Raw genomic sequence first — 57,671 nt, 5'->3', positions numbered from 1 at the left:
TGGCTGAGCAAATCAACCATCCACAAGCCATCCGTGCAGTGGCGAATGCGGTGGGGCGCAACCCGCTTTTAGTGGTAGTTCCTTGCCATCGAGTCATTGGGAAAAATGGTCGGTTGACGGGATTTCGCAGCGGACTTTCAGTTAAACGTTCGTTATTGATTAGAGAAGGGATATCGGAATTCAGATAATCAAATCAAAGGACTAAAATCATAGGACATAAAACCGCAGTTGTATTATAATGATATTGTTAGATTGTAAACGCTGTACATTTAATAATCGATTGGAGGAATCATTATATGGCAACTGTCGGCAGGTATTCCCATGGAGATATTACTCCAGAAAACAAGCTTTTTTCCAGTTTTAAAACCCTGGTTGAGTCTGCTTTTTATGGCAACAATGTCGAGGCAATCGTTGATCTGGCTCAGGCTTACGAATTGGCTAAAGCAGCACCAGGAGCTGTGATTACAGATATGCCGGTGATCCATACCGCGGATTTAGGACTTCCCGATGATGCGAAAGTCATCGTATTCAATGATGGTAAAGTGACCGGTCGGACTGCTGCTGCCCGTCGAGTGGTTGGTCAACCGGGTATCGACAAGGCGCTTTATGAAGGTGTCTTACGTGACGCCCTGCATCAAAGTACCCACAAGAAATTTTATTGCGGCGAAGTTGTTGTAGGATTGGATAAAGACTTTATGGTAAAGGCACACCTGTTGCTGCCAGTGAATTATGAGACGAATTTCTATTCTTATTTGTTAAATTTCCAGATTGCTACCAATGAGTGGTTGTCTGAATACCAAGATTCTAAAGCTTATCCGGAAAATGATATTTACCTCTATGCTGATCCTGATTGGCGACACCCAGATTATCCCCACGGCTTAGCGCTATTTGATCCCGAACACAATGTGGCAGCAGTACTGGGGTTAAATTACTTTGGCGAGTTGAAGAAAGCGACGCTGACGCTGGCTTGGGCAACTGCACATCGCAACGGCTATGTGGCCTGCCACGGGGGGATGAAGCAATACCAATTGCCAGACAAGAAGTTTACCATGGCGGCATTTGGTCTTTCCGGTTCCGGTAAGTCAACCATTACACTGGCTAAGCACGGGGATAAATACGAAGTCAAAGTGCTTCATGATGATGCCTTTGTTATCAACAAAGCAGACGGCTCTACAACTGCGCTGGAACCAGCTTATTTTGATAAAACACAGGATTACCCGCTGGATGATCCGGCAGTGGACTATTTCATCACTTGTCAAAATGTAGGTGTTACTTTGGATGACAGCGGCAAAAAAGTCATCGTCACCCAAGATATCCGTAACGGCAATGGTCGGACTGTAAAATCTCGTTATGTGACACCAAATCGGGTGGATCATCTGCGTTCGGCCATTGATGCCATCTTTTGGATTATGAAAGACGATAGCCTGCCGCCGGTGGTGAAAATTGATGATCCCGTGTTAGCAGCAGTCTTCGGCTTAACCTTGGCAACGAAACGGACCACTGCTGAAAATGTCGTGGGCAATGTGGATATGGATAAATTGGTCATTGAACCTTATGCTAATCCGTTCCGGGTTTATCCGTTGGGACAAGATTTCGCTGATTTCAAAGACCTATTTGAAAAAAATCACACCGCCTGCTACATCCTGAATACCGGTTTTTACAAAGGTAAAAAAGTCAAACCAGCCGATACGTTAGGTTCCATTGAAAAAATCGTGGAAAGCCAAGCGAAATTCGTACCTTTTGGATCAATGGAGGGCATGAGTTATCTTGCAATAGAGGGCTTTGAGGTGGATTTTGATGATGCTAAGTACGTTGCGGCACTGCGGACGCGGATGCAAAGTCGTTTGGACTTTATCTTGGCACAAAAAACGGAAAATGACGGATACAATACATTACCAGACGAAGCTGCGGAATTGATGCAGAAGGTCATTAACGAACTGGCCTGATTCTACAAAAAAATCGTCGGATATCAGCAAATCTTTCGCTTTATCCGAACAAACATGATACCCTTATCATAGTCAAGCTGTTGGGATTCGTATCCTCTAAGTGATGCGAACAGGAAGTCTCAACAATGGCAATAAAGGAGGTTCTTTAGCATGGCAGACGAACAAGACAAGAAGAAATTGGAAGAGTTGGCCGAAGAAGCGAAGAAAGAGGACACCTTCGAAAAACTCGACGAAATGGAGAAAGAGCTGAACTTGGACGACGAGCCCGGACACGAAGACACTTCTAAAGAGAAGGAAACCATCTTGGAAAAAGTCATCGAAGAAGCGCCGGCTGTAGGAATCCAGCAGCAAAACCAGATCGATCACTTTTGATTTCAGATGAAACAGACTGCACCCGACGTTTATCGTCGCGTGCAGTTTTTGCTTTTTCAGACTTTGCAAACAGCAATATGTCCACTTCTGAAAATTTATTAGGCACTATTTCATTGTTGAAAGTTTCAAACGCGGACTCTCCTTGACTTCTTCAAGGAAAGTTAGTGCCATCCACTTCTTTTATACGTATGACAATGCTCCTTCTACGGACTTTGAGACGAGGGGGTTACATCTATTTTTAGCATATGTTTTCTTGCTCGTATAACTTTATTCCATTAGAAATGATTTAAGCCCCTGGCCGTGTGGGTGGACTAGGTTGAGTTTGGAATTAACTTAAAATCATTTCGCAGATTTTATGATATCCCTCAGATTTTGAACATCATGGTAGTACCCTAAATTATGAAAAAGCGAGACTATTGGTTCAGGATCGAAACATACTTGTCCGTCCATGGAAAGAAATAGCTCATTAAAAAATTTCCAATATAATCGTCCCTTTAGGTAATCACTATCTTCTGTTTGGTTATAAAGCTCGTTAAGCAAGTCTGGAATTGGTAGATAGTTTTTCTGCTCAAAGCATAGTATCAGATGGTTGACTAAAAACTTTATTTCGGCAAGACGGTATTTAGGAATTGATTCATATTTTTTAAACTGTGATAGTACATCTAAATAGTTAAAAGTTAAATGATTTTTGCTAAATATTGAAAGGCAATTTACATACATAGCGAGTTCAAAATATCCCCAACCATCCAATTTGCCGAGATGTTCATGAATGATTTTGATTTCACTACTTGAGATTTCACTACTTTCAAGATACGGCAACCTTGTACTTATAACTTTCATTTGAATAAGAAGATAAAGATAAAAAATATCATTAGATTGGTGGTACTCGAGTTCCAGGTCATTGAGAAAATGGCGGATATCAACCGGAGAATTAATTACTCGTACAAATTCTTTACGAAAGAAGGTCTTCTTAGAGGAATTAGAACAATTCACTTCGTAACAAAACTCATCAAATTGAATATTCATTCGCTCTAGTAGTTGAGCCAAAATATCGAAATCTATTTTTGAATTAGTATTTTCAACTCGTTGAAGATAACTCACTGACGTGATTCCAGCAGTAAGCTCAGTTCTACTTATATTTCTATTTTTTCTTTTAATTTTTAATAGATTGCCATAATCCATCGAATACCACCTCTAAAAAGTGCTGTTTTCGATTATTTTATAACATAAATGAACGTAATAGTAAACTGTAATAAAGAAGTAGAGCAGGTGGAAATGTGCTAGAAGATGTACTGGTTATTCTGAGATAAGCGGTCATTCCACTACAGTTTAAAATTACAATTTATGAAATGGTTGTGAAAAAAGAAAAATTTTTTCAAAGATTAATTTCTAGGGAGTGTTCAATAGATATTGTTTACTTTCTATCTAAATTAAAGTTATGCATTATACATATTTGATTTTAGAAATGAACAAAATGTAAACGTTTAAAAATAGAGGCGTAACAGAGTTGAAAGCAACAGACTTATAGCTTCATTTGGGAAGGCTATGGTATAGCCTTTTTTAGATTCGATTTTAGAGGTCCTGCTATTAGTATTGGAAATTTTAGGAGTATTAATACTGTGTCAAAAGTAAATGATCTCACTAATACCATTAAATATATTTCAACCGTTTATTATCAAAAAGACCACAGGTATTGTTAGTAGAGTTTAGTGATGAAGCGAAGATCATTTAGGATACTTTGAATGAAAATATGTTCTGCAGTTTTGATATTGCTAGAAAAAGATGAGATATGGATTTTGCGAGTCAGTATAAAAAAGAATTGAGAAGAACACGAGAGGGAAAATATGACTATCGAATGGAAAACACTCCACTATATCGTTTCAAAATCTCCAAAATGGGCGCTAGGTAAAATGTTCTGTCAGCTTCTCTATTCCCTAATTCCGGCATTAACGATTCTGACCACCCAGAAAGTAGTGAATCAGCTGCTTCTGTTGATCGACGGTGCGCCTCAAAAACTGCCAATTTATAGTCTGCTACTGATTGGGCTCACGTTCCTCTCATCCATTCGTTTTTCTATCGATCGTTTTTTGGATTGTGAGCTCGAGATGAAAATCAATAAAGCTCTTTCCAGAGGAATGGTCACCAGGCTAGCGAACATGCCTTACCAAAACCTGGAAAACGAAGACTTTATGAATCAAATCACTCAGATTGGAATGAAAGCGCATAAAACCGCCGTCGACTATTTCAATGGAATCTTGTGCTTGACTTCAAATGTGTTGGCAAATGCGGCCTTGGTCGTAATATTTATGAAAATTTCTCATCTGTTTGGATTTTTGTATATCTTCTTTATTGTCTTTCTGGTCTTTTGCAATGTCAAAATGACCAATGAGTTGAATCAGATGTATGATGTCCAAACCTCCGAAGAACGCAAACTGTCATACCTTTCTTCTTTATTGAGTGAAAAAAATTCGTTGGCAGAGTTGCGGGTTTTTGATGCGCTGAAGTACATCAAAGAATTGTGGCGAAAAAGCAACAAAAAAGTTTTACAGGATCGTCTGATTGGGACGCTGAATGCGCAAAAATTCAAAGGACTGTCGTATTTATTGTATACGATTTGGATAGGACTGTTCATGGGGTTCTTGCTGGAAAATTTACGGGAACAAAAGATTGATTTTGGGTTATTTCTGGCTCTGTTTTCCTCCATCGGCAGTACGTTTGTTTTCACGAAAGCTATTTCGGATACGATTCTTTCAAACGCAAAAAATCGTTTTAAGACAATGCTGCTTTTTGATTTTTTGGAAAAGCAAGAACCTGTGGAAAAAATGCATCGGCAGGATGCTTTGGCATTGGGCAACGCTACTATTGAGTTTCGACACGTCAGTTTCCGCTATCCAGGAACCGATCAGAACATACTGGAAAATATATCTTTTTGTATCCAAAGTGATGAAAACGTTGCTATCGTCGGTGGGAATGGTAGCGGTAAATCTACTATGATCAAGCTTCTCTGCCGCTTATATAAACCGACAGAGGGACAAATTCTGATCAACGGATGCGATATCTGGGAAATTCCATTGGATCTTTTTCGTGAGTATATAAGTGCAGTCTTTCAGGATTATGGCAAGTATCAGTTTACACTACGAGAGGCTATTGGTTTGGGAAATGTTGAGGCTATGTGGGAGGACAGAACAGTCGAAAAAGTGTTACGAAACCTGACGAAAGACGATTACTTTGAGTTTGGACTGGACCAGTCGCTGGGAAAATTAGCAGAAGACGGCATCGGTCTTTCAGGGGGCCAATGGCAGAATCTGGCTATTGCCCGAGCCTGTCTAGCGGCTTCGAAGTTCACGGTACTAGATGAGCCTACTGCTTCACTGGATCCATTTGCGGAAAGTCGGATCTATCGAAACTTTCTCGATGTCTCAAAAAATAAAGGAACAATCATTATTTCTCATCGATTGGCCAGCGCGCGAATCGCAGACAGAATCATTGTACTGGCAAATCGGAGCATCAACGATATCGGGTGTCATGGAGATTTGATGGACAGAAATGGATTGTACGCCAAAATGTTTGCCAGTCAACAGAGCTGGTATGCCTGATAAGTTTGCGAACTTATCAAAGACAAACTGGAGGATATATGAAAACAAAAGCAGCAGTTCTCTTTCGAACCGTCGGATTGTCATTTAAAATCGCACCATTTTCAAGCGGTTTGATGATTTTCTATTATGTATTAGAAGCGCTAATTCCCACCGCCATTGTAATGGTAACCACGAGTCTACTGAATAGTGTATTAGCATTTAGCAATGGGGAAGATGCTCAGTTCAATAAAGTTATCTTTTGGAGCGTCGCGGTTTTCGGAATTTATTTTACCCAGCAAATTTTTGAACTGATCTCTAATTTGGTGATCAATATGGGAGTCTATGAAAAGTACATTAGCTATGCCCGAATCAACTTGTCTGAGAAAGCCGCCCGACTGCCGCTGATCGACTTTGAAAATCCGGATGTGCTAGATAAACAAAAAAGAGCAATGGAGTGTATTGAGTATGAAAAACTCAGTCAGTTGTTTATGTCTGCGACTGTTTGCGGCTGTGCTTTGGTATCTGTGATCTCCCTTAGCCTGACACTGATGCAGTTTTCAGTATTCTTCCTTCCAATTTGTATTTTGAGCGTGATACCCTATCTGATTATCAGCTTCCTTCGTGGAAAAGAATTTTATTACATGAAATACCATCAGGCAAAGAAAGAACGAATGTTAGAGTATCTCTGGTCATTATTTTGTGAAAAAGAAGCGGGCAAGGAAATCCGTGTTTTCGGCTGCGACCATTATCTGATTGAGAAGTATGAAGCAGTCAAACAAGAGGTTCTCAATGAAGAGTGGCACTTTTACAAAAAAGAAGTCAAGTCACTGTTTGTCTGCGATGTAATCAAAGTAACAGGGTTCGTCTTAAGCATTTTCCTGTCAATTTTGTTAGCAGTTCAGGGAGCAATTACGGTGGCTGTTTTTGGTTCCTGTATAAATGCCTTCTCAAATGTGCAGGCAAAAACTAAGGAGTTTCTGACGGAATTGGCGTTCTTGCCGGATTTGATCCGCTATGCTGCCGATTACTTTGATTTTCTTAATCTGCCGGAAGTGGCTGTCGGAAGGGAAAAAGCTGCCGTATTTTCTGATGAAATCCAATTGTCAGAGGTATCCTTTACCTATCCCTCCGGAAAATCAGCTGCTTTGAAACGAATCAACCTGTCGATAAAAAAAGGAAGTACAGTGGTAATTCTTGGGGAGAACGGTTCAGGAAAATCCACGTTAAGCCGGATTATCCAGAATCTATATGTACCAAACTGCGGTGGTGTCACAGTAGACAAGATGCCTTTGAGTCCTGAGAGCTCATGGCATGAAAAAATCAGTGTTGTAAACCAAGACTTCATGAAGCTGTATCTGACCGTAAAGGAAAATATTCAAATCTCTCAGCTAGATAAAGATTTACCAAAGCCTACGTTTGATTCAATCATGGCAAATCTAAAGTTGGCAGATCCTGAAAAGACGGAAATAGCGATGAACACGAAACTTGGGAAAGAATATGACGGAATCGAACTTTCTGGAGGTCAGTGGCAGAAACTGGCAATCGCCCGCGGCAACTTTAGAGATAGTGCACTGGTCATTCTTGATGAACCGACCAGTGCACTGGATCCGCTGATTGAAAATGATATTTTTACTCGTTTTATGGCAAAAGATCACGATCAGACTAGAATTATTATTTCCCATAAGGTTGGACTGAGTAAGTTTGCTGATCAGATCATTGTGATGAAGGAGGGACAGATTATTGAAACCGGTCTTCATCAGGAATTGATAAACAAGGATGGGGAATACAAGAAGTTGTATCTGGCTCAGAGCGAGTGGTATGCATAAAAAATACTGTTGGTAAAGATAACAAGCCCACATTTAAAGTTTTTAACAAGTAAAAGCCAAGTAACTTCCAATAAAAGACTGTGGAAGATGCTTGGCTTTTGATACTGTTCGCTTTAGAGGCTGATGACTGGAGGAGACTCATAACCTCTTCATATAGATACGTGGTGATTTTTTAGTTTTACAGACTTTCAATTGGCAAGTTCATGCCTTTCCAGCCTTCGAGGGCACCGGCTAGTTCGTAAGCTTCAAAATCGTTTGATAATAAAATCAGTAACGCTGTCTTGCCTAAGGTTGTGCCGCCAGTCCAATCATAGACGACATAAGTTTTGCTTTTGTCTAATTCAGCTAAGTGGTTGGCCAAATCTTTTGCAGGCATAGCAACAGCATTTTTTATCTGATCTTTTTTAACTTGCGCCGGGGCATTTCGAACATCCAAAACTACATAAGGGGAATCGGTCTTTTCAAGATTTTCCAAGACAGTGAAGTGATCGATGTATAAGCTCAGATAGGTTTCAAGTAGTTCAATTTTTTTAGTTTGCATGCTTTATTGCTCCATTTCTAAGGTATATTTTTCGGTACTTTGTTTGATTTTTCCGAGTAGATAGGAAAATTGCGCTCTCTCCTCAGCAGTCAAATCACCAAGTAAAAGATGAACCGTTTGGAAATTCTTTGGTAAAAAAGCTTCCAAGACGGCCATACCTGCGTCGGTTAGCTGTACAGGCACCGATCGCTTGTCAGAGGGTGAGCTGTTTTTGATGATCCAGCCTTTGTGGGTCATGGCAGTTAATAACTTGCTGACGGTAGCACGGGTGGCGCCTAATTTTTCAGAAATAACCGAGGGCAACAATTCATAATTAGGTGCATTCTTCAAAAACATCAGGATAATAAATCTCGATTCACTCAGATCATTTTTATCTAGCACGCTATCGTAGACCTTTTGCATATTGCGGTAGGTCCACTGAAAATCAATAAATAATTCTGATATCGTTGAATCCATCTCTGAAACGTCATTCATTACTTGGATTCGCTGATTGCTGGGGCGGTCAACAAAAGTAAATTTTTCCATAGGTAAACTCTTTTCTGTTTATGGTTAGCCGGCTAACTACTTGTGCAGTATCCCATGTTGCGACGAAGAAGTCAACTATCATGAACTTGTAGTGGCACTCTTTTTACTTTCGGCAATGTTGTCTTCAGCTGCAAGAGGAGAACCAATGGAAGCTGCTTTTTTGCTGATCTTCGTTGTTTGGCGGGAGCGGTTTTTTTTGGTACTCTTAGTGTGGTGAGACTGAGGCTTTCGCAGCTATTTTCGGAGGAAAAGAAGCGTAGCCGTCATAGATGAGTCATTCACAGTGATGAGAACATGTTTTTTTGAGAATGGTCAAAGCAATTGGTGCCGGTGATTTAGAAAGTGTACCTTATGCAGGGGAAGAATCAGACCAAAGCAGGATGTTTTTTTAGGAAATGTCCGTTAAATTAGAACAGAAAGTCAGTTGCAAGGATTGCAGCTGTAAAGAAAATGAAGGAGGAAGCGGCAATGGCAAAAATCATGGTGGTGGAAGACGAGGGGGTCATCCGCCAATTAATCATGGAGGAATTGAAGAAATGGCAGTTTGAAGTTTTTGGGACTACCGATTTCAATCAGGTTTTTGACGATTTTCAGGAGCAAGAGCCACAGTTGGTACTTTTGGACATCAATTTGCCGGTATTTGACGGCTATTACTGGTGTCAAAAAATTCGAGAAGTGTCACAGGTGCCGATTATCTTCATCTCAAGCCGCAACACCAATATGGACATGATCATGGCTATGAATATGGGGGCAGATGATTTTGTCACCAAGCCTTTTGAAATCGATGTGCTGATTGCTAAAATTAACGCCTTGTTGCGACGTTCGTACAACTACTCCAGTGGTACAACTGAAACTTTGAATCACAACGGCTTGACCTTAAATGTGGACAATAGCACAGCCGAAGTCAATGGTGAAATCATTGATTTGTCGAAAAATGAGTATCGTTTGTTGTATATCCTTTTGAAAAATCGTGGCAAAATCTTGTCGCGGGAAAAACTCTTGCGGGCGTTGTGGGATGATGAACGTTTCGTAGATGACAACACACTAACCGTTAATATCAATCGGCTGCGGCGCAAAATCGAGCAGGCGGGTCTGACGGGGTATATCGAAACGAAGGTGGGACAAGGCTACATCGTTCCCTGAATATGAGAAAATAAAAGGCGGGGGTAAAGATGTCCTTTTGGCGCTATCTGAAAGATCGAAAACTGGTGCTGGTGGGTTGGGTAGTATTTGTTCTATTGACCGCTTTTGTGCTGTGGCTATCTCCTGGGATTGGGCTGGATTGGGGAACAGTCGGTTATCTGGCTTTGATGGAAGGCGTCCTATTAGTCATCATGTTGGTGTACAATTATTTTTCTAAGCGCATCTGGTGGCAGAAGTTGGAGCTGAAAGCCGATCAGAGCGCGATGCAAAATTACCTTACTGGTGCTCGCAGCGACGAAGAAGAACTGCAACAGACGTTTATCAACCAAGTCATTCGCGAGCATCAAAGCATGATGCAAGAAATCGTGGCAGGGCAAGAGGAACAAAAAGATTACATCGATTCCTGGGTTCACGAGATCAAAGTACCGTTAGCGGCTTCTCAACTGCTACTGCGCTCGATGGAATTTGATATTCCCGATGACAAGTACATGATGCTAGAAAATGAATTGGGGAAGATTGATGGCTATGTGGAGCAGGTATTGTATTATTCGCGTTTGGACAACTTCTCCAAGGATTATCTGATTCGCGACACATCGCTGAAAGAAGTGATTTTGCCAATCATTCGCAGCAATGCCAATTATTTCATCCAGCGAAATATTCGGTATGAAGTAGTGGGAGAAGATCAAAATGTCCTTACTGATGGCAAGTGGCTGGGGTTTATTTTGCAACAATTGCTGAGTAATGCCATCAAGTATACGCCGGAAAATGGCAAGGTCACTATCACTATCGAAAAGAAAGTCAAAGGAGTGGCCCTGACTATCGCTGATACTGGAATCGGAATTCCTGCAGAAGACTTGCGAAGAATCTTCGACAAGGGCTTTACCGGTCAGAACGGCCGCTATTCTGAGATGCATTCCACCGGTTTAGGCTTGTATCTGGCTCGCAACTTGGCTCACCAACTAGGGCTACAGTTGACCGCTAAATCAGCTACGGGTGTAGGTACCCAAATGCAGCTGTATTTTCCGTACCTGGCTTATTACCAAGATAAAAAGTAAATCTTATTTTATGGAATATCAGACTTCTGCAAAGCTTTCGAGGGATGCAGAAATGTATTTCGATATCAACAGTCAATAAAAAACAGGTCAGATATGACCTGTTTTTTTATTGCTGAATCAAATTTTTTAAGCATTTTAGAATGTTCATCCGACAGAAACTTTCGACTGCTGATAGTCTGTATGTGAGTAATTATAAGTTAAGAAAGTTGTGTTCTTACAAAGTGCTCAAGAAGAGTCCAATTCAACAAATCTTAAAGTGATCCGAGATTACTTATAACACTTGCAAAATAAGCTATACCTATTTTGATTCCTTTCTTGATATTTCAGCTGTCAGAATGGCCTCTCAATATGTTCGAATTTTGTAAGAGAATCAAATTTATATTCTGCACAATAAATATCAGGCATCTTCATTTTGTTAAATTCTGCTAAACCAAATTTACCGTCTAATAGTTCATTAAATAGAGCAGATAATGCTGTGCCATGTCCACTGATAATAATGTTCGCTTCATTTTTTTTGATGATTTCATTGTAAATCGGCAGAATGCGTTGTTGTACCTCATTTAAGGACTCGCCATTAGCTAGTTTAAAATTAAAGTCATTCCACTGATTAGTAGAAAACTCTGAAAAATTGTCGCACCATTTACCAACAGCTCTTTCTCTGAGATCATCTTCGATAATGACCGTTTTCCCTAACCATTCTGCAGTGGGTTCTATGGTCTGTACGGCTCTGAGATAAGGACTACTATAGATATTCGAAATTTTTTTATCCGCAAAAAATGGTTGTAGACGTCTTGCTAACATAAGCCCCTCACTGGTTAATGGAGCTAGTCGCTCTTCACGATTAGTAAAGTCTCTTATTGAGTGACGAACAAAATAGACACTTTTCATAACATTTTTCTCCCCAAATTATAACCATAATACTTCTTTAATACTTGCTCGGGATTTTTAGTGAACCTATCTGCTGCTTTCGGAAAATCATCTTATTCCGGATATATCTTGGTGGTCACAAGTTGAATTCTAACCCTATCAATTCACACCGTGAGCTGGGCTAGTTTCAAGCTCTAGAACTACCTTACTTCGATTCACTCGAATATCCACGCGTACAAATAGTATATCATGGACAAGTGATAACGCTATCCTTACCTATCAAATAGAACTTAGTCCAAAATGACATGCACCTAACAGCTAATAGCACCTGGCAAAGGCACATAGTCATCGAGAAAATGGGACTTACAACTAGCTAAAGAAAGCTATCGAGGGATGCAGAAGTCTTTTTTTATCTATTTAGCCAACACGGGGTGCTAAGACACACGTAAGCTTCCTCCAAATAGGACAGCCCTTCATTTACATGAAAAGTTTTTGATGTTTCTGAAATAAGTTGAAAGTTTTTCTTGAGAGGAAGACGGTTTCACTGGTAGACTAGCGAAGTGCCGTTTTTGCTGCACAGTGATTAAAACGATTAGGATCGTAATAAAAGGAGAGTTTTGTTGTGGAATTATTGATAGCTTTAGTCCCAATGTTTGCTTGGGGCAGCACGGCGCTGGTTAGCGGCAAGATGGGCGGCTCGCCGAACCAACAGACGCTGGGTATGACCATTGGGGCGTTTTTCTTTTCTATCGTGGTATTTTTTGTATTGCAGCCGACGATGACGTTAGCCACAGTTCTTTTTGGCTTTTTGTCGGGTGTTTTTTGGAGTATTGGGCAAAAAGGCCAGTTTCAGGGGATGCATCACATGGGCATCTCAGTGGCACTGCCGGTATCAACTGGAATGCAGTTGATTTTGAATACAATCGCCGGTGCTGTATTGTTCGGTGAGTGGCGTAAAAGCGGCGATTTTTTGTTGGGAGGACTTGCTTTGGCTCTCTTGATGATTGGTTCTTATTATACGTCACGTCAAGATCTTGATCGGGAAAAGTTATTGCCGGCGGGACAAAAAATGTTTGATTTCGGCAAAGGATTTCGGGCACTGCTGATTTCTACGCTGGGCTATGGCGCCTACACGATTATTTTGACTTGGGCTGACTTGGATCCAGCAGCGGTCATCTTGCCTCAAAGTGTGGGAATGGTAGCTGGGGCGTTCTTATTTACTCTAGGGGATATTCGCTATGACCGCTACGTTTTAAAAAATAACGCAACTGGTTTATTGTGGGGACTGGGAAATGTCTGCATGCTGATGGGAATTCAATCATTAGGATTGGCAGTCAGCTTCTCTTTGTCACAGATGGGGATCATTATTTCCACTTTGGGAGGCATCTTCTTATTAGGGGAACGCAAGACGAAAAAAGAACTGGTTTATGTTGTTTTAGGTTGCCTTTTTGTCATCGGCGGTGGTATTCTTTTAGGATATATGAAGAGTATATAATTATTAAAAGAATGGCAGTATAAAAGCTGCTGGTGAGTAAGGGGAAGAATATGGATCTGTTTCGTAAAAAAACGTTTGATGTTGAAGAGCGCGGGGGAATGAAGCGGACGCTGACCCTGAAAGATCTGATTATGTTGGGGATCGGTGCGATTATTGGGACGGGGATTTTTGTGATCACTGGTCAGGCCACCGCTGTTTATGCCGGACCGGCGTTGTCGCTTTCTTTTGTGGTGGCCGCCTTTGTGGTGGTATTGTCAGGACTGTGCTTTGCTGAATTTGCTTCGCGGGTGCCGATATTGGGAGGCCCTTATTCCTATTTATATGTAGTCTTCGGGGAAGTCGTGGCTTGGTATGCCGGTTGGTTTTTGTTGTGTGAATTCATGCTGGCCGTTTCTTCCGTAGCTTCCGGCTGGTCAGGGTATCTTCAGGGATTTCTCAATAGTATTGGTATCCATCTGCCGACTGCTTTGACAGCAGGCTATGATCCGGCTCGCGGTACTTACATTGATTTGATTGCTGGCTTGGTGGTAATCTTTGTGACTGTCTGGGTCACCCAGGAAGCCAAAAAGGCGCTGCGCCTGAACAACGCGATGGTTTGGGTTAAATTTGGGATTATCGCATTGTTTATCCTAGTGGGAATCTTCTTTGTGAAGCCCAGCAACTGGCAACCTTTTATGCCTTTTGGTGCAAAGGGGGTCTTCGATGGTGCAGCGTTGGTATTTTTTGCCTTTTTGGGCTTTGATGCCGTAGCCATGGCTGCCGAGGAAGTCAAAAATCCGCAGCGAGATGTTCCCCGAGGAATTATCGGTTCAATCGCTATCGCTACCATCCTCTACATTGTCGTAACCTTAATTTTGTCGGGAATTGTGCCCTTCGACAAGCTAAATATCAGCGATCCGGTCGCATTTGCCATGCGTTATGTCGGACATAATTTCATTGGCTCAGTCATCGCCATTGGAGCGATTTTAACGCTGTTGACGGTGACCATCTCCATGATGTATTCTCTAGCGCGGTTACTTTACGCGATCAGTAAAGACGGACTTTTGCCGAAATTCATGCAAGAGATTGATCCAAAACATCGGACCCCCAAAAAAGCAACTTGGGTAGCCGGTGCCTTCGCCTTGTTTTTTGCGGCAGCTTTTCCGCTACAGATCTTAGCGGAACTAACCAATATCGTGGCACTATCTTACTTGGCGCTGATGGGACTAGGCTTGCTGAAGCTCCGTAAGCAAATGGGCCCTCCAAAAAAAGGGGAATTCAAAGTGCCATTGGTGCCCCTTTTGCCAATCTTATCAGTAGTCAGTTGTATCTTTTTAATGACTCGCCTGAAGCCGATAACCTGGCTGGTCTTTGGCATTACAGTAGTCATCGGCACCTTGATTTACGTCTTTTACGGCTACCGCAATAGTGAACTGAATAAAAAATAGAAACACCTGCAAAAGCGGCCCTCTTTCTAAAAAGAGACGTCGCTTTTGCAGGTGTTTTTTTATTGAATGCTGTGTTGTTTTCTTGAGGCCCCGGTGCATATGAACAGCAAGGCAAGAAGCTGTAAACTCCAACAAAGGATGCCACTGTAGGGCAGCAGGAAAATTGGTTCTAAAAAGCGCAGCAACAGGCCAACAATCAGTAAGGCCAAACCCAGCAATGTGCGTTGATTCAAACGACCCAACTGTCTCAATGTCCAACCCACCCAAAGACAATAGCTCAAGATACCAATTCTGGTAAATAAAAAGAGCAGTTGCCAAAGTTGTGTTTTCTGATCGGATGCGGTTAGTTGCAATAAAAGGAGTAAACTCAGCATGATCAAAAAAGGCAGCAGACCCACATATAGTTTTTTCTTGAGGTATTGCAGATCTTTTGCATCGGTTTTCATTTTTTCTATATAAGCTGTATCTTCTTTTAGCATCTAATCCAAAGAGAGCCCATAATACTCTGACAATGCGATCAATGTCGGAATGTCAGGATAGGTTTTATTGTTTTCCCAACTGGAGACCGCTTGTCGAGTGACGTTTAACTCAGTAGCAATGTCCTGCTGAGTTAGCCCGAGATCGACGCGACGTTTCCGGATAACTTCTGCTAACATAATGCACCTCCTGTTTTCAAAAATAGCAAAGTTCTGCTGAAGAAACAAGCAGTCAATTGTTGCAATACCTAAAAACGGGGGCAATTGTTGCTTGCATCCTTGTCAAACCAGGCTTGCTCGCTTGCAGATGTGGGGTAAAGCGACAGCTACAAGTAAGCATTTCTGGTTTTTCGGTGAAGAAGCAAACAATTGTAGTATTTGCGACTACTTTGAACTTTGCCTGCTGTAGGAAACAGATAGCTAAAGTGCTTATAGGTCTCCAGGATAAACGATAAAACGTTCGTCACTGTAAGGGGCAATTTTAATTGGTTGTTCATAAAAGGCAGACAAGCATTCTGGTGTCATCAGCTGCTTTCTTGTTCCTTGCCGAAAGATTTCACCATTTTTGAGCATCAGGACGTGACTGACAAAAGGAAGAATCTCTTCGGTGTGGTGAGTGACAAATAAAACAGTAGGGGCGACAGGCTGTTCTTTGATTTTTCGGATTCGTTGCAGCAGGTATTCTCGGGCAAATAGATCTAGGCCGTTACAAGGCTCGTCTAAAATCAAGAGCTCCGGGTAGCCCATTAAAGCCCGGGCGATTAAGACGAGTTGCTTTTCTCCTTGGGATAAGACTTGATAAGGTTTTCCCAACAGATTTTCCGCTCCTAATGAGACCAACAGTTCCTTGGCGGCGGCTAATTCTTCCGGTTCGTAAGTACGCCAGATACCGATAGAAGCAAACTTACCGGAGAGGACAATCAGTTCTGCTGTATCCTGCTGATACAATTTATTTTGTAAGACATTGGAGACCCAACCGATGCGCTTGGTCAGGTCAGGGATATTTGCTTGTCCGAAGACTTCACCCAAGACCGTGAGCCGGCCGGATGTCGGCCATAAATTGCCGGCAATCATCTGTAGCATCAATGTTTTGCCGGCACCGTTTAGACCGAGAATTCCCCAGTCTTCTCCCTTAGTGATGTGCCAGTCGATTTCTTTGAGGAGCGGGTGGCCGCCTCTTGTTAATGAGATTTTTTCAAATGATAGCACCGTCATAATGAATTCCTCCTGTTAAATAGTGATGGCATCTTTACCTAGTCTTTAACTAAATAGTAGCAGACTTCCTCAGAAAACGGGAGCGGATTTGACGAAATATTCAGACAATTGGTGGAGCTGACTGACTGTGAAATTTTTCTAAAAAAAACTTACGAAGCTGCCAAAAATCTGCTAAGGTGAATGAGAAAAGAATATCTGGAAAACGCAGTGAAGATGTACACAGCAGTGGAGGTCGTAACGAGTTACTCGCCGGCCACCGCTGCTTTTTTGCGTGAACGGGCAAAAAATTGGTTTCGTAATTGCCTAAAAGTCTCGTTTTACCCCTCAGGCTTTTATCTGACAGCTTTTCCAACAAAGGAGAAAAAAATGCCCCATAACAAAAGAGAAAGTATCATTTATACAGTATTGATGTGTGCAGTGATGGTTCTATGGATGAGTTTTTACAATATCGCCTTGAAGGAGAAAGTGTGGTCATTATCAGTTTTGCAAAAGGCCTGGCTGGGTTTTCCATTGGGATTTATGGTGGCTATGTGTTTTGACTGGTTCATCGTTTCCGGTCCGGCTAAAGCTGTTGCATTCAAATACTTGATTAAACCCTGGCACAGCAATCTAAAAAAGGTCGTAGCGGTGTCTACCTGCATGGTTCTGCCAATGGTCATTATCATGTCTTTGTACGGCGCACTGGAAGCGGTGCTAGCTGGTGATAACTGGCAGGAATTACCGCCGATTTGGCTTGCCAATATCCCGAAAAATTTAGTGATGGCCTTGCCTTTTCAACTGCTGATTGCGGGGCCTGCTGTTCGTAAAGTCTTTCGGCGTGTTTTTCCGGTGGGAAAGGTATTGCCGTAAGCAGTCGGCTGTGGGTTTGCCTTGAAGCGATTGTTGTTTTGCGCGAAAAAAAGCCTAAAAGAAGCCTAAAAAAAACCACTTGCCGCATGTATAGTGACCCAAAAAGTTAGATTTTGGTCTAACTTTTTGGGGATACAGTGTGTGCAAGTGGTCTTTGTATGGGATTTATTTTCCGTTGCCGGAAGTAAGCTCCAGCAATTTGTTTTTGAGGTCTTCTTCCATCGTGCCCAGTTCGATCTCGGCAGCGCGGCGTTTTTCTTTGCCTTCTTGTTGAATTCGCAAGGTTTCTTGGATGGTTTCCACCAAGTCGTTTTGAGTCTTCTGCAAAGTTTCGATGTCCACGATCCCCCGCTCGTTTTCTTTGGCGGTTTCGATGGCGGAAACTTTCAACATTTCTGAGTTCTTTTTCAGCAAGTCATTAGTAGTTTCGGAGACTTGTCGTTGCGCGGTAACCGCATCTTTTTGACGCAAAAGAGTCAGTGCGATAACAACCTGATTTTTCCACAAAGGAATCGCTGTGTTGATAGAAGCCTGGATCTTTTCGGCTAAAGCTTGGTTGGTATTTTGGATCAGGCGAATCTGTGGTGCTTGTTGAATGGTAATCTGACGAGCTAAGCGCAGGTCGTGGGTACGCTTGTCCAAGCGGTCTAGAAATTGATTGTAGTCATTGACGATTTGGACATCCATCTGATCGCCGGAAGCTTGAGCTTTGGCCATCGCTTCAGGAATGGTGACTGTTTTTAATTCTTCGGCTTTCAATTCACCGGCTGCAATGTAGATATTCAAGGCATCAAAATAATCTTTGTTTTTATGATAGAGCTGTTCCAGCATCAAGTTGTCTTTTAACAGCCCGTCTTTTTCCTTGTCTAACTTAACAGCAATCTTGTCAATTTGAGCCCCAATTTTTTGGTATTTGGCTGTGATTTCGTAAATGGACTGTTTGACTTTGCCAAACATACGCTTGAAAAGATTGCCTTCGCCAGCTCGCAAATCATCAGGATTCGCTTCGTTTAGACGATACATCAGCTCAGTCAAGCTATCTCCTACTGGGCCAATATCATTAGCTTGGACGTGGTTAAGCATGGATTGTGAGAACTCACCAAGCTTTTGTTGCGCAACGGCACCGTAAGTGATAACTCCTTGTTGATCCGTCGCGTCGATTTTATCCGCCAGTTCTTTGGCTTGGGCTTGTCGTTCCGGTGGCAATTTATCTACCAGACGGTCCGCTTTTTGTTGTTCTTGTAAAGCGTTGATTTCCGTTTTCTGAGTTTCGGTCAAGGAACCCACCGGGGTAGTGAAGGGACTGTTTAACAGATCCTCCAAAGTAGAATCGACATTTTGTACCGGCTGTTGCGGCAAGTTGTTGTTTTCCGTCATTTTCATTCCTCCAATAGTCTAATCTCTAATCAGACGAAGACAGCTGAGACTGTAGTCATCTATTCTTCTTGCAAAAAAGGCGTGTACCTGCGCCTCGGAAATAAGCTGATTCGAAAAAAATCTAGCCGGTTGGCTAGATTTTTTCCACCGTTGTACTATTTACATTATCCCGTTTTAAACTCTGTTTGGCAATCGAAAGCTCAATATCCATGTCCTCAAAATCATCAGCAACGAACTGTTGATAATCCTGTGCAATTAAGGAAGCCATCTGGTCGATAATCTGAGAACTTTCTTCGATCTTTTCATAAGTTTCTCGACTCTTAATCTCATGGTCGTTGATTTCGATGAACTTGTCTGTTAAATCGACCATATTTGGCAGGTGCGTGTAGAGGAAGTGATTGGCACAATGAAGTTTTTGCGGATCTTTCACCAATTCTTTAAACAGTGCTTTAGAAGCCCGCAATGTGTCATGACGCAAATCAATGGCTTTCAATTTAGCATTTTTATTGATATTGTTTTGGAGCTTCTGGATTTGATCTTTCGTCTGGCTCATCGTGTCTCGGAAAAATTCAATCTCGCTTTGGGTCATGCCAGCCTCAAGGTAATGAGTTTCCTTTTCTTTACTCATAACTGGTATGGGTTTTTGAGCAAAAACTTTTTTGGGCGCAGACCCCTTCAGTCCCAACCAGACCAAGACAATGCCGGCAATCACCAAAATAAAAGGCAGCACGTCGGTAGAACCGGAAAGAATCACCAGCAAGACAAAGAACACTGGGATGCCAATGAGTGAGTATAGGATGAATTTTTTCATTTTGATATCCTCCTGATTGTTTGCTGTATTTTCAGCAGGCGGAAAACTTTCCCGCATATATTGGCGAAGCTGGATATTTACAACCCTTGTTGACTACAAAATCATTCTATCACGCAGCCATAACAAAAAAAATCAGACTAAGGGTTGATTTTTTCAATTTAGGAAAAACATAAGGTTTCTTATGTTAAAATTAACGGCAGAGGCCGGTAAAAACGTGTATACTTACAGGAAAAGCATCTGTTTTTCTGCAAGTATGAAAGGGTATTTTTCACGCAGAAAATGCAGCCGGCAAAAACTGTCTGCTACAGATAGAATAACGAAAACGAAAGTGGGAGTGCAATGCTTTCTTTTGAAAATTTCGAAGAAAAAACCATCAGCCGAAAAGAGATCTTCCATGGCAAAATCATCGATGTCGTATTGGACGATGTGTCTTTACCAAATGGTGGGACTGCCAAAAGAGAATTAGTCTTTCATCCTGGTGGTGTTGGAATCGTCGCTATCACACCGAAAAGCAAAATGTTGTTTGTCCGTCAGTTTCGTAAACCACTGGAAAAAGTCATTTTGGAGATTCCTGCTGGTAAGATTGATCCAGGAGAAGGCAGTCATCCGGAAATTACCGGTGCCCGGGAATTAGAAGAAGAAACTGGTTATCGGCCGCAGCGAATGGAACACTTAGCTTCTATGTACCTTTCGCCAGGCTTTGCCAATGAGATGCTCCATGTCTATCGTGCCCATGATATGGAGAAAGTTGAAAACCCGCGGGCCATGGATGACGATGAGGTCCTTGAAGTCTATGAACTGACTCTGGAGGAAGCAAAAGCTGCGATTGTTGAAGGTACCATCTGTGACGCCAAGTCATTGTATGCCATCCAATATTGGGAACTACAAGAAGCAGCTAAAGGAAGTGGCGGCTATGAGTAAAAAGCCGCTGATTACTCGTCAGACACTGCGGGAACGTCGCGAGCAAGAGGATGGATCAAAAGAAAAGTTCCGCCCCGAGCCGAACCGCTCCGTACGTCAGGAAGAAAAACAAGGAAAGACGTTCCATATCTCCCGTCGTCAGGCAGTCCCGACACAGGCAATCACCGACAAAGAGACTCAAAAAGAATTTCACAGAGAAGAAAAGAAGATCAATAATTTTTATCGCAAAGAAAAGAAGAAAAACAAACCGTTGAAGAAATCTCGTACTGTTGAAAACCAAAAATCTCGAGAATTGAATGGCTTTTTAGTAGGAGCAATCATCATCGTCTCACTATTGATTGTAGTCGTCATGTTGGCAACGTTCTTCTTATAAATAGCTAAATAGTGGAAGCAACGGATGCCAGGTTATATCGATGAGCAGTAGGTAAGGCTAAAGCTGTTTGCGACAACTTAATTGGAGGTTATGAGATCATGAAAATCGGAATCATTGGTGCGATGGATCAAGAAATCAAAATTTTGAAAGAACAAATCGAAAATCCAGTCTCTTGGGAGCGGGCGGGAGCATTGTTTGTTTCTGGCGGAATCGGTCGCCATGAAGTGATTTTAGTGCGTTCTGGGATTGGCAAAGTAGCTGCCAGCACCATCACCAGCTTGCTGATCCAGCGTTATGGGGTCAATATGGTAATCAACACGGGATCTGCCGGTGGGATTGGTGAAGGACTGCAAGTAGGGGATATCGTGGTTTCCGAAAAGCTAGCCTATTTTGATGTGGATGTCACAGGCTTTGGCTACAAATTCGGACAGCTGCCAGCAGGAATGCCTCTGTATTTTGATGCCAGCAAGTATTTGATAGCGGAAATGACAAAAGCGGCAGAAGCTACGGAGCATCATGTTCGTAAAGGTTTAATCGTCACCGGCGATACCTTTGTCAATGATCCTCAAAAAGTTGCTGAGATAAAGCGCCATTTTCCCGATGCCTTAGCCAATGAGATGGAGGGCGCAGCAGTAGCCCAGACAGCCTATTTGTTTGAAATTCCTTTTCTGGTGGTTCGAGCTATCAGCGATACGGCAGATCACGACGCTGCCATGACCTTTGATGAATTTATCGACGAAGCTGGCAAGCGCTCAGCAGAAATGGTCTTGCAATTCGTAAGAAACCTAGTATAGCGTCCAATTGGCAAAAGCAAATTTTCCATCTGGCTTTTAGGTGACACCTCATGTAAATATGCCAAAAAAAGCGCCGAATCTGTTGATCCGGCGCTTTTCTTCGTATGATAAGTAAAATAATGGCTAGAACAAGTGGCTGACGAAATCTGCCAAGACCGCAAAAGAAGCGGACATCATGGGACAAAATGCATCAAAGAAGACATTTCCAACGTGATTAAACCAATTATCCATTTTCCTTTTCTCCTTGTCTACCGTGGCAGTCGGCCGGCTTTGGACAGGTTCCTGTTAGTCTGTTTCCAAGGTCAGCTGAGCTGTATTTTCCGGTTGTTTTCTTGTTGTCTTTATTCTAACGGAGTGGCAAAGAGATTCATCAGACTAAAGTCGCAACCCGGCGAACAGATTTGTAAGGTTGTTGACTTCTTTGTCAGAGTAAGAAGTAAGAAGAGTCGAAATCCGCTGTGAATCTTGTTATACTGAGTAAAATAAGCCGCTAACAGCTTGCGTTGGACGGCAGACTTCAGGAGGATGATTCAATGAAAGCACTAATCTCCATCGACTACACCAATGACTTCGTGGCTGATGACGGTAAGCTAACGACAGGAGCAGCCGGTCAGGCCATCGAAGAAAAACTAGTTGCTGTCACAAAAGAATTTATCGACGCCGGGGAATTTGTCGTTTTTGCCATTGATGCGCACGATCCGACTGACCGTTTTCACCCGGAAAATAAACTGTTTCCCCCGCATAATGTCATCGGAACTGACGGACGGCAGCTTTTTGGCAGCTTGGCTGATTTGTATGCAGCCCATAACGCACAAGAAAATGTCTATTGGTTTGACAAGCGCCATTACTCAGCGTTTAGCGGTACGGATTTAGACATCCGCTTGCGGGAGCGAGGCATTACTGATCTTTATCTGACTGGCGTTTGTACCGATATTTGTGTCCTGCACACGGCTGTCGATGCCTATAACCTGGGCTACAAAATCCATGTCTACAAAGATGCAGTAGCCAGCTTTGATCCGGTGGGACACGAATGGGCTTTGGGACATTTTGCAGGCACGTTGGGGGCAGAAATTTTGTGATTGAAAGACTTTTTGGATAAAAATTAGGCAGCAGCTTGCTGGAGAAGTAAACCCGGTAAACTGAGGCAAATTTAAAAGACCATGCGGGGCGAGTTTTAGGCCCACATGGTCTTTTTTGATTCTCTTGAAATTTTCTTTTGAAGTATTGATTGAATCAGCGCTTTAGTACGTTATCTCGCTTAGGATCTTGTTGTAACAGTTTAGGTTTGAATTTGGCTCTTAGAGTGTGTGGGTGACTGCTTCGATACGATAACCGTCTGGATCAATCAAAAAGGCGGCATAGTAGAAAGGATGGTAGTCACGATAGCCGGGTGCCCCGTTATCTGTGCCACCACTTTGTAAACCAACCTCATAAAAAGCTTGCACCATTTCTTTGGTTTCAGCTTGAAAGGCAAAATGAAAAGGATTCGGAATACCTTGGCTCAAATACAAGTCTCCCATTGGGTCAGAAGAACGGCCATCAGAAAAACTAATGACGGTTGGGGAGTGCATTTTTACTACGTAGCCTAGTGGAGCCAATACTTTCTCATAAAACCGACTGCTTGCACTCAGGTCGGCAACTTTCAAGTCTAAATGATTGATCATTCGCAATTTCTCCGCTTCTGTGTCACTGGTTTTAGTTTTATTACCAGATGTGTACCCGTTTTTCCGGTGCTAAATACATGCCGTCTCCTGCTTCAATTCCAAAGGTGGTGTAAAAGTCGTCGATGTTTTTGACCTGGACGTTGGCCCGTAATTTGGCTGGTGCGTGAACATCAACAGAGAGCAGCAGCTGTTGATATTGTTCACGAGCTTTGGTGCGCCAGATTTTGGCCCAGTTGGTGAAGAAGTCTTCCAGTGAAACATCCGCCTCTTTTTTGGCTGCTTCCAAGGCACAGCTCAGTCCACCGGCATCGGCGATATTTTCTGAAACTGTCAAGGTGCCGTTCACTTTGCCACCGGCGAATTCGATGCCGTCAAATTCAGCAATCATCGCTTTTGACAGCTCATCAAACCGTTCCAGGTCGTGGGCAGTCCACCAATTGTTCATATTGCCGAACTCGTCAAATTTGGCGCCGTTATTGTCAAAGGCATGAGAAATCTCATGAGCGATGACTGCACCAATTCCGCCGTAGTTGGCACTAGCAGATTGCTCCAAGCTGTAAAAAGGTGCTTGCAAAATAGCAGCGGGAAAGACGATGACATTCAAGAAGGGATGGTAGTAAGCATTGACGGTAGCAGCGCTCATTTCCCATTCATTACGATCTTTTTCCTGTCCGTATTTGCTGAAGTTGTCTTCGCGGACGATTCGAGCAAAGGCCACTGCATTTTCTACCAGTGTGCCACCGGCTTCTTTGGTTTTTGTGCGGAATTTATCGTAATAAGCGGGGATTGTTTCTGGATAACCGACATGAATTCCTAGTGTATTCAGTTTGACAATTGCTTTTTGTCGCGTCTCGTAGGACAGCCATGTATTGTTTTCCAGGCGCTCTTGATAGATACCCAGCATCGTTTTCACCATGTGTTCAACATCGGCTTTGGCCTTTTCACCGAAGTATTTGTGGCCATAGTAGACACCTACAACTTGACTGAAACGTCCATTTGCCAAATAGAAGGCCGCTTTTTTCTGAGGCTTGGCTTCCGTCACGCCGGAAATGTGTCGACTGTAAGTCCCCCCCAGCTGGCGCAACTCTTCGCTGAGATAACCGGTAAAGGACAAGGCGACTTGGATCAGCATCCAGTTTTTCATCAGCTGAAAGTTTTCCGGATTGGCAATTTGATCCAGTGATTTAAAGTATTCCGGTTCAGTGACGATAATTTTTTGCGGCTGGGTCCCAACCAATTCTTCTGTCATTTTCCCAAGTGTGAAGTGACTGGAGTAGGCAGTGAATTCACCAAAGCTGCGGGGATTGTAGTTTTTGCTGTAATCTGCATTTTCTTCGGAACTGCGAACGTGAGGTACGATTAAGGCATCAAAAGCCAGTGCATCGGCAACGATTTGAGCCGCCTCGTCAGTAGAATAGTCCATTTTGACTAAAACCTGCTGTGTCATATCAGCAAAGACTTCCAACAGCTGAGGACCTTGGGGATGATCTGCTTTATAATAGGTTTTGTCCGGCAGAATAGTTCCTGCGGGGCCGGCGAAAAACGTGTTGAACTTGCTGTTTTTCATGTCCTGATCCACATCCACACTAAAAGGAAGCGGTAGCCCTTCTAGAACCCAGTCGGCCAATTGACCATTCAAATCGTCGATGGTGTTAAGCGCGGCAACTTTTGCTAACAAAGGTTTGACAGGCGCAACGCCCAACTTGTCTCTCATTTCATAATCATTTGCCAATCGGTAATAAGCGATAGCATCTTCCATACGACCAGCCGGGATTGCTTCGGGATGTTGGGCGAAATGATCGAATTCTGCCATCAATAATTTGTCGATATCGTCGACTAAATCTTGGAAACCACCTGTCGCTGGCTTGTCTGCCGGAATCTCAGCCATTTTGAGCCAGTCTCCATTTACATAGTCATAAAAATCCTGCTTCAACAATTCTGTCATCTGCTGTGCCTCTTTCTGTCACCGAAAAACAAGGTAGAGCAGAGTGCATAGATAGTTGCTACATCTGCCTGTGTCTTTGGGCGACGGTTATTGTCTTCTTCATTATCTAACAGCCGCTGGGATTCTACAAAGATTTTGCTACGCTGCAATGGTGCCAGTGATTATTGTTGAGAGTAGAGCTGCCTTTTTTTAATTGTCGGTGAAAATAGCGCTGAGATCTGCGGACTCATCTGAGAATATTTGTTGAGCTTCACTGATAAATGCAGCCCTCCTATAGAATAAAAAGCTCTCCCGAACAGCTGCAACAGCCATAGCGAGAAAGCTTTTGATTTAAGAGAATAGTGTCGCCAGCTGTTCGTCAGTTAAATCTTCTACATAATACTGTGCTTGAGCGTTAAAGAGCTCTTGATACAGACCAGGCTGTTGTATAAGGGTTTCATGATTGGCATCTTGTTGGACCCGTCCGCCTTCAAAGACTACAATTCGGTCACTGAAACGAGCAGAAGACATCCGGTGCGAGATGTAGATAGAGGTCTTGTCTTGTACCAAATCGTCAAAGCGGCGATAGATTTCATACTCGGAAAAAGGATCCAGTGCACTGGTGGGCTCGTCTAAAATCACAAAAGGAGCATCCTTGTACCAAGCACGAGCGATAGCAATCTTCTGGGCTTCGCCACCGGAAATTTCCACTCCTTGGTCATTCAAGTCTTTGTAGAGGATGCTGTCAATTCCCGCAGGCATCGTTGCCACCCGCTCTTTGACACCAGCAATATACAAAGCATCTGTTACTCGTTTGGTATCAAAATGACGATTGGCCGCTACATTTTCTGCCACGCTGAAAGCGAAGAGTTTGAAATCTTGAAAAACGACAGCCAGGATATCTTGATATTCCTTCAAATCGTATTTGTCGATTTCGATGCCGTTTAACGTAATCCGGCCTTGGGTCACCGGATACAGGCGACACAACAGTTTGATAAAGGTGGTCTTACCGGAGCCGTTTCTGCCTACGATTGCCGTGCGCTGCCCGATAGTCAGCTTCAAATTCAAGTCCTTGAGCACGTATTCTTCTGAACCGGGGTATTTGAAGCTGACGTGATGAAACTCAATTTCGTATTCATTGTCATTGCGTTTTTCCACCGGTAGCGAACCATTTTCCTGTGGATCCAATGCGAGAAAGTCAAAGTAGAAATCCAAAAATCCTAATAGCATGTTGCCCTTTGGCAGTGCCATAAAGGCTGTGTTCAACGTGGCTACCAACTGAGTGAAATACCCGGTGTATAGGAAAATCGAACCGATGGCGATGGCTCCCACATAACCTTTCATAGCCACCAATAGAAAAATGGGAATCAGCAATAAACTAATCAATGCACTGCCGCCGTCTGTTAGATTGGAGCGTTTTTGGTCTTCTTTCAAACTGCGTTCCAAGAAAAGATCATCTTGCTTGACCATCTCATGAAACATCAGCTGGTTCCCGTTATACAGGCGCAATGCCGGTCCATTTTGATAATCGAAGATAACGTTGAAGATATAATTAAACTGGCGATTAACAAATGTAAAAAAGTCAAACATCCCCTTTTCCAACTCATTTTTCTTCTTGGCCAAAATCAAATTGCAAAAGATTGGAGTAACCACACAGAAGAAGATTACCAGTACAAATCCCCAGTCGTTGACGAAAAACTCCCAAGGTTGAGGTAACGCTTGATGCCCTTTTGCCGAAAGCAGTGCAGTGACTGCGCCGACGCCGACAATCAACGCGATAACCGCATTTAATAGATCTTCTAGTACGCTGCGGATAAATTGATTAAAGCCGCCGCTGTAGTTGGTGCCTTCTTTGGCTTTTTGATAAGCTGCCCGCATTTGCGGATCTTGTAATTGAAAATAGCTGATGGTAAGCAGCTTTAGGGTAGTGGCTTTTTCCAAATTAAGATTGAACTCATCATAGGCGTCGTCCCGCTTTTTTTCAAAGAACTTCTGAGCAATTTGGCAGATCAAGGTGATGCCGCCTAAAAGCAGTATTTTGAAAGTCAGCTGCAAAAAGGTATTACCTGCTAAAAGACCATTCAAAGCAACCGTGGTCATCAAAAGAATTAAATAAGGAAGAGCCACATTCATCAGCGAGAAGAAAAAAGCATAGAGTAATAGTCCCGGGCGCTGTGTATGGATAAGTTGGAATACGTTTTTGTATTTAGACAGCAAATCGTTCATTGTTAGCATCCTCCTTGTAGTATTGGCTTTGAATCGCATACATGGCAGCATAAGGCCCCTGCTGTTGCATCAGTTCATGGTGAGTGCCAGTCTCGACTATGCGGCCCTTTTCTAAAAAGATGATCCGGTCGCAAAAACGAGTGGAGGCCAGCCGATGGGAGATAAAGAGGGCCGTCTTCTGGTGAACCAGTGTCGCAAAGCCCTGATACATTTCGTTTTCTGCTAAGGCATCTAAAGCTGCGGTGGGTTCATCTAAAATTAAGAACTCTGCTTGTTTATATAATGCTCGAGCTAACATCAACTTCTGAGTTTCTCCTCCCGACAGTTCAACACCGTCAAGATGTACCTCACGAGTCAGCTGAGTTGCCAATCCTTGAGGCAAAGCACGGATCTTGTCTGCCAGTCCAGCTTTTTTTAGTGCTTGCCAAACCCGGGCCTCATCAAGGTCGTGGGCAACAGCAATATTTTCACCAACTGTCATAGCGTAAACCAGCGCTTCTTGAAAGACAGGTGCAATCAGCGCGTAATAGGTCTTTTTGTCAATGTTTTGGATGTCGACGCCATTCAACAAAATCCGCCCCTTGGTAGGCTGTAAGATGCCAGCAATGAGCTTCACTAGTGTTGTTTTACCAGCACCATTACTACCCACCAGCGCTAATTTTTCGCCGGCTGCAATGGTCAGATTCAAATCGGTGAGGCTGTCATTTGCGGCATCGGGATAGCGGTAGCTGACATGCTCAAAAGAAAAAGTCACTCCTTGTGTTAAATCCGGCAATGGCCGGGTATCTTCTTGGCTGCGAGCACTTTTAGAAAAATCCATCCAGTAGCGCAGGTCATTGAGTTCACTGGAAGCATTTTGCAGATCATAGATTTCCTGATTGAGGTTTTGTATCAAGGTAGCAAACTGATTTACAATCCCTAGATAAAGCGTGAACTGAGGAAGTGAAAACAAACGGTTGGTGATACCCCAAATTAGATAAAGAATGCTGAAAATGTTCTGGATAAAGAAAGTCACGGTCTGGGTGCTGCCGGTAATAAGGTCAAATCGTGTACCTTGAGTGTTCAATTTTGTTTCCTGTGTTTTATAAGTATCGATGATTTGTTCAAACCAGGTGGACATGTGGTACAGACGCAAATCTTTGCCATTTTCTACTTGGTAGGCATTACGAGAGACATATTCTTTTTGCTGGCCAACGTCGCCGTATTTTTGTCGCAACTGCTCCCGTTTGGTTTTGACACGATTTAATACGAAATAATTGAGTGCCCCCATGAAGAGTACCAACAAAAAGACCAGCGGGGAGAAAAAAGAAATCGTTACACCGAATAAAAGTAAACTCAGCAATGTGCGGATGATCTCCATCGTGTGGAGATAAAAAGCTTCTCCGGCTTTGTTATTATTATTTAACGCGCTGATCATCGCAGTCTGATAACGTTCCCGTACTTTTTTTTGAATAACATAATCGTAGGGCATGAACAGGATATCTTCTGCCAATGGTTCTTGGAAACGAAGCCGGACTGCGATTCTGCGAGTAAAGTTGCGGTTCATGACTCCCGTACTGATGTAATTACACAAGCTAGTGCCAGCTACCATTCCGGTAATCAGCAGTAGCAGTTGTCCCAAAGGCTTGCCAATAACCAGATAATCAATAATTACAGCCGGCATCAAAACACTTAACAGGTTACCAACCGTTTGGAAAAGAACCCCAATGAGCATCACGCTGAAAAGTTTCGGTTCCCACAATTTTACATAACTGAAATACCAAAGAAAATTCTGTCGGAAACTATATGTTTTTTTCGTCATTCCAACAGGGCTTTGTTCCGTTTTCGCCGTTGTTTCCATTTTACTTCCCTCATTTCTCTTAGTCTGAGTTTATCATAGCGAAAAGCTGGCAAGTGATAGGATTTCGTTCCTGAAAGGTCTTTTTTTCTGCGTGAAGGGCATTTAGCTAAAGTCGTGGAATAGGGGTGATTATTGTTGCGAAAGGGGGATCTTGAACAAAATCAAAACAAACTAGACGTTGAGGAAAAAATCTTGATTAGTAGGATACCAAGTACTCTTGTACGCAGCTTATATGAAATGAAAAAGCGGTAGCGAATAATCAATTATCGGCTGCCGCTTTACATTCTTGTTCAGTTTTTTTGAGCCAGCTAAATTAAGCTAGAAATTCCTCGATTTTTATCCGAATCGTTTCAGGAGGCCAGAGCGCTATATTGTAAAGGGAGTCCTGCTTGACTGATTCCTCGATCAAACGCTGTCCTAGATAATAACCGGCATCTGAAATGTCGAGCACTTCATACCAATCACCATAAAAATTCTGGACACTGAATTTTGAATCTGTTAAAGCTATCCGGTAGAGCCGTTTGAGTTGAGAAAAATTATCGCGGCAACAGTCTAGCCAATCAGTACCTCGAGTTTCGACTTGTTCAGAGAGGATCATTGATTGCCCATACTGAGCAAATCCTTCGGTGTATAAACGCCATAAGCCTGATTCATAAGGATTCTTAGGCTCGTCAGCGGTCAATTGGTGCGAACTACGTAAATAAAAATGGATGCAATGGGTAATTTCATGTGCGACAAGGGTTTCGATGTCGGTTTTAGAATGCCAATTCAATTGCGCAATCTTATCGACTCCGAAAAGAATAGCTGGCGAATCGTTATAATTATCTGCCCAACCTGCACTGTTTAGTAAGCCGCTGTAAATTACGTATTCAAGTGGTAAGGAGAGTTTAAAGAGACTCTCTGCACGCTGGTGGATGATGGATAAAGAGTTGAGCAGATTGGTGTGAGCAATCTGCATTTTAGAAAAGTTTTGTTTAAAAACAGGAAATACTTCTTTTTGCCCATACTCCTGCCAATCCATGTCATTATCAGTATAGTCAGTGGTCAATTTTATAAAGAGTTCAGGATAGTTAGTCATATATAGGTCTTGCCATAATCGCAGAAGCTTATCAGGAGATTCTCCAATATGTTTTTCAATTTTCAAACAAAGTGGATTAAACGCATCAATCATAAGTAAGCCTCCTTTTTAATAAGGGAATAAGTCAGAAGATTTTGTGACCTCATCTTTAAAAAGAAAACATCATAGTCAGTTATTTTCCGTAATCGTCGTCAGAGGCAAAAGAATTTCTGTGACGAAGAATCCGTCTTCGTATTGGCGGTTCAAAAGGCCATCATACTTGTCTACAAGGGCATTGATGCGGCGAATTCCCAGCCCACGTTTGTCATTTTTGGTACTGGCGTAGTCGGGTTTGATTTCTTGATTTTCAGGGCGGGCATTGGTAACTACGATGTACAGCTGTTGCTTTAAAATAGAAATGTATACCCGCAGCAGCCGTTGTCGAGGATCAGAAATCTCTAGATTGGCTTCGATGGCATTGTCTAAAATATTACCTAAGATGACTACCATATCCACGTCGTTGATCAGAGGCTGGGTGCCGACAAAAACTTTGGCATTGATGGGAATATCCTGTTGTTGGGCGATAGTCAGCTTTGAATTCACCACTGCGTCCATCATCGTATTGCCGGATTTGACAATCTGTTCAATTACTTCTAGGTGTTTTTCTAAATCTTCCAAATAAGCCAGTGTTTCTGTTTTGCGATCTTCGGCGACCGTTGTTTTTAAACTCTGCAAGTGGTTGTGATAATCGTGGCGCCAACCGCGGACATTTTCGTAAAGTTGGTCGATCTCTTGCACGTAATTGGCCATGATTTGATCTAATGAACGGGCAAAAACCAGATCCGTTTCAGCAAAAAGATAACGGACTAGCTCCAAACACAAACAACAGCACAAAAAGGCAGCAATTAACGGAAGCCAACTCATAGACGGCGTACTCTGGGCATAGAGTACTGTTAGACAAGCCAGTAGCAGGCCACAAAGGAATCGCCCCCGCAGATGTAACTGACGCCCCGCGGTTAAAATAAAATAGCCGATAAAAAAGAGATACAACGCCCAAGGAGAATCAAATAATTTAGAAAATAGTGGTGAAGAGGCGCTGGTCAGCCACGAAAGGCAGCCGATAATCAGCTGTAAGAGGCAATAAACTACCGGTAGCCGCATGTCTTTGAATCGTTGGAAAAAATACACTAGCAAAACTCCCCAGACGAGCCAAGGCGTAAAGGCTGCTGAAGGAATCGGGAACAGCCAAGAGAAGGCGAGCTGCAAAAGGGCTAGCCCAACCAGCCACAAGCCGCGCCGTCCCCGCAGTAGTATATCGTAAAGGGCTAGTGCCAGTATTAATAACAACCAGTCAGTCATTGGCTAGGCCTCGATAATGCTTCAAAAGCATTTCTTTCAGCAATTTTTTGCGTGTCCGGCTAACAGGAAGTTTATCTCCGTTGGAAAGAGTGACGTCACTGCCGTTGAAGGCTGCCACCTGACTGAGGTTAATGATTGTTCCCCGGTTGATCTTTAAAAAATCAGCAGTCAGTTCTTCTTCAAATTGGTTAAGATTGGCAGTCAGAATATAGCGCTTTTCCTGTGTCTGTAAAAAAAGGGTGTGCCCGGCGACCTGCAAAAAGAGAATGTCAAATTGAGGAATCTTTAAGGTTTCCCGTTCAACATTGATCAAAAGCACCGGTGGCGACTGTTGGGCTTCGATTTTGTCCAGGACTTGCAGGATTTTTTTCAATGTCACCGGTTTCATGATATAAGCCACTGCGCCCACATCGTAACCGTCAAAAACATAATCGTCATAATTGCTGACAAAAGCTAAGGGGAGGGGATTACCCTGTGCCCGCAGTTTTTTTGCAACCGCCATGCCATCTAACGCCCCTGCCAGTTGGATATCCATAAATGCCAGTTGAAAATTCGCATCCGGCACTGCAAAGAGGAAACTTTCGCCGCTGTCAAAGGTTTCTAAGACAAGGGATTGCTGGCGCAGATGGGCAGCCTCTGTCAAAAGTGTGGTGAGGTGATTCAAGTGCTGTGTTTGATCTTCCAAAATCGCAATTTTCATAAGAAGACTCCTGCTTAAGATAGTTGAGTTGAGTATATCACAAATTTTTACAGTTCAGATTGCTGTTTTTGAGAATCATTTCAGCATTAATACGGTTTGTTGATTGGCTCATTTATTTGAGATGACGCCTTTTTTCAAGGGACCTTTCAGTGATGAGCTCCTGTCGAATCGTCACAGCGAGTGTACCTTGTAAACTTCCAATCATGATTATTTTTGGTTTCGCCAAATTTTCGTTATAATGACAAAGTAGCTTTGAGAGACGTTCACATGACCTGACAGGAGGAATGCCTTATGACGGCAAGTTACCCGCAAGACCGCTGGATTGGGATTGACGAAACAGCTTTTGCGCCCTATAAAAATTGGATTACCCATAGTGGTTATCTCTGTGGTACCAATGCGGCTTCTGTATTATTGGCTTATTATCAAGATCATATCGACCCGGAGATTGTACCGAAGACATTGCGCAGCCCGGACAGCCGTGACGGTGAAACGTTGGCAGCTTTTCTGCGGATTTTGATTCAGCCTTATGAATTGCCGACACTGGCTTTTCAAGTAGCCCATGGATTGTCAAAGTTCTTTACTTATTTTCATCTGTCGTATCGCGCCCGGGCTACGATGGCTGGCGGCTGGTATCGGGGAGTGAAACGAATCCAGCAGGGAAAACCGGTAATCTTGGGGCTGATGAAAGCAAAAGGCTCTACATACGGCAATCATTGGGTCACAGCCTATGGATTTATGGAGACTGCTGACGGCAAACGCTATTTTAAGGTTCACGACAACTGGGGCAACTATCGAAAAGTGATTCCTGCTGAGTGGGTCAATGGGACCGTTTCCTTGCCCTAAAGCCGAAAGTCCCGGCAGAAATCTCACCGAATTTATGTTAGAATAAAGAAAATCCACGAAAACTTGGGAGGACGATTGACAAGATGGGCGTTAATTACGAAGAAAAGCCGCTGAAAATCTTCAGCTTGAACGGAAACCTGCCGCTGGCTGAAAAGATTGCTGCTACGTTCGGAACAAAACTGGGGGCTTGCTCGATTAAGCATTTCAGTGACGGAGAAATCTCCATCAGTATCGAGGAAACAGTCCGGGGGGTACACGTATATCTGGTACAGGCCACCAATCAACCGGTCAATGATTATTACATGGAACTTCTCATCATGATCGATGCCATGAAACGGGCGAGCGCCAAGACGATCAATGTGGTCTTACCCTATTATGCCTATGCCCGCCAAGACCGGACAGCTAAGCCTCATGAGCCAATCACAGCTAAGTTGATTGCGAATATGCTGCAAGAAGCTGGTGCGACACGCGTTTTAACCCTTGATTTACACGCGGTCCAAGTCCAAGGATTCTTTGATATTCCAGTAGACAATCTGTTTACGATGCCACTGTTTGCAAAGTATTATCGGGATCTGAACATGACTGGCGACGATTATGTAGTTGTTTCACCAAAAAACTCCGGTGTCCAGCGCGCCCGTAGCCTTGGTGAATATCTGAATACAACCTTGGCAATTGTCGATCAAGAAGAGAGCGATCCTAACGGCGGCTATGTAATCGGGGATGTCGCGGGCAAGACCTGCATCATGGTAGATGATATTTTGAATACCGGCAATACGATGGTTAAAGCGGCGCAATTCTTAAAAGACGCCGGCGCTAAAGAGGTTTACGCTTGTGCCTCCCATGCCTTATTGTCACCACCGGCCAAAGAGCTGATTGAAAACTCCCAGATCACCTCTTTATGTGTGACAGATTCTTGTTTTACTACGGATGATCGCCATCCGGAAAATATGATTTACATCAGCTGCGGCGAATTGATGGGACAAGCAGTGAAAGTAATTCATGAGAACAAACCTATGAGCCCATTATTTAAACTAGAAGAAAAAGATTTTCAATAAAATTAGAAAAGCTGTGGTCCTCCTTTGATGAGAACCACAGCTTTTTTGTGCTGACCTAAGCGGGATTGCTTTTGATAAGGGGCGGCTGGATTTTTTGCCAGAATTGACGGCGGTTTGTTTTATGGGGACAATCGGGGCTGCCCCACATCCTTTGCCAATGGCTTTTCCACTGTGCTAGAATGACAGGGAGTAAAACTACGCAAAACTTGACGAAAAGCTGTTCGTTTCAGAGGCGATTGGCCTGAATAGACGGCTTAAAAGATAAAAGGGGACTAAAAAATGAAAGGCTATTTTGACCATGCAGCTACGACACCGCTACGCCCGGAAGTGATTGCTGAAATGCAGCGAATCTTGACAGAGGTCTACGGGAACCCTTCCAGCATTCATGGCTACGGACGACAAGCAGCAATGGAATTGGAGTTGGCAAGAGATACGATTGCCAGTTCTCTAGGAGTCAAAGCCCATGAGATTGTCTTTACCTCCGGAGGAACGGAAAGCGACAATACCGCAATTATTGGAGTCGCAGAATCCCGCCAAGAACAAGGCCGTCACTTGATTACCACCACGATTGAGCATCCGGCGGTTTTGGAGACCATGCACTATCTGGAAACACAAGGGTTTGAAGTTACCTATCTGCCAGTTGATGAAAAAGGACAGCTCCATGTGACGGATTTAGAGGCAGCGTTGCGCCCGGATACAACGTTGGTCTCAATTATGTACGCCAATAATGAAACCGGAAATCTGCTGCCAATCGCTGAAATTGCTGAAGTCTTGCAGGATCATCCGGCAATTTTTCATACTGATGCTGTCCAAGCATATGGTAAAGTGATGATTCGCCCGAAAGAGCTGGGAATTGATCTGCTGAGTACGTCTGCCCACAAGTTCAACGGTCCCAAGGGAGTCGGTTTTTTGTACAAAAGTGATCAAACTCCTCTGCCAGCTTACCTTCATGGGGGAGAACAGGAAGAAAAACGCCGCGCCGGCACAGAAAATTTGGCATCCATCTGCGGTATGGCTAAGGCAATCAGTCTGTTAACACCAGAGCAACAGGAAAGGGAACGGGAAAAATATCGGAGCTTTGGTAAAATTGTCACCGATCACTTAGCTGAAGCTGGTGTGAAGTGGCAGTTAAATGGTGATTCCCAGCAAAAATTGCCGCAAGTTTTGAACCTACGTTTTCCTGGTGTCACCAATGACTTGCTTTTACTGAAACTGGATTTAAAGGGGCTGGCGATTTCCACAGGATCTGCTTGTACCGCCGGCAATATTGAGCCTTCTCACGTATTGGAAGCAATGTATGGTCACAAGAGCCCAGCTACCAAAGAATCCATTCGAATCAGCTTCGGCTATGGCAATACCACAGAAGATGTGACCCTGTTTGCAAAAGAGCTGACAGAATTGGTCAAAAGCGCGCAATAATCTCCTTGAGGGACTGGCAAAAGCCGCAGCCAACTTATATAATTGAAGATAAGAAAGCGCTCTGGGGAGGTGCGGCAAGCAAGAAGGCCGGCTTTTTCCGCAGCAATAATCGACGAGGTGAAAGAAATGGCATTTGAAGAAAAAGCAACAGTTCTCGGCAGCCCGATAGCTTACAAGCTGGCGCCGGAAGCGAAGCGTTATACATTGCGAGATAACGGGTTTACTGAGACCAATGGCGGCAATTTCCAATTGATCCGCCCCTTAGAGGCGACCCCTCAAAGCAAAGAAGGATTCAAGTTGAAAATCACCGTAGACAAGGATATCAAGACAGTAAAAATGTCAGTGACAACTGCAAATGGCTTGAAAGCAGTAAATATTTTCAAAGATGGCAGTCATAAAATGTTGCAGGAAAAATTTTACTTCCTGATGGACGGCTTTATCAGTCGCGGTCTGTTCGTCAAAGTGGATTAATCAGAGAGTAGACGCTTCGGGAACCTGTTTCCCGGGGCGTTTTTGTTTGTTTCTAAGGCAGACCTCCACTATACTTAAAGTGAAGTTGTCGGCAATCGTAGGTGTGGCTGACTGGTGGCTCTTTCTAACTGTATTGCAGGAACCACTTACTGAGTTGCGAGGCTAAGAAGAGGAGGTCTTCTGATGAAATTTTTCACTTCGGATACCCATTTTTTTCATGAGGACCTGCTAGGAAATAATGATTTTGCACCGCGGCCCTTTAAAAATGTAGCGGAAATGAACCAAATCATGGTTACCAATTGGAATCGTGTAGTCAAAGAACGAGACGTGGTTTATCACTTAGGGGACATTGCGATGCATCCGGATTACGACAAAGGTTATCCAGAAATTTTGGCATTATTATCTAGTTTGCAAGGACAGATTCATTTTATCAAAGGCAATCATGACAATCGGGCCTTTTTCAAGTATTTGGCAGCCAATGATCCTGGAGGGGCGATACCAGGAGAGCCAAAATTCTTTTTTCACGATGTGGGAGTTCTCTTGAAATTTGATCGTCACCAATACTATCTGACCCACTATCCGATGTTATTGGGAATCACGAAAAATATCCGCAACCTTCACGGACATATCCACCATGCCAGTGTACCGATTAAAGAAGATATCAATGTCGGTGTTGATGCCCCGGAGTTGGAATATTTGCCTAAGCCGCAGCCCTTTGGTGCCCCCATCTCGGAAAATCAGATTGGACTTATCGCTGAGGCAAAAGCTGCTGAATTAGCAAAGCTGCGGATGTAAATGAAATAACTAAAAAAACGCGCCATCCTGTGGAAAAAGCTAGCCGCAGGATGCGCGTTTTTTTGTGAAAGCGATCGTTAAAACATCGTTGTTGGTGCCCCCAACGCATAACGAATCAAATTCCAGATTACCCAAATGAGGAAGATAGCAAAAGGAAGATTGAACAGCCAGAAGCCGACATTGAACGCTAGTTTCCCATTACTGGTGATACGATCGAATAAGTTGCGGCGATACACCCGGTTGCTTTCTGGAATGCGAGCCATAGCAGGGATCCGCTGCCAGATTTCTTTCAATGTTTCGTAGTCTTTTTGGGTCAAGGTCTCATCAAATACATGGTTGTCAGCTTGAAAGTCCAGCAGATACCAGACGTGGCGTTGCCGTTTCATGTGTTCATCAAAATAGCGCCGCGTGTGCTTTTTAGTGAAGATAGAATGGATCGAGTCGTAAGCATAGCTGTAATAGCGATTTTCCTCGAAAAATTCCACAATCACCAGAAAGATGATCCGGGTTTCAGTAAAAATCATGACCCGGTTGCCGCGAGTATCTTTGAACTGGTCTACGTACCAGCGTGCTTTTTCAGTAGTAACGTAGGTCTGTGCATTGTAACCAGTATTCATGGACCCAGTGTTATCAGCGACAGTTAAAGGTAAATAGCCTTGGATCGTTTCTCCCGGGGTCAACTGAGGCGACATCAGACTTTCGATTTCTTTCATTAAAATATAGTATTTACTACGTTGGTAAAGAGCTTCTGTGTCAATACCGCTAATATCATCTATCGCTGCCAAGCGTTTGTTTTCATTTAGCAGAACATCTTTAAATCCCATGCTGCTCACTCCCTTCAGTCAAAATCTGCTTCAATCGGCGACGGCCACGGGACAGGCGGTTGTAAATCACAGCCGGTTCCAGCTGAAGCAGCTCTGCAATCTGCCGTGGCGTTTCCTGATAAAAATAATAGAATAGAAAAATTTGCTGGTCCTCTTCTGAAAGAGTATCCACCAAGAGCATAAACTCTTCTTCAGCCAATGGATTGGCATCCTCTGTTGTCAAAGAATTTTCCGACGTTTCATCAATTTGAGTCTGTTGATAGACCTTGGCTAAGCGTCGTTTTTGATCGATGGCTTTACTTCTAGCAATCATCAAGAGCCAAGTGGCAAAAGAGGCTTTGAGAGGATCAAAATCACCGATCTTTTCCCAGATGGCATAGAAAATCTCATTTTCCGTGGCCTCCCACTCTGAACGTTCATGGCTTTCTTTCAAAATACTGCGGACGGTGCGAAGGATGGGATCGCCATATAGGCTGATGAGCTGTGCTAAACCATCAAAGTTTCGAGCTTGTAGCTTGGCGATAAGTTCCTCTTCCATGTGACCGTCTCCTTTTTTGACATTTTTTGATATGTGGCAACCTGTGTTTAGACTTTTTTGTGGATTTAGATGCAAAACTATATTTTCCGTACGGTATTTCCTGAATTCGCTTATTATACGCAGAGCATGAGTGAAATCTATCCGGTAACAAAAAATATTTTCAGCTTTTCTAAATAATAGACGGGCTAATAGATGAGTGATAGAAGAGCGTTTTACTAGAAGGGTTCTCAATGGGCCCTCCGTTCCTCAGAAGGAGCGCGTTGAGTGATTTTTTTATAGTTGCGATTAAAAGTGCGGACTGCCTCGTAGCCGCATAGATGAGCGATTTCCTGGATGGATAACTCCGTATTTTGAAGTAGTTCACGAGCTTTGATAATTCGCAAATGGTTTACGTATTCGTTGAAGCCCATACCAGTCCCACGAATAAAGAGTTTCGACAGATATTTATAATCGTAATTGAGCTGGCTGGCCAGTTGATCTAAAGTGACAGTTTTTTGATAGTGGCTCATGATCCAGCGCAGCATCTGTAATAGCAGTTCACTGCTTTTAGAGTTTCGAAGTTCGCGAAACTCAGTATCATTTAGCAAGCGAGCGCAACAGTCATAGACACAGGCTTTTATTTGAAAGACTGTCATATGTTCTTGGATAGAAAGGGCAGCTGCCGCTTGAGGGAGTCGATTGGTGATAGGAAGTTTTTCTTGATACAGCTGATGAAAATCTGGAATCAGTTCTGGTGCGATAATCAGCACTTCCAAATGGGTTTCCGGCTGTGCATGAAAGCTGTGAATCTGATTGCCAAAAATAAACGCACCGTCACCAGCGAGCAATTCTTCCTCGACACCGTCTACTGTGAGTAGGAGCGTTCCTTGTTGAACCAGCAAGAGCTCATAGGCGCGATGATAGTGAGAAGGAAAACTTTCCCCCATTAAATGAAGCTGATGAAACAAGATCCCGGGTTCCATACCGTAGTTTTGAAAAAAGTGCATCAGTGGTACCTCCTTAGACGAAATATGTCCAATCAATGACGAATTCTACCCTTTTTATTATAGCGTTTTCTTCCTACAATATACCTGTAAATCTAATCAAAACCTGAAGGAGCAAAGAGATGACAGAATATCACGTAGCGAAAAATGGCGAAGTAAATTTTCCCGGTACCTTAGAAAAACCCTTCTTAACTATCCAACAAGCCGCTGAAATCGCACAAGCTGGTGACATAGTAACCGTCCACACTGGCGAATATCGGGAGTGGGTACGTCCGCGACAAGCAGGCTTGAGCGAATTTAGACCAATCATTTATCAGGCGGCAGTTGGTGAGAAAGTTGTAATCAAGGGGTCTGAGCAGGTAACCGACTGGGATTTGGTAGCTGGTTCTGTTTACAAAAAAGTAATCCACAATGACTTCTTTGGAAGCTTCAATCCTTTCAAGGAAACGGTTTGGGGAGATTGGATGACAGAAACAACACGAACTGCCCACTTGGGAGAAGTTTATCTGAATGGTCAAGCTATGTACGAGGCGACGAATTTAGCAGGAGTAATGACACCGGTTTTACGAGAAAGCGTGGAAGAGTTTTTTGTCTTTGTCGAAGTGGCAGAACGCTATCCGGAACGACTGCGCTATACTTGGTTTGCAGAGGTAAATGAAGAAACGACGACAATCTATGCCAATTTTCAAGAGCTCAATCCCGAACAAGCACTGGTGGAAATCAACGTCAGACCAGCTTGCTTTTATCCTGAAATTAGCGGATTGAATTACATTACCGTACGAGGATTTGAAATTTGTCATAGCGCTAGTAAATGGGCACCACCTACAGGAGATCAACCGGGAATGATCGGACCGCGATGGAGTCGAGGATGGATTATTGAAGATAATTTGCTCCATGACGCTAAATGTTCAGCCATCAGTCTGGGCAAGATTTCGGAATCTGGCGATAACTATTACAGTTATCGCAAAGACAAGCCAGGATACACCTATCAACTGGAGTCAGTTTTCACTGCAGAAGATCAAGGATGGAGCAAAGAAAGGATTGGTAGCCATATTATTCGCCGCAACCATATTTACGATTGCGGACAAAACGGAATTGTTGGTCATTTAGGTTGTGTCTTTTCCAAAATCTATGACAACCATATCCACGACATTTCCATGAAACGAGAATTTCGGGGCTGGGAGATTGCCGGTATCAAACTACATGCTGCCATTGATGTAGAAGTCTCTAACAATCACATTCACGATTGTTCTTGTGGCACTTGGCTGGATTGGCAAACACAAGGGACGCGCATCAGTCGCAATCTCTACTACGACAATGGACTAGATTTTTTTGTGGAGGTCAGTCATGGGCCATATCTGGTAGACAATAATATTTTTGCTTCTCTCTATGCACTACGAAATTTTTCTCAAGGAGGGGCGTACGTCAATAATCTGATTGCCGGTAATATTGATTGGTCAGATGTGCGAGACCGCGCAACACCTTATCACTTGAAGCACAGTACGAAGGTTAAAGGTTATGCAGTTGTGTACGGCGGAGATGATCGCTGGTACAACAATATTTTTATTGGCGATGCGGCTACGGCAACTGTTGGAACTGGTCATTATAATGGACACCATACTTCTTTGGCTGATTTTATCTCAGAGGTCCAATCTTATGGGCCGGTGGATGTGGAGAAATTTCAAGAAGTCAAAGAACCTGTCTATATTCGTGACAATGTGTATCTTCAAGGAGCAGTCCCCTTCGAAAAAGAAATTGCCAATCTGATAGTAAACGCTTTTGAGCCGCAACTGACCATCAAACGAGAAGAAGGAAAAGTGACGTTGAAGATGGCATTGCCACCAGAGTTTTTACAGCAACAGGCAGCTTTGCGTGGCACTGAAAACCTGATGCGTACTAGATTGACAGATGCAGAATTTGAAAACTCTGACGGTAGTCCGCTGTCGGTGGAAAAAGACTTGCTTGGAAATTCCTTTAAGAATCTCTGTGGACCACTGCAACAATTAGCGGCAGGAGAAAATGAAGTAGTAATCTGGAATGACCACAATTTTAAAAAGCACCTGAGCATTTAAGAAAAGTAAATGAAAGCGAGTTCGCGCTGGAAGGTACATGGTGGTAAAATGGAGAAAAATCATTTGTGGCAACGAAAGGGCACCTAGTGTGGTTGCCGAAATCTCACAGAAAGGAGCTAGCTATGTCGCTTTTTACCTCAGCCAGTGACAAAGCACAAATTACCGCTTTTTACGCGATCAGCTTGAAGGAATTCAGTATGCCGGTGCATCAACATCCCGCTTGCGAAATCATGTTGATAACTAAAGGTCGGTGCCAGATTCAAGTAGATGAAGAATTTTTTGAACTGCAAGCCAACGAATTTGTTTTTTTGGATGAAAATGTTCCGCATCAATTATTGATTAAAGAGAGGGAACCTTGTCATCTTTTGAATCTTGAGTTTTTAATGGGAGAAGGGACTAAAACTTTCAATATTGGCCGGGTAAAAGAAACTTCTGCTTCCTATCAAGAGTTGGTCCAAAACCTCAATAGCATCCCAGTAAAAGCTAAAGATAGTCGTAGTTTGACCAGTAGCTTACAAGCTTTGCTACAACTTTTGACCACGCAGCCGCCAGGACAGGGGTGGTCAGAAGAGATGAATTATAGTGTGGAACTGTTGTTTAACCGGGTACTGTTGGAATTGTGCCATTGTTTAAAAAATGACGGCAGCAGAAAAGGAAGTCAGTACCTGAACCAAGCCCTCACTTACATTCGCCAGCATCTTGCCGAAGAACTGCGAGTAACCGCAATCGCACAGCACATCGGCATCAATAAATCTTATCTTCATCTGCTCTTTTCACAGCAGTTGGGCCTGACGATTATCGAATACATTAATCGTGAACGAATTAAGTTGTCCTGCTACTTATTAACTAACAGTGATCTGCCTCTAGTAGAGATTGCTGTCCAGTGTGGCTTCAACAGTCGCCAGCATTTTGCAGGAACTTTTCGTAAATTTCTCAAACAAACGCCACGGGAATATCGCAAGCTTCATCAAGGAAGTAAACAGATCAAAAATTCCGGTGGTCAATACCGCTTGGAGCAAACCTGGCATCACATTCACATGGGGCCGACACTTGAATAGACACCAAAAAAGCGCAGGTAGCTGCGCTTTTTCATGTTTTTTATTACTTTTCCAATGAGATGACTAGGTAGCAAAAAAGGTATGAAATGGTTAACTGCTTTTTTATTTTTAGCTTTTTTCTTAAATGAAATCATGATTTTTGCAATTTTCAGAGCGGCTCGTCATAATCGTGGTATAGGCTGAGCGAAATCCTAGGGAGGAGCAAAGATTGTGAAAAAAGAAGCGGTCACTAAAAATAATACTGATGACAAAGCTTCCTTCCGGGCAGCTGAAAAAGCCTTTGTACGAGATCGATATTTTGAAAAGGGACATCTTTTCATCAAAATATATATCACGATAGCAGTAATCATTGGGTGGCTGGCAGTAGGGATTCCAATTTATTGGACCTTATCTTCTACTGTGTTGCGCAATGTAGTGAAACCAGTCTGGAACTATCAAGATGGGCGACAGATGGTTTCGCAACTAAATCTATTTTTTGCAGTAGCTTTTGTAGTGTTGCTCATTGGAGCAGTTGCGCTGACATTGTATAACAATTATAAAATCAAAAATCGTTGTTCAAAAGAAATTGCCTACGACAGTGATGAGTTGCGTAGGCGAATGCACGTCTACGATGACTTAATGACTGAGCGTTTTGGCAACTCGCAATTTCGCGAAAATACTCGTTATTACGTAGTGCCGGAGGAGAAAAACCTGAGCACCAAAGAATTGAAAGAAGCTTATGAGAAAGCAGGTGCTGAAAGATGAGCTATTTTGAATTTGGTAACCCTGTGTTGACTGTCATTATCAATGTAATGATTTTTATTTTGATTAGTTATCCAATCATCGGTGCTTTCAGTTGGTTTGTGCAAGTCTTGTGTTACCGTTTTTTGTTCAAGGATAAGCAAAAAGGGTTCAAACGGATTGCACCGGAGCGAGAGCCGTTTATAACAATCATGGTTCCGGCGCACAATGAGGAAATCGTGATTGAGGCGACTCTGCGCTATTTGCTAGAAAAAATTGCCTATCATGAATATGAAGTGCTGGTGATGGATGATGGCTCTACTGATCGAACACCGGAAATTTTGGAAAGACTGATGGCAGAATATCCTCGCTTACGAGTGATTCGTATCGATGCCAATAAAGGCAAGGCCCATGCCTTCAACATCGGTGTTGGTTTTGCTAAAGGGGACTACATTCTCAGTAATGATGCGGATACGATTCCAGAGACCGATGCACTGTGGAAGTACATGAACTATTTTATGTATGATTCAGACACCAATATTGCGGCGGTTACTGCCAACATGGATGTCCAAAATCGTTCACGGATTATTGAAAAATCGCAAACGGTAGAGTTTTCCAGTATTGTAGGAGTAATCAAACGCGGCCAGTTAGGCACTTTGAATACCATGTATGCTTACAGTGGAGCCAACACGATGTATCGTAAGACAGCGCTATTAGACGCTGGTCTTTTCCGTCAAGATCGGGCGACAGAAGATATCAGTATCGCTTGGGATCAACAGTTAAGAGGTTGGACACCCGTCTTTGCACCAGATATTATGTTTTTCATGGCAGTGCCATCAACTCTGCGAATGTTATATCGGCAACGAAAACGCTGGGCTAAGGGAGGCACCGAAGTTTGGCTGACCAATGTACCGAAAATTTTACTGCATCCTATCAAGCACTTAGAGCAATTTGTGATGTTTGTGGATCAGACCTTCAGTATTATTTGGAGTTTATTCTATTGGGTTAGTTTGGTACTCTATCTCATTCTCATGGCTCGTTTTTTACTAGATGGGAATTATGAAAGAATCTTTCATATGCTGGCCATGAGTTTTATCTTCGTCAATTATGAGATGTTCGCGGGACTGTTGCAGTTAGGTGCGGCACTGATTATTGATGAAGGTGGCCACAAGAAGAAATACTTGTTGTTTGCCCCTTTTTATCTGTTGCTGTTCTGGATGATTAATGCACTGACGATTGCTACGACGTTTATTCCAGCGATTAAAACGATTCTAGGCTATGGTACTGGCACTTGGAAGTCTCCCGAACGAAAAGCAATGGAAGATCATTGAGATAGTGCTTTTCGATAGATAGCAATTACTCGGGTCAGAGAAAATTCTTTGGCCCGGTTTTTTTAAAAAAAAAGAAGCTAGGGAACTTAGGTAGTGTATGTCGGTGGCTTAAAATAAGATTCAAATCTTTCAGGAGTTATGCCAATTTAGTATAAGAAAGCAAAAAGGTAAGGACAGCCGCTTCCCCAGACGGTTCTCCTTACCTTTTTGAATGTTAGTAAACCAGTTTGAGGTGCTTTGGATAATGACGCACCCGCTGTTCATTTTTCTTTTGCAAGTAGCCGTCGATGTGAAAAATCTGATAGTTCTCTTCATCTGTGCGACACAGCTCTGGTAAATCATCAATGGCTGCGGGTCCTTGCAATAAAACCCCGTAATCCCGCTCGCAGGCATAATTGTATACAACAGCGGAAGGATGCAGTGTGATATTCATCTCGCGGGCAATATCTTGATCCACTTGAAACATATCCTTGACGAATACCGAGGGTCGGTCTTCTTTGAACATGGGCAGATCGCCACCGACTTCTGTCACCAATTCTTCTACTAAGGCTCGGCAGTAGGGAATGCCTTCACAGCCAACTGCTTTTTGCAACCGCATCATAAAATTACGGCCTACCTTTTTTCCTTGCAGCTGAATTGCCTTGACATCTAGTGCTGCTGAGTAAGTATCGTTGAACAATTTGTTGCGGGTTTCGATATCATTGGCGGGAATTCCCCGACGTTTCATGATATCTTGGATCGTCTGCATATTAACTAGCGGCATGACGCGAAATTGGAACTTTTTTTCGCTGGTTGTCATGAAGTCTAGTAAGTTCGTCTCCGACTCAAGACACACCGGCCCCAACGGATTGACGAATAAGTAAACCTCGATCACCCAAATCTCCCCCTGTTTTCTTGATTTCCCCAAATCGAATTTTAACTATATGTAACTTAACAGAAATGATAAGAAAAGGAAAACAAAGTACCCCTTCTTTACGTTTCTTTAATTGCTCGTGTGATTTTATTTTCTGCCGGACGATAGGTAAGTCCCAACTGGGTGAGCAAAGCGTGGAAAGCTTCAGCGCCAATTGTGGCATCAGTAACTTCCAATTCCAACTCATAATCATGCAGTTGGCCGTAGAAGTTTTCATCCAGCGCCAACAATCCCTCTTTGACAGGAAATTCTGCCCGCATCGTCGTCAAATCAGCAATCAACAGCAAGTCTTTGGGAGCAATGTGGTGGTTTTGCAGCTGATTGGCTACGGCGCCTTCTGTCAAGATTTGACCTTGTTCACGTAAAAAAGTCGCTTGTCGGAGGGTCAAAGAATCAGTGATTTCCCAAAGCCCAACATCTTTGGCGGGAACTTTCAGGGTCAGTTCTCCTCGGTCGGCAAACAAACGGATTCGCAAGCCCCATCCCAGTTTTTTTAGTTTCTGATCCACGGTATCAAAGTAGCAGTTGGTTTGGCTTTTGAAGTTTTCGTCATTCAGGTGATAGGCCTCTTTTACCTGTCCAAATTCAGCCTCCGTCAGCATAGTTTTGAACTCGATCTCCCGTGATTTGCTCATGATTCAACCTCTTTTCTCATATTTATACATTTTTGCACAAAAAGCCGGTCATTGCAATGAATAAGGGTGCTTCTCATTAGTTTTTTGAATCGGTTTAATAATTTTCAAACGGACGGCTCTTACGTCTCTTAAAAACCTTGCCTTGTTGTTCTTGAATGGATAGTTGAGCAAGTGTGACGCCAAAATTATGAGAAGAAATTATGGTCTGGCAGGCGAAGAAGAAAATGCCGTAAGTCAGACGAAGTTATGGTAAAATCAATGTTGGATGCATGGTTGTACTAAGACTTTTTTGATTGTAAAAAGCGTAGACAGCCTGCACAGGACTGCCACCGAGAAATTTCCGGTGCTGGATGAATCGAGGGATAATATGGAACGAGATTGGGATCTTTTTTTGGCTCCCTATGAGCAGACGGTTTCTGAACTGAAAGTCAAACTGCGGGGAATTCGCAAACAGTACCGTGAACAAAACAAACATGTACCCATCGAGTTTGTCACAGGTCGAGTCAAGCCGATAGAAAGTATCATCACCAAAAGTCAAATTCGCCACATTCCGATGGAGCGATTGGACGAGGAGATGTCTGATATCGCTGGGCTGCGAATCATGTGCCAATTTGTGGAAGATATTCATCAGGTCGTGCAGATCATTCGTAACCGTAAAGATATGAAAGTTTTAATCGAACGGGACTATATCACAAATAAGAAGGCTAGCGGATACCGTTCCTACCATCTGGTAATCGAGTATCCTGTACAACTGATCGGCGGCGAAAAGAAGATTTTGGCAGAAATCCAAATTCGGACGCTAGCCATGAACTTCTGGGCGACAATTGAGCATTCGCTAAACTACAAGTACCAAGGGGCTTTTCCTGAAGAGATGAAAGAACGTCTGCAACGGGCAGCCGAAGCGGCGTATCAATTGGACGAAGAGATGTCCAAAATTCGCGAAGAAATCCAAGAAGCGCAACGCTTATTTGCTCATGGGCGAGGCAAGTCCGATGACGGCTATTACTTAGCGGCTATCGACAGAGAAGATGAACAAGACAAAGGCGGCAGATAATTTACCGTCTGTAGCAGTAGAAAGGACAGTCAAATGGGATTGAAAGTAGCCATCGTGGCGAATCGGCAGAAACTCACCCTTCAAGTGGTCCATCGGCTAAAGCAGCTTTTAGCAGAAGCTCAGATTGAAGTGGATCAGGCCGCACCTGATTTGGTGATTTCCGTTGGTGGAGACGGCACGTTGTTGTCAGCTTTCCACCAATATGCCAAATTATTGAGTAAGGTCCGCTTTCTAGGAGTCCATACCGGACATCTGGGATTTTATACCGACTGGCGGGATTACGAGTTGGCAGATATGGTGGACAGCCTGCGGGAAGAAGAAGTCAAAAGTATCAGCTACCCGCTTTTGGAGGTCAAAATCTCTTATGCTAATGGCAAGCCGGAACGTCGTCTATTGGCATTGAATGAATCGACCATTAAACGGGGCAACCGGACGATGGTCGCCGATGTTTATATCAGAGATGAATTGTTTGAGCGCTTTCGGGGGGACGGCTTATCTGTTTCCACTCCCACAGGTTCAACAGCCTATAATAAAAGCGTTGGCGGGGCAGTATTGCACCCTTCCATCAATGCCATGCAATTAGCGGAGATTGCTTCGTTGAACAACCGCGTCTTTCGGACACTGGGTTCACCCATCGTTATCTCTGACAATGATTGGTTGAAGATTAAACTGCAGCATTCCGGGGATTATTTAGTGACGGTGGATCAACTGGATATCCAACAGGATCAGATGGATGCAGTGTACTATCGAATCGCTGATGAGCGCATTCGCTTTGTATCCAATCGACACATGCATTTTTGGCACCGGGTGAAAGATGCCTTTATCGGAGATAGTCATGAGATTTGAATATCGTTTTGAAAAATCAGAACCGCAACTGTTGCGGAACTTTTTAAAAGAGCAGGGCATCAGCAAAGGCCTGCTGGCTAAAGTCAAATTCCAGGGTGGACAGATCCTGGTGAACGGCAATGAACAAAATGTGTTGTATAAGTTGGCAGCTGGAGATCAGGTAAGCTTCCTTATCCCTGATGAAGGGGAGCACGAAACGATGCTGCCTTCAGAAGGACCGGTAGCGATTGTTTATGAAGATGCCCACGTCTTGGTAGTGAACAAACCGGCGGGGATTGCTTCGATACCGGCCCAGTATCATCCCACGGGCACATTAGCTAATCGAGTGAAGGCCTACTATCAAAAGCAAGGCTATAAAGACCAAGTAATCCATATCGTAACTAGACTGGATCGTGACACGTCGGGATTGATGGTTTTTGCTAAACACGGCTTTGCCCATGCAAAACTGGACAAAGAATTGCGAGCTCATCGTTTTCTCAAAAAGTATCAGGCCTTGGTGGGAGGTGCAGTCGGTGGGTTAGCTGATCACGCCATGATTGATAAGCCGATTTCGCGGGAGCGGACCTCATTGATGCGCAGGCAGGTGGCTTCCGACGGCCAAAGTGCCCAGACTGAATACTGGTTGGAACGGCGGGATTTAGAGCAGGCTGAGGCATTGGTGGATATTCGCTTGCATACGGGTCGGACCCATCAAATCCGAGTTCATTTTGCTAGTATCGGCTGTCCCCTTTTAGGTGATGATATGTACGGGGGCAGTTTGGAACGAATCAATCGCCAAGCTTTGCACTGTTATCAGTTGGAGTTTGACCATCCTTTTACTGGTGAACGTCTGTCCTTTGTGCAAGAACCGCCAGCGGATATGGGGCTGTTGATTGCCGAGATGCGTAACAATTGAATGTTTTGTGACCCATAAAACAGTTTACCGAGGGACTGCTGGTAAGAAGGTAGCCTCGGTCGTTGAAATAAATGAAGGTGTGGTGAGAAAGATTGGATGAAAATCAAGAAGCGCTGGAGGAGCAGTTCGAACAGCTGAGAACAGCCCTTAAAAACAATGATATGAAGCAATTTCGAGAAATCTTTTTGGAGTTGCATATCTATGAGCAAGGGCAATTTTATCAATCTCTCGACGAAACAGACCGCCACATCATGTATGCCTATCTTTCCCCGAAAGAAATGGCGGATATGTTCGACGTCATTGAAGAAGACAATGAACACATGACGGAATATTTGTCAGAGATGCGACCTCGTTATGCCGCCGATATGCTGGCAGAAATGTACACTGATAACGCGGTAGATTTGCTAAATACATTGGACAAAAAACAGATGGCGAAGTACTTGAGCATTATGCCGTCTGAGTCTGCTCGAGAGATCCGCGAACTGCTTCATTATGAAGATGACACAGCCGGTTCCATCATGACTACCGAATACGTCTCCATCGTAGCCAATCAGACGGTGCGCTCGGCGATGTATGTATTAAAAAGTGAGGCCACTGCTGCTGAGACTATCTACTATATTTATGTGGTAGATCAGGAAAATCGATTAGTAGGGGTAATTTCGCTGCGGGATTTGATCGTCAACGAAGACGATGCAATGATCGTAGACATCATGAGCGAGCGGGTCATTAGTGTCCATGTCGGAGATGACCAAGAAGATGTTGCCCAAACCTTCCGTGATTATGACTTTCTGGCACTCCCAGTCACAGATTACGACGACCATTTGCTGGGGATTGTCACTGTCGATGATATCATTGACGTAATCGACGACGAGGCAGCCAGCGACTATTCCGGTTTGGCGGGGGTCAACGTAGAAGAAGTCTCCGAAAATCCTGTCAAAGCAGCTGGCCGGCGTTTGCCCTGGCTGATTACGCTGTTGTTCTTAGGAATGGCAACTGCGAGCCTGATCAGCCATTACGAGGAATTGGTGAGTGAAGCTTCGATTTTGGCAGTTTTCATTTCTTTGATTACTGGGACTGCCGGAAATGCAGGCACGCAGTCATTGGCGGTTGCGGTGCGCCGGTTGGCAATCAATGACGACAAGGAAAGCTCTTTTTTCCGTACGGTAATCAGTGAAGTGCTAACAGGACTTGTGACCGGTGCGATCACCGGATTAACAATTTTTGCGATTGTTTCCATTTGGAAAGGCAATCCGATATTGGGCTTTGTGATTGGCATGGCCATGATGTGCGCCATCACTGTTGCCAATCTGGCCGGCAGTTTGATCCCAATGCTGATGGATCGGCTGGGTTTTGATCCGGCCGTCGCCAGCGGGCCATTTATCACCACGCTGAGTGACCTGACCTCCGTATTGATTTATTTCAACATCGCCAGCCTGTTCATGTCTCATTTTGTGGGGAATTGAATAAGCAGAGTCGATAAGAAAATGTATGCTAGCAAATAGTTGCGACAATTCTTGCATCAAAGTCCGTAGAAGGAACGTTACCATACGTATAAAGATAGACGAATGACAGAGACCACTCTTAATGAAATCAAGGAGAGTCTGTGTTTGAAACTTTTAACAATGAAAAGCCAAGTCACTTCCACTGTTTTTTGATGGAAGTGACTTGGCTTTTGCTTGTGGCTCACATTTGGTAATGCTCGCTTCGGAGGAGGTTGACAGGACGATTGTCACACCGCTCTTATTTCCGGCAATTACAAAGTTCATCTAATCTGTACTTTTTTGAACTGTTCTAGATGAAATGGGGCAATGGTTTTAGAAAAAACAGGATAATCAGATAAAGAAATTACCTGTAACTAATTTTTCAATGCTTCTAAAATCGTCTCTGCAATGAAATTGCTGTTGGGAGAAAGCTGTGGAGCATAATAATTTTCCAAATCCAAGAGATCTTCAAGACATTTTTTGTCTGAAATTGCTTGCGCGAAGATAGTAATGAGCTCAAGAGTTTCTCGATGAGAGGTGACCAACTGTGTTCCCAAAATAGTATGTTTCTTCGCATCATAAATTATTTTGAGTGTCAGGGAAAACCTGTCTTGGTAGTTGACTTGTGAAAAGTAGCTGATTTTTTTTGTGAATGCTTGTGTTTCAATGTTCAGCAGAACGCTTTCTTCGGAAGTGATGCCAGTGCTGCCCATATATAAACCAAAGAGAAAGGTTCCGATTGTGCGCTGGGACTCAGTTATGCCTCGATTACTGGAACCAGAAATATGTCTTGCGGCAGCTAATGCGGTTTTTTTAGCAATTGATATTAGTGGCAAGTAGGCTTTTTCAACCATTGAGCCAAAAGGTACCTTCACCAGATCACCAATGGCGTAAATGTTTGGGTCAGTCGTTTGCATGTGTTTATTGACTTTTACCGTACTATCAAACTCCAGTTCAATAGAAGTTGGAATCAAGTCAATAGTTGGACGTGGGTTCAATGCCAAAACGGCAGCATCCGTAGGAAAAGAGCTGTCTCCACAAGTAGTTACAACTTTTTGGTCACCCGTTAATTTTAAGCCGCTAAAAGTTTCACCAAGTCGAAAATTTACTCTTGGCGGAATCGCGGATAATAAAATCTTCGTCATATCAGGGTCAAAATATCGAAAGAGGGGACGACCCATCTGTTCAACTATGGTGATTTTCTTTGTTGGATCTTTGGCGAGGCTGGTAGCCAATTCCAAACCAATCAATCCAGCCCCGATTATGGTGATGTTTTGAGCAGAGCTGAGTTTTTCGTAGGCCTGTTTTGTTTCGTAGGGATTTTTATAGGAGAGGACCCTTGAAAGAGAGGTACCCACACCTAATTCCGCAATAGCCAGCTTAGAAGAACCCATCGCCAAAATGAGAATATCATAGCTAAGACATGATTCTGATAAAGTACCGCTATTCTGGATTACAACTTCTTGCTTTGCGGGACGTAACTCAGTAGCCCGAGTTTTTAACAAGACGGTGATGCCCATGGATTGCAGTTGTTCTGATGTGATTACTTCTCCTTTGTCTAAGTTATCAATGGAAAATACTTGGTCAAAGACGAAATTTATGCTACTGGGAATAAAGCCAAGTACATTCGTTTGCTCGATTAGAATAACTTCAGATGTAGGAATCAAACTTTTTAGATATTTGGCAGCTGAAATTCCAGCATGGGAACCGCCAATAATGAGTATTCTCAATGTCTGTCACCTCGATTTCTCTTTTATTATCTCCAGGAGGGATAGCATTTCTTTTTTTCGTAGATTTTGAATATAAATGAATTCATCAAATGTGAAGCACCTGCTAAATTCTTTGTTATCGGAAATTAAGACGTCATACGCTTTATTAGGAAGAGCAGCCTCAATGAATAAAGGTGTATGAATAGCGAGGCTTTTTTTTATGTTATCTACGTAAATATCTGCCAACAAGGGGGTCCGATAGAGATGAATTCCAATCTTGATAGGATTTGGGGCAGTTCCTTTTAGTTGAGAAATAAGTTTTGAATAAACCCAAGAAGTGTAAAACTTTTCTGCAACGCCTAATTTTCTACTAACTTGTGCCTCGATCAAAGCAAGCAACCGCCGTAAAAACTGCTGATCAGCCAAAGACGTGCTATCCATTTGAATGAGTTGATCGCTATCGTAGCTCACTATTTCACCGATGAAATAGTTAATTTTGCAGTGGATCTGAGAGAGTAAAAATTTTGAATGGTAGTCAAGAAAACAAGTCTCCTGATTGTCCGTTTCATGCCACTGTTTGTTAATCTCTGTGAGAATAAGTTCGTTCATGATTTTCACCTTATTCAAACTGCTGGGGCAGCCATTTTTGTCATCCTTAAAGGCTTCTTCAATCTCAAAAGGAAAGCTGGACAAGAGAAATAGATAAATACAAGCAACCGTATAGTCTGATTCAAGCAATGCGGAATAACTAATGGATAAAAAGTAGCACTCTTTAATTATAGTATACAACGGATCACGTTGAAGCTCGGTTGTAAGCTTTAAGATAACCCTCGAAAGGGGAAGTTTCATACTGCGGGACTCATTGATGATTTTACACCATAAGGACAAGCGTATTTTTGTAGAAGGAGTCAAAGAGATACCTAGTTTTTTCTCCAATAAATCAATGAAGCCCTTAATCTCTGGAACAGCAACATTTTTCTGGATGTCCTCTATTGGTATGGAAGCCAAAAAGAAGGATAAGAAAAAATAATTACGCTGTAAACTGTCGCCAAGAATGGCTCCATTTCGAATGGTTAACTCGAATTCTTTTAGAAGTGCATTTAGATTGGCGATGCATCTATACAATGTAGCTTCACTTATAGCTAAATTTTGAGTGATGGTTTGAATAGAAAATTTGTTGTGTCGATAGATATAGAGAAGGACTTTGTGGGGGAGAGAATTATCAACAAGATAGTGATAGACGGTCAGTATATCCTCCCAGCTGTAGTTCACAAAGACGAAAGAGTCCAAATGGTCTACGTACATAATTTTTGAGTCTAACTCCAACTCCCCCATGATGTGGGTGAGCTCCTCTGTTGTTTTCTTCAAAATGAAAGGTGAGATAGAGAGATCTTGTAGTAACTGATTTCTAGGATAGGGACTGTTATGAGCGGCAAAATAAAAAAGAACGGAAACGTATGCTTGGTCTCTGCGGTCAAAAAACTCCTTAAAATTCATATTTTCGCCCTCCTTTGATTAAAAAACACTAATTATAATCTTTTTGCGTCATATTGCTTAAAAAAATTTGTGTAAAATCATAAATTTTAAACGATTCGAAAAAAGATGACAAATTAATTTTTTTTAAGTGAGTAGTATCTATGTTAATAGAAACACAAGGGTAGCTCCAAAATAGCAAATGCAGAAATAGTTTTCAACATCTATTTTAAAAATGAACAGAATGAACCATAAGGCTATGAATTGTCCTGTTTATTTGTGAATCAAAGTTATGTTTCAAATGGCGGAGAATGGGAAAAGGAGTAAAAAACATGAAAAAGAAAGTTATTTGGCTAATGTTAGTGAGTATCTGCACAGTTTATTTTATTGAGCCTGCTGCGGTGGTCTTTGCTACAGAAGTAAAAACGGATCAGAGCACGCAGGAAGTACCCCTGTCTGAAAAAACTTCAGAAGAATCAATAACTGAGTCTGATAAGAGTGCGTCATCCAAATCGAGTAGTAAAGCAGATTCGCAGCAAAATACCACGCCAAGTAGTGAAACGGGCGCGGCAGAAAATGAGGTAGTGACAAAGAATAAAACTGAAATTACCGAGAATGCATCAAATAAAAGTATCCTGACTGTTACTTTCATAAACGGGACTACGCTATTTAAACAGATAACTACTGCTGCAGATGGAAAAGTTGCGTATCCAGGTGAACCTGATCCGAGTGCGGGACAAATCAGTTTTATTGGCTGGTTCACTGATCCAGTTGGAGGTTCCCAGTTTGATTTTAGTGCCGCAGTAAAAAAATCGATGACGCTGTATGCCCGTTTCACCAAGACCTACTTAATCCAATATAAGGACAATGCCGGGAAAGTGATCGATTCAATGGAAGCAGCACCTGGAATGCCGGTGCCAAAAACTTCAATAGAGGTAACCGCCCCAAAAGGAGAACATTTTTCATACTGGTATGTGGAGGGGGATTCAGCAGAAACACCATTCAACTTTGATGCAGCAAAAGCTTCTAAAAATATCGTTCTTGTCCCTAAATTCACATCTGAAAGGACCCTTTTGTTCATCTCAGAAGGTAGTCAAGTCGATCCACAATATGTGACCGATGGTGAAAGAGGTGTGCAACCAACTGCCCCTACTCGTGAGGGTTATACATTTTCTCACTGGTCTTTGGAACCTGATGGAAAGGATAGCTATAATTTTACCGATCCGATCATAGAAGACACGACTTTGTACGCAGTTTGGACGCCAGAACAAGTGACATACACGATTGCTTACTGGATGGAAAAACCAAATCTTTCCGGCAGTCCTGGAACGAATATAGGCGACTATGACTTTGCCTGGTCAACAGTGAAACAGGATGTAAAAGCGGGAGAAACAATATCAATTGATCAAGCTTCAGCTGATGCAATCAAAGACAGTAGCCCTGCAGGAAAGGCTGCATTGAAATATGCGGAATATAGCTTTAGTAATAAAAAAGAAATCTCTGGAAATGGTCAAACAGTTATTAATGTCTATTACACAAGAATTGTTTATCAGGTGACGTTTGATTTAGTGAATATAAACGCTGAAATGACCGCTGGCGGTGACATCTATCATGGATCTGACAGCAAAAAGTACACGATTAGTGCTAAGTTTGGTCAAAATATCAAAGAAGCTTGGCCTGGCAACCCAGTCATTCCCAGTGCCACTAGCAACAATTTTTTAGGTTGGCGCTATCCGAGCGACTCTACCCAGAGTTCAAATACGACGACCGGGAATCCAGTAACGCTTTCTGAAAGCTTGATTTCAACAACACCAGGAAAACGAAATTTGGTTTTGCAAGCGGCATATTTAAGCTCTCCGCAAGAAAATGTTCGTAAGATGTATATTGAATCCTTGGACAAAACAGATATCGAGTTCGAAGGAAAATACTATGATCTTTTTGATACCCAGATTTATTATTCGAACGGTAACTATATTGAAGATCCAATTTATGGTTATACCTTTGAGAAGCGGGTACTTACTGATCGCTATCACGGCAGTTACTATTACAAGCGAAACCTTCACTCCCTGACCTACAATTTGCAAGGGGGAAGTTTTAATGGGCAAGAGGAATCTTTGACTTTGAAGTATGCTCAAAAAATTGTTGAACCGGCTGCACCTGTGCGAGAAGGCTATATTTTTTCTGGCTGGTACTTTGATGCAGAGTATCGGCAAAAAGTAGACTTTTCCAAGTTTGAAATGCCGGATAGTGATTCTATGTTCTTTGCAAAATGGGAGTCGAATAAAAATATTGTTCGCTACTTTGATTCTCTGAATGGAACACAGCTATTTGAACAAGGATACGACGATAATGAGACTATCGTTTATCCAAGTGAATACGTGAAAGGGCAGACTTTTGTTGAGGGAAAAGGCATCTTTAATGGCTGGTATTGGCAGGTCGGACAATCGAGCTTTGAATTTTCAGACACGATACCTGTTACTCGTGATATCGACTTGTTCGCAAAATGGCGTACGGAAGGATTCCAATTGCAGTATAAAGTTGGTGAAGGATCTGGACAAGCCCCAGTTGATGAGAAAACCTATGACCTTGCAACTAAAGCATTAATCAAACAAGGAACAGAAATTACACCACCCGCTGAAAAGATCTTTATTGGCTGGCAATCAAATGTCAATCCTACAGTCTATTATCCGGAAGATCATATGCAGGTGAAAGGTGATACGACATTGACAGCTGTATTTGCTTCGGCAGAGGATATTGTTAAAGTGAACTATCACGCCGGTGACTATGAAGAAGCTCCCGCAACTGTCGTACAAGAAGCTGTTAAAAATTCCAATATTTCATTGAAAGGGAGCATTTTTTCACGAGCTGGGAAAACACTGATAGGTTGGAGCAAAGCCAAAGATGGGACGAAGGATTATGAACTTGGCCAATCGGAGGTACCTATTGGGAATTCAAATATTGATCTGTACGCAGTTTGGGAAGATACCAAAGTAACGGTGACTTTTCTTTCAGGAGACAATGGCACATTGAATTATCCAGATGGCTCAATTTCAACTGCAATTGATTACGGAACTGCATGGAAGGATGCGGGAATAAAAATTCCAGAGCCTGTAGCAGATAGTGGCTATGTTTTTGCTGGTTGGAGCCCACAATTGCCTACTGTTGAAATGAAAATGACCTCGGATCAAGTGTATACGGCTCAATTTATTAAAAAGGCGTCAAGTATGGTTACGGTTAGGTACGTAAACCAAAGCGGTGAAAAAATTGCCGAAGATAAACAAGTAACGGGATTGATTGGCGATAGCTACGATGTATCTACGAATGAGTACAACCTTAAAGAAATCGGCGACTATAAACTTGTTGCAGAGCCAGATAATTTTAAAGGAATCTTCACGGAAGACAATATTCTGGTAATCTACACTTATGAAAAAGAGCTTCCTGTTGACTCGGGTTTAGTGCAAGTAAAATATGTAGATGTGACTGGGAAGTCTATTCATCCTACCGAAAGCATAGAAGGCAAAATAGGGGGTTCCTATGATGTCGCAGGTTCAAACTTCCTAATTGAGGGGTATCATTTTGTCACTACTGTTGGCAATGTCCGAGGCGTCTTTAATCGTGATCCAATTGTTGTGACCCATGTTTATGGAAAAAATGAGCCCAATATGGGTCAAGTTGTAATCAGCTATGTAGACGAACAAGGAAAAGCTTTGCGTGAAAATCTTACGCTCCACGATACTATCGGCAAGCGGTTCTCTGTTGAAAACTATATTTACGAAATTGAAGGCTTTCAATTTGATCATATAGTAGGTGATTTAAATGGAGAGTACACTAAGAGTGGTCAAACAAGGAAAATCGTTTATAAAAAGATTGAGAAAAAGACCGATACGGAAACAAAGAAAAATAATGAGAATCAGCAAGCAAAACATGCAAAGAAATACCCTAAAACTGGTGAGCAGAAGGCATCAGCTCTGATGCTATCGGGTATCTTGTTAGTGGGACTTGCGGGAATCATTTTTGTAAAGCGAACGCGAAAAGAGTGATCAATTTCAAATGATATCCTATGCCAATAGTCAGCTGTAAGAGAGAATCAAGTACGCCGACTTAGCCAAGAGACTATGCCGATAGCTTAAAACCAAACAGTTAAATGCACTCAGGTAAGAAAAATTCTTACCTGAGTTTTTTGGGTTCTACAATATTT

51 protein-coding genes (1 of these 51 running past the window's edge) are annotated in these 57,671 nt (G+C 42.9%); 28 read left to right on the top strand and 23 right to left on the bottom strand.

The window, feature by feature from the left end; all coding sequences use genetic code 11:
• From BAU14_RS05120 to BAU14_RS05110, 3 genes are all read left to right on the top strand, one after another.
• A protein-coding gene (locus BAU14_RS05120; RefSeq protein WP_161899015.1) for a methylated-DNA--[protein]-cysteine S-methyltransferase crosses the window boundary here: on the top strand, positions 1–188 show its end. The gene continues 343 nt to the left of window position 1, outside the view; the window shows 188 of its 531 coding nt (coding positions 344–531); its start codon lies off the left edge, out of view; it ends in the stop codon at positions 186–188.
• A gap of 108 nt (positions 189–296) precedes the next feature.
• Entirely contained in the window at positions 297–1,946 is a 1,650-nt protein-coding gene (locus BAU14_RS05115) for a phosphoenolpyruvate carboxykinase (ATP) (RefSeq protein WP_161899014.1), read from the top strand.
• A 150-nt stretch (positions 1,947–2,096) separates the two neighbouring features.
• Positions 2,097–2,318 carry a hypothetical protein gene (locus BAU14_RS05110; protein WP_161899013.1) on the top strand — a complete coding sequence of 74 codons (222 nt, stop codon included), beginning with the start codon at positions 2,097–2,099 and terminating at the stop codon, positions 2,316–2,318.
• A 339-nt stretch (positions 2,319–2,657) separates the two neighbouring features.
• Here BAU14_RS05110 and BAU14_RS05105 read toward each other — a convergent pair whose 3' ends face one another.
• Entirely contained in the window at positions 2,658–3,500 is an 843-nt protein-coding gene (locus BAU14_RS05105; RefSeq protein WP_161899012.1) for a helix-turn-helix domain-containing protein, read from the bottom strand.
• A gap of 662 nt (positions 3,501–4,162) precedes the next feature.
• Between BAU14_RS05105 and BAU14_RS05100 the strand changes: the two genes are divergently transcribed.
• The gene (locus BAU14_RS05100; RefSeq protein ID WP_161899011.1) at positions 4,163–5,914 is read left to right on the top strand and encodes an ABC transporter ATP-binding protein; all 1,752 of its coding nucleotides are present in this window, start codon (positions 4,163–4,165) and stop codon (positions 5,912–5,914) included.
• Between the two features lie 38 nt (positions 5,915–5,952).
• Complete coding sequence (locus BAU14_RS05095) at positions 5,953–7,719, top strand: ABC transporter ATP-binding protein (RefSeq protein WP_161899010.1); 1,767 nt, start codon at positions 5,953–5,955, stop codon at positions 7,717–7,719.
• Positions 7,720–7,897: 178 nt separating this feature from the next.
• Here the strand turns inward: BAU14_RS05095 and BAU14_RS05090 are convergent, their stop codons facing one another.
• Positions 7,898–8,260 carry a rhodanese-like domain-containing protein gene (locus tag BAU14_RS05090; RefSeq protein WP_161899009.1) on the bottom strand — a complete coding sequence of 121 codons (363 nt, stop codon included), beginning with the start codon at positions 8,258–8,260 and terminating at the stop codon, positions 7,898–7,900.
• Between the two features lie 3 nt (positions 8,261–8,263).
• Positions 8,264–8,785: a MarR family winged helix-turn-helix transcriptional regulator gene (locus BAU14_RS05085; protein WP_161899008.1), complete on the bottom strand. Its 522-nt coding sequence runs from the start codon at positions 8,783–8,785 to the stop codon at positions 8,264–8,266.
• 468 nt (positions 8,786–9,253) lie between these two features.
• Between BAU14_RS05085 and sapR the strand changes: the two genes are divergently transcribed.
• Both sapR and sapS read left to right on the top strand, forming a co-directional pair.
• A complete protein-coding gene (sapR, locus tag BAU14_RS05080) occupies positions 9,254–9,928 on the top strand; it encodes a two-component system response regulator SapR (protein WP_161899007.1) in 675 nt (224 codons plus the stop codon).
• Between the two features lie 29 nt (positions 9,929–9,957).
• Positions 9,958–10,983 carry a two-component system sensor histidine kinase SapS gene (gene sapS, locus BAU14_RS05075; RefSeq protein WP_161899006.1) on the top strand — a complete coding sequence of 342 codons (1,026 nt, stop codon included), beginning with the start codon at positions 9,958–9,960 and terminating at the stop codon, positions 10,981–10,983.
• Positions 10,984–11,313: 330 nt separating this feature from the next.
• Here the strand turns inward: sapS and BAU14_RS05070 are convergent, their stop codons facing one another.
• Complete coding sequence (locus tag BAU14_RS05070) at positions 11,314–11,871, bottom strand: histidine phosphatase family protein (RefSeq protein WP_161899005.1); 558 nt, start codon at positions 11,869–11,871, stop codon at positions 11,314–11,316.
• 601 nt (positions 11,872–12,472) lie between these two features.
• On the opposite strand from BAU14_RS05070, the gene BAU14_RS05065 reads away from it, so the two are divergent.
• Together BAU14_RS05065 and BAU14_RS05060 are read left to right on the top strand one after the other, a co-directional pair.
• The gene (locus BAU14_RS05065; RefSeq protein WP_161899004.1) at positions 12,473–13,345 is read left to right on the top strand and encodes a GRP family sugar transporter; all 873 of its coding nucleotides are present in this window, start codon (positions 12,473–12,475) and stop codon (positions 13,343–13,345) included.
• 50 nt (positions 13,346–13,395) lie between these two features.
• Positions 13,396–14,772, top strand: a complete 1,377-nt coding sequence (locus tag BAU14_RS05060) for an amino acid permease (RefSeq protein ID WP_161899003.1) — start codon at positions 13,396–13,398, stop codon at positions 14,770–14,772.
• 59 nt (positions 14,773–14,831) lie between these two features.
• Here BAU14_RS05060 and BAU14_RS05055 read toward each other — a convergent pair whose 3' ends face one another.
• The 3 genes from BAU14_RS05055 to BAU14_RS05050 all read right to left on the bottom strand — a co-directional run bounded on the left by BAU14_RS05055 (position 14,832) and on the right by BAU14_RS05050 (position 16,463).
• A complete protein-coding gene (locus tag BAU14_RS05055) occupies positions 14,832–15,251 on the bottom strand; it encodes a hypothetical protein (RefSeq protein WP_237580416.1) in 420 nt (139 codons plus the stop codon).
• Positions 15,252–15,428, bottom strand: a complete 177-nt coding sequence (locus BAU14_RS14350) for a helix-turn-helix transcriptional regulator (RefSeq protein WP_237580415.1) — start codon at positions 15,426–15,428, stop codon at positions 15,252–15,254.
• 249 nt (positions 15,429–15,677) lie between these two features.
• Positions 15,678–16,463 (bottom strand): ABC transporter ATP-binding protein, encoded by a 786-nt coding sequence (locus BAU14_RS05050; protein WP_161899002.1) that lies wholly within the window; start codon positions 16,461–16,463, stop codon positions 15,678–15,680.
• Between the two features lie 366 nt (positions 16,464–16,829).
• On the opposite strand from BAU14_RS05050, the gene BAU14_RS05045 reads away from it, so the two are divergent.
• Entirely contained in the window at positions 16,830–17,312 is a 483-nt protein-coding gene (locus BAU14_RS05045) for a DUF2798 domain-containing protein (protein ID WP_161899001.1), read from the top strand.
• A 165-nt stretch (positions 17,313–17,477) separates the two neighbouring features.
• Here BAU14_RS05045 and BAU14_RS05040 read toward each other — a convergent pair whose 3' ends face one another.
• Positions 17,478–18,689: a toxic anion resistance protein gene (locus BAU14_RS05040; RefSeq protein WP_161899000.1), complete on the bottom strand. Its 1,212-nt coding sequence runs from the start codon at positions 18,687–18,689 to the stop codon at positions 17,478–17,480.
• 133 nt (positions 18,690–18,822) lie between these two features.
• Positions 18,823–19,500: a 5-bromo-4-chloroindolyl phosphate hydrolysis family protein gene (locus tag BAU14_RS05035; protein WP_161898999.1), complete on the bottom strand. Its 678-nt coding sequence runs from the start codon at positions 19,498–19,500 to the stop codon at positions 18,823–18,825.
• 339 nt (positions 19,501–19,839) lie between these two features.
• On the opposite strand from BAU14_RS05035, the gene BAU14_RS05030 reads away from it, so the two are divergent.
• The 4 genes from BAU14_RS05030 to BAU14_RS05015 all read left to right on the top strand — a co-directional run bounded on the left by BAU14_RS05030 (position 19,840) and on the right by BAU14_RS05015 (position 22,667).
• The gene (locus tag BAU14_RS05030) at positions 19,840–20,421 is read left to right on the top strand and encodes an NUDIX hydrolase (RefSeq protein WP_161898998.1); all 582 of its coding nucleotides are present in this window, start codon (positions 19,840–19,842) and stop codon (positions 20,419–20,421) included.
• Positions 20,414–20,794, top strand: a complete 381-nt coding sequence (gene macP / locus BAU14_RS05025; RefSeq protein WP_161898997.1) for a cell wall synthase accessory phosphoprotein MacP — start codon at positions 20,414–20,416, stop codon at positions 20,792–20,794. Before BAU14_RS05030 ends, macP begins: the two co-directional genes overlap by 8 nt.
• Before the next feature lie 98 nt (positions 20,795–20,892).
• Entirely contained in the window at positions 20,893–21,588 is a 696-nt protein-coding gene (locus BAU14_RS05020) for a 5'-methylthioadenosine/adenosylhomocysteine nucleosidase (protein WP_161898996.1), read from the top strand.
• A gap of 533 nt (positions 21,589–22,121) precedes the next feature.
• Entirely contained in the window at positions 22,122–22,667 is a 546-nt protein-coding gene (locus BAU14_RS05015) for a cysteine hydrolase family protein (protein ID WP_161898995.1), read from the top strand.
• Positions 22,668–22,886: 219 nt separating this feature from the next.
• Here BAU14_RS05015 and BAU14_RS05010 read toward each other — a convergent pair whose 3' ends face one another.
• The 7 genes from BAU14_RS05010 to BAU14_RS04980 all read right to left on the bottom strand — a co-directional run bounded on the left by BAU14_RS05010 (position 22,887) and on the right by BAU14_RS04980 (position 32,358).
• Positions 22,887–23,252: a VOC family protein gene (locus tag BAU14_RS05010; protein WP_161898994.1), complete on the bottom strand. Its 366-nt coding sequence runs from the start codon at positions 23,250–23,252 to the stop codon at positions 22,887–22,889.
• Between the two features lie 40 nt (positions 23,253–23,292).
• Positions 23,293–25,197 carry a M13 family metallopeptidase gene (locus BAU14_RS05005; protein ID WP_161898993.1) on the bottom strand — a complete coding sequence of 635 codons (1,905 nt, stop codon included), beginning with the start codon at positions 25,195–25,197 and terminating at the stop codon, positions 23,293–23,295.
• Between the two features lie 330 nt (positions 25,198–25,527).
• Positions 25,528–27,402: an ABC transporter ATP-binding protein gene (locus BAU14_RS05000; RefSeq protein ID WP_161898992.1), complete on the bottom strand. Its 1,875-nt coding sequence runs from the start codon at positions 27,400–27,402 to the stop codon at positions 25,528–25,530.
• Positions 27,383–29,242 (bottom strand): ABC transporter ATP-binding protein, encoded by a 1,860-nt coding sequence (locus BAU14_RS04995; protein WP_161898991.1) that lies wholly within the window; start codon positions 29,240–29,242, stop codon positions 27,383–27,385. The genes BAU14_RS05000 and BAU14_RS04995 overlap by 20 nt, the downstream gene beginning before the upstream one ends.
• Positions 29,243–29,555: 313 nt before the next feature.
• Positions 29,556–30,413: a hypothetical protein gene (locus BAU14_RS04990; RefSeq protein WP_161898990.1), complete on the bottom strand. Its 858-nt coding sequence runs from the start codon at positions 30,411–30,413 to the stop codon at positions 29,556–29,558.
• A 75-nt stretch (positions 30,414–30,488) separates the two neighbouring features.
• Positions 30,489–31,658 carry a sensor histidine kinase gene (locus BAU14_RS14345; protein ID WP_237580414.1) on the bottom strand — a complete coding sequence of 390 codons (1,170 nt, stop codon included), beginning with the start codon at positions 31,656–31,658 and terminating at the stop codon, positions 30,489–30,491.
• Positions 31,651–32,358 (bottom strand): LytR/AlgR family response regulator transcription factor, encoded by a 708-nt coding sequence (locus BAU14_RS04980; protein WP_161898989.1) that lies wholly within the window; start codon positions 32,356–32,358, stop codon positions 31,651–31,653. Before BAU14_RS04980 ends, BAU14_RS14345 begins: the two co-directional genes overlap by 8 nt.
• A 291-nt stretch (positions 32,359–32,649) precedes the next feature.
• Between BAU14_RS04980 and BAU14_RS04975 the strand changes: the two genes are divergently transcribed.
• The 5 genes from BAU14_RS04975 to BAU14_RS04955 all read left to right on the top strand — a co-directional run bounded on the left by BAU14_RS04975 (position 32,650) and on the right by BAU14_RS04955 (position 36,941).
• A complete protein-coding gene (locus BAU14_RS04975; protein WP_161898988.1) occupies positions 32,650–33,201 on the top strand; it encodes a C39 family peptidase in 552 nt (183 codons plus the stop codon).
• Positions 33,202–33,284: 83 nt separating this feature from the next.
• Complete coding sequence (locus tag BAU14_RS04970) at positions 33,285–34,256, top strand: ribose-phosphate diphosphokinase (RefSeq protein ID WP_161898987.1); 972 nt, start codon at positions 33,285–33,287, stop codon at positions 34,254–34,256.
• A 279-nt stretch (positions 34,257–34,535) separates the two neighbouring features.
• Positions 34,536–35,675: a cysteine desulfurase family protein gene (locus BAU14_RS04965; RefSeq protein ID WP_161898986.1), complete on the top strand. Its 1,140-nt coding sequence runs from the start codon at positions 34,536–34,538 to the stop codon at positions 35,673–35,675.
• A gap of 126 nt (positions 35,676–35,801) precedes the next feature.
• The gene (locus BAU14_RS04960) at positions 35,802–36,146 is read left to right on the top strand and encodes a DUF1831 domain-containing protein (protein WP_161898985.1); all 345 of its coding nucleotides are present in this window, start codon (positions 35,802–35,804) and stop codon (positions 36,144–36,146) included.
• 183 nt (positions 36,147–36,329) lie between these two features.
• Positions 36,330–36,941: a metallophosphoesterase gene (locus BAU14_RS04955; RefSeq protein ID WP_161898984.1), complete on the top strand. Its 612-nt coding sequence runs from the start codon at positions 36,330–36,332 to the stop codon at positions 36,939–36,941.
• A gap of 77 nt (positions 36,942–37,018) precedes the next feature.
• On the opposite strand, the gene BAU14_RS04950 is transcribed toward BAU14_RS04955, so the two are convergent.
• From BAU14_RS04950 to BAU14_RS04940, 3 genes are all read right to left on the bottom strand, one after another.
• The gene (locus BAU14_RS04950) at positions 37,019–37,765 is read right to left on the bottom strand and encodes a PH domain-containing protein (protein WP_161898983.1); all 747 of its coding nucleotides are present in this window, start codon (positions 37,763–37,765) and stop codon (positions 37,019–37,021) included.
• Positions 37,755–38,303, bottom strand: coding sequence for a sigma-70 family RNA polymerase sigma factor (locus tag BAU14_RS04945; RefSeq protein ID WP_161898982.1), 549 nt, complete (start codon positions 38,301–38,303; stop codon positions 37,755–37,757). Before BAU14_RS04945 ends, BAU14_RS04950 begins: the two co-directional genes overlap by 11 nt.
• A 227-nt stretch (positions 38,304–38,530) precedes the next feature.
• Positions 38,531–39,289: an AraC family transcriptional regulator gene (locus BAU14_RS04940; RefSeq protein WP_161898981.1), complete on the bottom strand. Its 759-nt coding sequence runs from the start codon at positions 39,287–39,289 to the stop codon at positions 38,531–38,533.
• Positions 39,290–39,408: 119 nt separating this feature from the next.
• Here BAU14_RS04940 and BAU14_RS04935 point away from each other — a divergent pair, with 119 nt between their 5' ends.
• The 4 genes from BAU14_RS04935 (at position 39,409) to BAU14_RS04920 (ending at position 44,467) form a co-directional block, all read left to right on the top strand.
• Positions 39,409–41,358, top strand: a complete 1,950-nt coding sequence (locus tag BAU14_RS04935) for a right-handed parallel beta-helix repeat-containing protein (RefSeq protein WP_161898980.1) — start codon at positions 39,409–39,411, stop codon at positions 41,356–41,358.
• Between the two features lie 122 nt (positions 41,359–41,480).
• Positions 41,481–42,416, top strand: a complete 936-nt coding sequence (locus tag BAU14_RS04930) for an AraC family transcriptional regulator (RefSeq protein ID WP_161898979.1) — start codon at positions 41,481–41,483, stop codon at positions 42,414–42,416.
• Between the two features lie 210 nt (positions 42,417–42,626).
• Complete coding sequence (locus tag BAU14_RS04925; RefSeq protein ID WP_161898978.1) at positions 42,627–43,160, top strand: hypothetical protein; 534 nt, start codon at positions 42,627–42,629, stop codon at positions 43,158–43,160.
• Positions 43,157–44,467 (top strand): glycosyltransferase family 2 protein, encoded by a 1,311-nt coding sequence (locus BAU14_RS04920; RefSeq protein WP_161898977.1) that lies wholly within the window; start codon positions 43,157–43,159, stop codon positions 44,465–44,467. Before BAU14_RS04925 ends, BAU14_RS04920 begins: the two co-directional genes overlap by 4 nt.
• A gap of 214 nt (positions 44,468–44,681) precedes the next feature.
• Here the strand turns inward: BAU14_RS04920 and BAU14_RS04915 are convergent, their stop codons facing one another.
• Together BAU14_RS04915 and BAU14_RS04910 are read right to left on the bottom strand one after the other, a co-directional pair.
• Positions 44,682–45,341 (bottom strand): DsbA family protein, encoded by a 660-nt coding sequence (locus BAU14_RS04915; protein ID WP_161898976.1) that lies wholly within the window; start codon positions 45,339–45,341, stop codon positions 44,682–44,684.
• Between the two features lie 98 nt (positions 45,342–45,439).
• Complete coding sequence (locus BAU14_RS04910; RefSeq protein WP_161898975.1) at positions 45,440–46,015, bottom strand: CYTH domain-containing protein; 576 nt, start codon at positions 46,013–46,015, stop codon at positions 45,440–45,442.
• A gap of 367 nt (positions 46,016–46,382) precedes the next feature.
• Between BAU14_RS04910 and BAU14_RS04905 the strand changes: the two genes are divergently transcribed.
• From BAU14_RS04905 to mgtE, 4 genes are all read left to right on the top strand, one after another.
• Positions 46,383–47,069: a GTP pyrophosphokinase gene (locus BAU14_RS04905; protein ID WP_161898974.1), complete on the top strand. Its 687-nt coding sequence runs from the start codon at positions 46,383–46,385 to the stop codon at positions 47,067–47,069.
• A 39-nt stretch (positions 47,070–47,108) separates the two neighbouring features.
• Positions 47,109–47,915, top strand: coding sequence for an NAD kinase (locus BAU14_RS04900; RefSeq protein ID WP_337248034.1), 807 nt, complete (start codon positions 47,109–47,111; stop codon positions 47,913–47,915).
• A complete protein-coding gene (locus BAU14_RS04895) occupies positions 47,905–48,810 on the top strand; it encodes an RluA family pseudouridine synthase (protein ID WP_161898972.1) in 906 nt (301 codons plus the stop codon). The genes BAU14_RS04900 and BAU14_RS04895 overlap by 11 nt, the downstream gene beginning before the upstream one ends.
• A 92-nt stretch (positions 48,811–48,902) precedes the next feature.
• Positions 48,903–50,273, top strand: a complete 1,371-nt coding sequence (mgtE, locus tag BAU14_RS04890; protein WP_161898971.1) for a magnesium transporter — start codon at positions 48,903–48,905, stop codon at positions 50,271–50,273.
• Positions 50,274–50,665: 392 nt separating this feature from the next.
• Here mgtE and BAU14_RS04885 read toward each other — a convergent pair whose 3' ends face one another.
• Together BAU14_RS04885 and BAU14_RS04880 are read right to left on the bottom strand one after the other, a co-directional pair.
• Positions 50,666–52,021: an NAD(P)/FAD-dependent oxidoreductase gene (locus tag BAU14_RS04885; RefSeq protein WP_161898970.1), complete on the bottom strand. Its 1,356-nt coding sequence runs from the start codon at positions 52,019–52,021 to the stop codon at positions 50,666–50,668.
• A 6-nt stretch (positions 52,022–52,027) separates the two neighbouring features.
• A complete protein-coding gene (locus BAU14_RS04880; RefSeq protein ID WP_161898969.1) occupies positions 52,028–53,497 on the bottom strand; it encodes a helix-turn-helix domain-containing protein in 1,470 nt (489 codons plus the stop codon).
• A 308-nt stretch (positions 53,498–53,805) separates the two neighbouring features.
• Between BAU14_RS04880 and BAU14_RS04875 the strand changes: the two genes are divergently transcribed.
• Complete coding sequence (locus BAU14_RS04875; protein WP_161898968.1) at positions 53,806–57,513, top strand: InlB B-repeat-containing protein; 3,708 nt, start codon at positions 53,806–53,808, stop codon at positions 57,511–57,513.
• The last annotated feature ends 158 nt before the right edge of the window (positions 57,514–57,671 follow it).

The sequence above is a fragment of the Candidatus Enterococcus leclercqii genome (assembly GCF_009933135.1).
GTDB lineage: Bacteria > Bacillota > Bacilli > Lactobacillales > Enterococcaceae > Enterococcus_C > Enterococcus_C leclercqii.
Note: the sequence above shows the minus strand (reverse complement) of the source record. Positions and strands in the feature narration are given on the sequence as shown.

Excerpts from the sequence above, each read along its gene's own strand:
- BAU14_RS05115 (WP_161899014.1), top strand. The coding sequence starts at position 297 with ATGGCAACTGTCGGCAGGTATTCCCATGGAGATATTACTCCAGAAAAC.
- BAU14_RS05110 (WP_161899013.1), top strand. The coding sequence starts at position 2,097 with ATGGCAGACGAACAAGACAAGAAGAAATTGGAAGAGTTGGCCGAAGAA.
- BAU14_RS05105 (WP_161899012.1), bottom strand. The coding sequence starts at position 3,500 with ATGGATTATGGCAATCTATTAAAAATTAAAAGAAAAAATAGAAATATA.
- BAU14_RS05100 (WP_161899011.1), top strand. The coding sequence starts at position 4,163 with ATGACTATCGAATGGAAAACACTCCACTATATCGTTTCAAAATCTCCA.
- BAU14_RS05095 (WP_161899010.1), top strand. The coding sequence starts at position 5,953 with ATGAAAACAAAAGCAGCAGTTCTCTTTCGAACCGTCGGATTGTCATTT.
- BAU14_RS05090 (WP_161899009.1), bottom strand. The coding sequence starts at position 8,260 with ATGCAAACTAAAAAAATTGAACTACTTGAAACCTATCTGAGCTTATAC.
- BAU14_RS05085 (WP_161899008.1), bottom strand. The coding sequence starts at position 8,785 with ATGGAAAAATTTACTTTTGTTGACCGCCCCAGCAATCAGCGAATCCAA.
- sapR (WP_161899007.1), top strand. The coding sequence starts at position 9,254 with ATGGCAAAAATCATGGTGGTGGAAGACGAGGGGGTCATCCGCCAATTA.
- sapS (WP_161899006.1), top strand. The coding sequence starts at position 9,958 with ATGTCCTTTTGGCGCTATCTGAAAGATCGAAAACTGGTGCTGGTGGGT.
- BAU14_RS05070 (WP_161899005.1), bottom strand. The coding sequence starts at position 11,871 with ATGAAAAGTGTCTATTTTGTTCGTCACTCAATAAGAGACTTTACTAAT.
- BAU14_RS05060 (WP_161899003.1), top strand. The coding sequence starts at position 13,396 with ATGGATCTGTTTCGTAAAAAAACGTTTGATGTTGAAGAGCGCGGGGGA.
- BAU14_RS05055 (WP_237580416.1), bottom strand. The coding sequence starts at position 15,251 with ATGCTAAAAGAAGATACAGCTTATATAGAAAAAATGAAAACCGATGCA.
- BAU14_RS14350 (WP_237580415.1), bottom strand. The coding sequence starts at position 15,428 with ATGTTAGCAGAAGTTATCCGGAAACGTCGCGTCGATCTCGGGCTAACT.
- BAU14_RS05050 (WP_161899002.1), bottom strand. The coding sequence starts at position 16,463 with ATGACGGTGCTATCATTTGAAAAAATCTCATTAACAAGAGGCGGCCAC.
- BAU14_RS05045 (WP_161899001.1), top strand. The coding sequence starts at position 16,830 with ATGCCCCATAACAAAAGAGAAAGTATCATTTATACAGTATTGATGTGT.
- BAU14_RS05040 (WP_161899000.1), bottom strand. The coding sequence starts at position 18,689 with ATGACGGAAAACAACAACTTGCCGCAACAGCCGGTACAAAATGTCGAT.
- BAU14_RS05035 (WP_161898999.1), bottom strand. The coding sequence starts at position 19,500 with ATGAAAAAATTCATCCTATACTCACTCATTGGCATCCCAGTGTTCTTT.
- BAU14_RS05030 (WP_161898998.1), top strand. The coding sequence starts at position 19,840 with ATGCTTTCTTTTGAAAATTTCGAAGAAAAAACCATCAGCCGAAAAGAG.
- macP (WP_161898997.1), top strand. The coding sequence starts at position 20,414 with ATGAGTAAAAAGCCGCTGATTACTCGTCAGACACTGCGGGAACGTCGC.
- BAU14_RS05020 (WP_161898996.1), top strand. The coding sequence starts at position 20,893 with ATGAAAATCGGAATCATTGGTGCGATGGATCAAGAAATCAAAATTTTG.
- BAU14_RS05015 (WP_161898995.1), top strand. The coding sequence starts at position 22,122 with ATGAAAGCACTAATCTCCATCGACTACACCAATGACTTCGTGGCTGAT.
- BAU14_RS05010 (WP_161898994.1), bottom strand. The coding sequence starts at position 23,252 with ATGATCAATCATTTAGACTTGAAAGTTGCCGACCTGAGTGCAAGCAGT.
- BAU14_RS05005 (WP_161898993.1), bottom strand. The coding sequence starts at position 25,197 with ATGACAGAATTGTTGAAGCAGGATTTTTATGACTATGTAAATGGAGAC.
- BAU14_RS05000 (WP_161898992.1), bottom strand. The coding sequence starts at position 27,402 with ATGAACGATTTGCTGTCTAAATACAAAAACGTATTCCAACTTATCCAT.
- BAU14_RS04995 (WP_161898991.1), bottom strand. The coding sequence starts at position 29,242 with ATGGAAACAACGGCGAAAACGGAACAAAGCCCTGTTGGAATGACGAAA.
- BAU14_RS04990 (WP_161898990.1), bottom strand. The coding sequence starts at position 30,413 with ATGATTGATGCGTTTAATCCACTTTGTTTGAAAATTGAAAAACATATT.
- BAU14_RS14345 (WP_237580414.1), bottom strand. The coding sequence starts at position 31,658 with ATGACTGACTGGTTGTTATTAATACTGGCACTAGCCCTTTACGATATA.
- BAU14_RS04980 (WP_161898989.1), bottom strand. The coding sequence starts at position 32,358 with ATGAAAATTGCGATTTTGGAAGATCAAACACAGCACTTGAATCACCTC.
- BAU14_RS04975 (WP_161898988.1), top strand. The coding sequence starts at position 32,650 with ATGACGGCAAGTTACCCGCAAGACCGCTGGATTGGGATTGACGAAACA.
- BAU14_RS04970 (WP_161898987.1), top strand. The coding sequence starts at position 33,285 with ATGGGCGTTAATTACGAAGAAAAGCCGCTGAAAATCTTCAGCTTGAAC.
- BAU14_RS04965 (WP_161898986.1), top strand. The coding sequence starts at position 34,536 with ATGAAAGGCTATTTTGACCATGCAGCTACGACACCGCTACGCCCGGAA.
- BAU14_RS04960 (WP_161898985.1), top strand. The coding sequence starts at position 35,802 with ATGGCATTTGAAGAAAAAGCAACAGTTCTCGGCAGCCCGATAGCTTAC.
- BAU14_RS04955 (WP_161898984.1), top strand. The coding sequence starts at position 36,330 with ATGAAATTTTTCACTTCGGATACCCATTTTTTTCATGAGGACCTGCTA.
- BAU14_RS04950 (WP_161898983.1), bottom strand. The coding sequence starts at position 37,765 with ATGGGATTTAAAGATGTTCTGCTAAATGAAAACAAACGCTTGGCAGCG.
- BAU14_RS04945 (WP_161898982.1), bottom strand. The coding sequence starts at position 38,303 with ATGGAAGAGGAACTTATCGCCAAGCTACAAGCTCGAAACTTTGATGGT.
- BAU14_RS04940 (WP_161898981.1), bottom strand. The coding sequence starts at position 39,289 with ATGCACTTTTTTCAAAACTACGGTATGGAACCCGGGATCTTGTTTCAT.
- BAU14_RS04935 (WP_161898980.1), top strand. The coding sequence starts at position 39,409 with ATGACAGAATATCACGTAGCGAAAAATGGCGAAGTAAATTTTCCCGGT.
- BAU14_RS04930 (WP_161898979.1), top strand. The coding sequence starts at position 41,481 with ATGTCGCTTTTTACCTCAGCCAGTGACAAAGCACAAATTACCGCTTTT.
- BAU14_RS04920 (WP_161898977.1), top strand. The coding sequence starts at position 43,157 with ATGAGCTATTTTGAATTTGGTAACCCTGTGTTGACTGTCATTATCAAT.
- BAU14_RS04910 (WP_161898975.1), bottom strand. The coding sequence starts at position 46,015 with ATGAGCAAATCACGGGAGATCGAGTTCAAAACTATGCTGACGGAGGCT.
- BAU14_RS04905 (WP_161898974.1), top strand. The coding sequence starts at position 46,383 with ATGGAACGAGATTGGGATCTTTTTTTGGCTCCCTATGAGCAGACGGTT.
- BAU14_RS04895 (WP_161898972.1), top strand. The coding sequence starts at position 47,905 with ATGAGATTTGAATATCGTTTTGAAAAATCAGAACCGCAACTGTTGCGG.
- BAU14_RS04880 (WP_161898969.1), bottom strand. The coding sequence starts at position 53,497 with ATGAATTTTAAGGAGTTTTTTGACCGCAGAGACCAAGCATACGTTTCC.
- BAU14_RS04875 (WP_161898968.1), top strand. The coding sequence starts at position 53,806 with ATGAAAAAGAAAGTTATTTGGCTAATGTTAGTGAGTATCTGCACAGTT.